Origin of the sequence: Actinoplanes sp. NPDC049316, from assembly GCF_040677315.1 — a bacterium.
Lineage (GTDB): Bacteria > Actinomycetota > Actinomycetes > Mycobacteriales > Micromonosporaceae > Actinoplanes.
The window spans coordinates 1-44,047 of record NZ_JBFAQM010000046.1 but is presented as its reverse complement, the minus strand read 5'-3'; the positions used below and the strand labels follow the sequence as shown (position 1 = coordinate 44,047).

The window sequence follows — 44,047 nt, the reverse complement described above, 5'->3', positions numbered from 1 at the left end:
GCTGCGTGCGGGCGTGCGGGCTGCGTGCGGGCGTGCGGGCTGCGCGCGGGCGTGCGGGCTGCGCGCGGGCGTGCGGGCTGCGCGCGGGCGGGCCGGTCTGCACGCCGTTCCTGCGGGGCGGCACGCGCGGTTGGTCGTCCGCGGGCGGAATCGGTCAGGCGCTGTCGCGGACGATCAGGTGGTGCGGGATGACGATCCGGCGGGCCGGCGCCGCCGGGTCGCCGTCGAGGCGGTCCGCGAGGCAGCCCACCGCCTCTCGGGCGATCGCCGCCTTGTCCGGTGAGATGGTGGTCAGCGCCGGGGTCGCGTACCGGCCGTCCTCGATGTCGTCGAAGCCGACCACCGCGAGGTCGCCGGGGATGGTGCGGCCGTGGCGCAGGGCGGTCTGCATCGCGCCGAGGGCGAGCTGGTCGCTGAAGCAGAAGACCGCGTCGATCTCGGGTCCTGCCTCGAGGAGGCGGCGCATCGCGTCGGCGCCGTCCTCGCGGTGCAGGCGCTCCACCGGGATCTCCAGGCGGGGGTCGGCGGGCAGGCCGGCCTCGGCCAGGGCGGCGCGGTAGCCCTCGACGCGGCGGGCCGCCGTGCCGTTCTCCAGGTGCGGCTGCGGGCCGATCGCCGCGATGCGGGTGCGGCCCTGCGCGATGAGGTGCGCGGTGGCGTCGCGGGCCGCCGCCACGCTGTCGACCGCGACGTGGTCCAGCAGGCCGTCGGCGTCCTGCTCGCCGAGCAGCACCAACGGTACGGCGTCCGGCCGGCGTCGCAGGTCCTGCGGGGACAGCGCCCAGGGGCTCAGCACGAGGCCGTCGACGACCTGGCCGCGTACGCCGTCGAGCAGGCGCCGTTCGTGGTCGGCGTCCCCGCCGGTCTGCTGGACGAGCAGCATCCACGACCGTTTCTGTGCCTCGTCGACGAGCAGCCCGGCGAGCTCCCCGAAGTAGGGCGAGGCGATCTCCGGGATGGCCAGCGCGACCAGCCCGGAACGGCCGCCGCGCAGGTGCCGCGCCGCCGCGTTGGGGCGGTACTGCAGCTCGTCGATCGCGGCCTGCACGCGGGCCCGGGTCTCCGGGGCCACCAGCGCGAAGCCGCTGACCACGTTGGACACCGTACGGATGGACACGCCGGCTCGTTCGGCCACCTGCCGCAGGCTCGCGCTCATGGTGAAAACCCTACCGGCAGCTATTGCAACGTGGCATGCCACGTTGCAATCATGGTTTGCATGAGCGACGCAGGAGCAGCAGCCAGGACCGCGATCTACGACGAGGGCATCACCGCGTGCAAGGGTGCATTCAGCGTCGAGTGGGCCGACACCATGCGCGAGGACATCGAGAAGGCGTTCGCCGAGGCGATCGCCCGTCCCGGCGGCGCCGTCGGCCGTGGCCCCAAGCGCTACTACGTCGAGATCCACCCGGAGCAGATGCGCGGCTTCGTCGACCTCGTCACGCACCCGTGGGTGACCGCGGTCTGCGAGGCGGTGCTCGGCCCGCAGTACGAGATCGTCGAGCTGGGCTTCGACATCCCGTTCGCCGGCGCGGTCAACCAGCCGTGGCACCGCGACTTCCCGATGCCGGAGATCACCCGTACGCAGCGCAGGCTCGACTCGCTGGCGTTCAACCTGACCGCGGTCGACACCGAGGAGGACATGGGCCCGTTCGAGATCGCGCCGGGCACCCAGTTCGACGACTCGCCCGAGTTCGGCCACGGGATGTTCCCGCCCAAGTCGCACTACCCCCGCTACGAGGAGCGCGCCGTCCGCAAGTACCCGAAGCGTGGCGACGTCTCGGCCCGCTCGGCGCTGACCATCCACCGCGGCACCCGCAACGAGTCCCGGAAGTCCCGGCCGGTGCTGGTGCTCGGCGTCGACGCCCCCGGCGGCATCAACGGCGAGAAGCACGACATGGCGGTCACCCGGGCGTACTGGGAGGCGCTGCCGCAGCAGGTCAAGGACCACCTGCACTGCCCGGTCGTGGACGTGCTGACCCCGATCACCCAGAAGCACACCATCGAGGGCCTGGTGATGGGCGAGGCCTGAGCCCTGCCCACGTCGGCCGGCGAAGCCGGCGACGAATCCCAGGGCCAGGTGCGGGCCTCGGCGTCGAACAGCTCCGCACTGCTGCGGACCGGTACGACGCAGAGCAGGTGGCCGCCGGGCGCCCGCAGAATGTGGCAGTCCAGCCAGCGGTCGACCTCCACGGCACCGAGCGCGACCAGCCGGGCGGTCTCGAGCGGGCCGACGGCCGGGTCACCGGCCCTGACATCTGTCACGGACCGTCGATGACGGACGGCTCAGGGACGGGCGCGCGACGCGCTCCACGATGGACTCATGAGAGCCCCTGTCGTCGTGTTGTTCTTCCTGTCGCCGCTGGTCGCGGAGTTCCTCCTCGGCGACTTCACCGTAGCGATGCTGCCGTTCCTGTTCCTGCTGGGCCCCGATGTACGGCGGCGGCGCGCTGGTCATCCGCGAGGTCACCCGCCGTACCGGTCGCGGCTGGCCGACCGTGCTGCTGCTGGCGCTCGCGTACGGGCTGTTCGAGGAGGGCATCGCCACCCAGTCGCTGTTCAACCCGGACTACGCCGGCGCGCACCTGCTCGATCAGGGCTTCGTGCCGGCGCTGGGCATCGCGGTCCCGTGGACCCTGTACGTGCTGGCGCTGCACACGGTATGGAGCATCACTGTGCCGATCGCGCTCGTCGAGGAGGCGAGCAGCCGCCGTACGACGCCGTGGCTGCGCACGCCGGGGCTGGTGGTGGCGAGCGTGCTGCTGGCCGTGGGGGCGTTCGGCACGACGATGGCTTCGTACGGAATGGACTCGTACGTGGCTCCCTGGCCGAAGCTCGCGACCGTCCTCGTCCTCGTCGCCCTGCTGGTCGTCGCGGCGTTCCTGGTGCCGGCCCGGCCGCGCACGCCGGGCGCCGTGCCGGGCCCGTGGGCCGTGCTCGCCGTGACGCTGGCCGGCGGGGCGCTGTTCATGAGCGCGAAGTGGCTGCCCGACCGGGCCGGCGTGCCGGCGATGCTGGCCGCGTTCGTCCTCGTGACCGAGGCGATCCTGCGCTGGTCGCGGCGGGACGGCTGGGCCGGCCGGCACCGGCTCGCGGCGGCGGCCGGCGGGTTGCTCACGTACGCCTGGCACAGCTTCACCACGCAGCCGCTCGCCGGCGGCGGCGCGGTCGTCACCCCCGTCAGCCACGCGTTCTTCGCCTTGTGCGCGGTCGTGCTGCTCGTGTGGGAGGCGCGCCGCGTCGCCCGCGCGGGCGACGCGCGGCAGGATGGGATCCGTGCAGAGCGATCTTGATCTGGCCCGGACGGCTGCCCTGGCGGGGGCGGCCGTCGCGTTGCGGCACTTCGCCGCCCTCGCCGAGCTGCGCCGGGAGGTGAAGCCCGACGGCAGCGTTGTCACTGCCGCCGACCGCGAGACCGAGGCGGCGATCCGTGCGGTGCTGGCCGCGCAGCGGCCCGGCGACGCGATCCTCGGCGAGGAGGGCGGCGCGACCGGCGCCGGCGCGCGCCGGTGGATCATCGACCCGATCGACGGCACCGCGCTCTTCGTGTCCGGTGACGACCGGTGGCTGGTGCTGGTCGCGCTGGAGGAGGACGGCGACGTCGTCGCCGCGGCCGCCGCGGTCCCGGCGCAGGGCACGCTCTGGTGGGCCCGTCGCGGCGGCGGCGCCTACCGCTCCCGGCTCGACGGTACGGCGGAGCAGCGCGTCACTGTCGCCACCGGCCGGCCGGACGTGCTCGACGGCAGCCGGCTGGGCGTGGTCCCGGCGCCGCCCAACTATCTCGACTCCGATCGCCGCATCGCCGCGCCGCTGGCCGCCCGGGCCGCCGAGAGCGACTGGGCCGTGCACGCCCCGCTGCTGGTGGCGAGCGGCGGCCTCGACCTGGCGGTGCAGACCCGCGGGCAGATCTGGGACTTCGCCGCCACGTCGCTGATCGTCACCGAGGCCGGCGGCGCGTACGGCGGGGTCGACGGCATCCGTGGCCCCCGGGCGGGCACGTCGCTGTTCGCTCGCAGCCCGGAGCTGTGGCATCAGGCCCATGCGGCGCTCTGGCCCGAACACGGTTGAACATATCCGTACGCGGGACCTTCCTGTTCGGACACACTTGCACTAGATTCACGGTGTTGAATGAATCGGCGGGGAGGTCGGGACATGACATCTCGGAGGCGTCTGCTGCAGCTCGGAGGAACGGCCGGGGCGGGTCTCGCCCTGAGTCCCGTGCTGTCGAGTGCCACCCCGGCCGGAGCAGCTCCGGCCCGCCGGGCCGCCGCGATCCGGCCACCCGCCGTGCCGCTCGCCGTGCGGTCGCCGTACCTGAGCACCTGGCTCGCCGCCGACAACCTGCCCGGCAGCTGGCCCACGTTCTGGACCGGCCGGGTCACGGCCATGACCGGGCTGGCCACAGTCGACGGCACGCCGTACCTGTTCATGGGTTCGCCGTCGGCGCCCGGTGACTATCCCTTCGCGACAATGCGGCAGACCTCGCTGACCGTCACCGCGACCAAGTCCGAGTTCGTGCTGGAGCAGGCCGGCGTGGAGCTGACCGTGACGTTCCTGTCCCCGGTAACCCCCGGTGACCTGCGCCGGCAGTCGCAGCCGCTGAGCTATGTCGCGGTGAGCGCGCGCAGCGTCGACGGCCGGCCGCACGACGTGTCGGTGTACGTCGACATCTCCGGCGAGTGGGCCTCCGGGGACGCCGGCCGCTCGATCACCTGGGAGCAGCAGGCCACTGCGGGGGTGGTCACGCTGTCCTACCAGCAGTCCACACCGGACGTGCTGCGCGAGCGCGGCGACACCGCCGAGTGGGGAACGATCGTGCTCTCCAGCCCGGCCCGCCCGGGCCTCACCTGGCAGATCGGCGCGGACGGCGACGTGCGCCGCCGGATCGCCACCGAACACACGTTGGCGAACACGGCCGACCCGGACAAGCCCCGGCGGATCAACGACCGCTACCCGGTCTTCGCCGTCAACCAGACCCTGGGTATGGTCACCCGCCGCGCCTCCGAGCCGTTCGTGGTGAGCATCGGGCACCTGCGCGAGCCCACGGTCAGTTACCTCGGCGAGCAGTTGCCGCCGCTGTGGAAGACGTACTGGCCGACGTGGCAGGCGATGGTCGCCGAGTTCCACCGTGACTACGCGGCCGCCGCGGCGCGGTGCGCCCGGCTCGACGAGAAGGTGGAACGCGACGCCCTCCGGGCCGGCGGATCCGAGTACGCGGCCCTGTGCGCGCTCGCGTTCCGGCAGGCGTACGCGGCCACCGACCTGGTCAGCCGCAACGGCGAGCCGTGGGCGTTCCTCAAGGAGATCTCCAGCAACGGCAACATGCAGACCGTCGACGTCACGTACCCGTCGATGCCGGTGTGGTTGTACGCCGACCCGCAGTACCTGCGGCTGATCCTCGCGCCGGTCCTCGACTACGTGGAGAAGCGCGGCTTCCCGAAGGTGTTCGCGCCGCACGACCTCGGCGCGCACTACCCGAACGCGGACGGCCACCTCTCCGGCGAGGGCGAGGAGGACATGCCGGTCGAGGAGTCGGCCAACATGCTCATCATGGTCGCCGCGTATCTCGACCGGGCGCCCAGGGCCGAGCGCGAGGCGTACGCCGCGGCGCACTACCCGATCCTGCAGCAGTGGGCCGACTACCTGGTGCAGAACGCGCTCGATCCCGACCTGCAGAACCAGACGGACGACTTCACCGGCTTCATCGCGCACAGCGTCAACCTGGCGCTCAAGGGCATCATCGGCATCGGCGCCATGAGCACGATCGCGACCGCCGCCGGCCGGGCACCGGATGCGGCACGCTACCTGTCCACGGCCCGCGGCTACATCGCCGACTGGGAACGCATGGCGCTCGACTCCTCGGGCAAGCACCTCAAGCTCGCGTACGACCGGGACGGCACGTGGAGCCTGAAGTACAACGGGTACGCCGACTCGCTGCTGAAGCTGGGCCTCGTACCGGCCTCCGTGCAGCAGCTCGAGGCCGAGTGGTATCTGCAGCGGGTCGCCACCGACGGGATCCCGCTCGACATCCGGCACACGTACACGAAGGCGGACTGGGAGATGTGGACCGCGGCCTGGCTCAAGGACCACGCGGCGGTGCGGGACGCGCTGATCGACGGGCTCTACCGGTTCGCTCACACGACCGGGCAGCGGGTGCCGATCACCGACTGGTACGACGTGGTCTCGAACCGGCAGCAGGGCTTCCAGGCGCGGCCCGTGGTGGGCGGATTCTTCGCGCTGCTCACCGTCTGAGGGGCGCTCAGGAGCGGGCGGCGACGATCAGGGCGGCGACGGCGCCGATCGAGAGCACCACGCTGACGATGCCGAGCACCCGGCCGATCAAAGCCGGGCCGACGCCGTGCGCGCCGCTGCCGCGCGTGCTCAGCACGATCGCGACGACGCCGAGGAGCCCGCCGATCAGGCAGAACGACAACGGCACCGACATGAGGCCCAGAACCAGCGCTCCCCGCCCGGCGTTGCGGTCCGGCGGCGCCGGGGGAGCGGCGTTGCGCGGGTCCCACTGCAGGCGCGGCGGCAGGTCCTGCACCTGGGCGAGCAGGTCCGAGGCGTACGTGGCCGAGCCGACGGCGACGATCCGGCTGTCGTACTCCGCCTCACGCAGGCTGCCCTCGGTGAGCGCCTGGTTCAGCAGGTCGATCACCTGGGTGCGGTGCACCGTACCGATGCGCTCGTCCTTCATCGCGGGCTGACCGTATCGCGCCCGCGTTCCGGTGCGCGGGCAAATCGACCAGCTCTCATCGTCCCCGGCGCAGGTACGTACGGACCGACGGCGGGACGAACACCGCGAGCAGTCCGGCGGACCAGTTCCGTCACGGGCTCGAGCGCGTCCTCGACTGCATCGGCGCGGCGCTGCCCGCCGGCGCCGCCTGAGCAGCCCGCCGGGTCAGGACGGCGCGTGCAGGGTGATCGTCGTCCAGGCGCCCACGTGCACCCGGTCGCCGTCCGCCAGGGTGCGGCTCTGCCCCGCCGTGAGCGGCTTCTGCTCGTCGTTGACGTACGTGCCGTTGGTGGAGCCGAGGTCCGTCAGCAGCCACTGGCCGTCGACGCTCAGCGTCAGCAGCGCGTGGGCGTGGGAGACGCCCGGGTCGTCGTCCGCGAGGTCGATCTCCGGGTCGGTCCCCTTGGACGTGCTGTGCCGCCCGATGCGGGCCTGCGGGGACGGCAGGGTGATCGTGCGGGTCCGGGTGTGGTCCGGGAAGTCGACCCCCTCGATCGCGTTGGCCTCGAAGTAGTCGCGGTCCGCGGTGATCGTGGCCGTCCAGGCCGGCGCGGGCTCGGCCGGGCCGCCGAGCGCGGGGATCTTGCCGGTGTGATGGTCGAAGCCGCAGTCCTCGCAGAAGCGGCCGGTCCCCGCGCGCGGCGCGCCGCAGTGCGGGCACGCCGGACCGGAGACCTGCGGCGTGGCGGCGGGAGCGGCGGCCGGGGGAGCGCCGGACATGCGGGCGCCGCACGTGTCGCAGAAGTCGTCGGTGGCCGACACGTGGCCCTTCGGGCAGGTGTACGCACTCACTGGCCGCGTCCCACCCGGACGGTCTTCGTCGAGCGGGTGTCCAGGGCCATCTCGTCCGCCGCCTCCACCCGGCGGCGCAGCCGGACCGTGCCCGTCGCGGCGTCCTCGATCTCCACCACGGTGGCCAGGAGGTCCTCGGTGGCCTTGTTGCCGCTCTGGTGGGCGAGCTGCGCCGCGCGGCCGAACTTGAGGGTGGCCGTACGGTCGTCGCCGGCCTTGCGGGCCTCGATGCCGGCCTGAATGGCGTCCGCGAGCTCGGCCTGGCCGGTGTAGTGGGCGACCTGGCGGTTGATCCGCGCCGACAGCGCGGTGTCGTCGGTCCACACCGCGCGGACCAGGCACTGGGCGTGCACGACCGCACCCTCCACGACGGACACCCGCGCGGCGAGCATCTCGTCGCCGGCCGTGCCCGGGGCCACGTCCACGCAGATGTGGTAGTCGCGGCTCTCCGAACCCCACGAGCCCAGCGGGTAGCGTCCGGCCCGCGGGCCGTCCTCGACGCGCTTGCCGGTCAGGTCGGCCATCTGCGGCTCGACCTGCTTGACGAAGCGGATCGCCGAGTTGACCGGCGTCCAGACCTTGAGCTGCACGTCGGCGCTGGTCTTGCCCATCGCGGCGGTCATCATCTGCTCGAACGCCGCGGCCAGGTCCTGCGGGCGGGCCACGATGTCGACCGTGCCGAGCATGGCGGTGGCGATCTTGCGTAGCTCGGAGACCGTCCAGTTGGTGCCGACCCCGCGGCAGTCGCAGGTGAACGAGCCGCCGATCTCCTGCAGGACGCTCTCCAGGTAGCCCTTGTACTCGCCGTTCTCGCCGTCGGTCAGCAGGATCGCGTGCTGGATGTCGCCGGGGCGCTGGGCGAACAGCTGGTGGGCCAGCTTGAGCCAGGCGCCCATGGCGGTGCCGCCGTTGGCCTGCAGCCGGTCGATGGAGTGCACCGCCTGCGCGCGGGTCTCCGGCGTCGCCACGGCGAGCTGCCCCGGCGCCGGGAAGAGCTGCTGCGCGGTGCTCACGCCGGCGACGATGGCGAAGCGTACGCCGTCGTCGATGCAGTTGACCGCGGCCTTCGCGGCCTGCCGGGCGGCGATCATGCGGCCCTCGGCCTGCATCGAGCCGGAGCAGTCCACGATGATGATCTCGGTCGCCCCGGCCGTGCGCCGTCCGCCCTCCGCGCCGGACGACGTGACGGTGACGATCGCGTTGACCTCGGTCGCGCCCAGGGCGAGGAACTCGTTCTGGAACGCCTCGGCGGTGTATGCCACGGGCTCTCCCTACGGGTGGAACGGTACGAGGACGACGGTGATGTTGTCGGCCCCGCCGGCGTCGTTCGCGAAGGCGATCAGGGCCCGGGCCGCGGAGATCACATCAGGTGCTTCGCGTACGGCGCCACGCACGGCCGACGCGAACGCGGCGGGGTCGGTGAGATAGTTCCACAGCCCGTCGCTGCAGAGTACGAGCAGGCCCGGCTCCCCGGGGCGCAGCGTGTCCGTGCGCGGCCGCACGGGTCCCGCGTCCGCGCCGAGCCAGGCGGTGATGGCGTGCGCCTTCGGGTCGTTCCAGGCCGACTGCGGGTCGACGCCGAGCGCGATCGCGTGCGTGGCCCAGGAGTCGTCCTCGGTGAGCTGCCGGGCGTCACCGTCCTCCGGGACCCAGTACGCGCGGCTGTCGCCGACCCAGCCGTACCCGATCTCCGTGCCGCGCACGCACGCCGCCACGATCGTGCAGGCCGGGTTGGACGCGGCCCGCCGCGCGTCGGTGGCGGCCAGGTCCGCGACCGCGGCGCCGGCGGCCGTGATCGCCTCGGCGACGCGTCCGGCGAGGTCGCCCCCGGAATCGGCGGGCGCGGCCCGGCCCGCCACGTCGGCCCCGCTTCCGGCGAGCACCTTGCCCGCCGCCTCGGCGGCTGTCGCGGACGCCACGTGCGGATCGAACGACGCGGACACGCCGTCGCAGACCACGGCGTCGACGTCGGCGCCGCGGGTGGCCAGCCACATCGCGTCCTCGTTGCGGTGATGCCGCAGCCCGCGATCGGTCACCGCGGCTGCCACCGGGCCGCCGTCGGCCTCGGCGTGGTCGCGGGGACGCGCGGCGAGCATCCCGCACGTGCCGCAGTATCCGTCGGCGTCGATCGCGCCGGCCGGGCCACAGGAGGGGCACACCGGGCCCGCCCCGGCCGGCGACCCGGTGGCCAGGGCGCGGCCGCAGCTCTCGCAGAAGGCGGCGCCGGCGGCCCGCTCGTCGGCGCACGCGGCGCACTCCAGGGAAACGGTCACGCGGCGCACTCCAGGGGAACGGTCATGTGCGGGTCCTCGGTCGGGAGGCGTTGGCGAGATCGACGAGCCGGATCCGCTCCGGTCCGTGCGCGGCCCGGGCCATCTCCCGGTAGGCGGCCTCGAGCGCGAACCGGACGTCGCGTTCCCCGGCGGTGCCGTCGCCGGGCGTGCCCAGCACCGCGACCGGCACCGGAACCCCCGCGGCCAGCGCCCGCAGAGCCTGCTCCAGCAGCTCCGCGCGCAGGGCGGCGAGCTGGGCGGCCTCCATCTCCAGGCGCTCGATCAGCGCGGCGGCGGCGGTCAGCGCGGCCACGTCGGCCCGCGCGGTGGGATGGGCGCGGACGAGGGCCCGGACCGCGCCGACCTGCGAGCTGCGATGCGCGGCGGACGTGCCCGGCACCCGGTTGTACGCCTCCACGGCCCCGTCGCGGTCACCCAGGGCGAGCCGGCACCGGGCCAGCCCCGTCGCGGCCGTGGTGTACGCCGGATCCGTGCGGCTGGCCACGTCGTACAGCCGCGCGGCCTGCTCGTGCCGCCCGGCCAGCTCCAGGCTCAGCGCCAGGGCCAGCTTCGGTGCGAGCTCGCCGGGCAACGCCGAGTAGACGGCGTCGAAGCGGTCCGCGGCGCGCCCGAAGTCCCCGGCGGCGAGTGCCAGCACGCCGTCGTACCAGGCGATCCGCCAGTCCACGCCGAACGCCGCCGCGATCGCGTCGCGCAGCTCGGCGGCCTGGGCGAAGGCGTCGGGCCCGATGTCGATGTACGCCCGCAGCGCCCGCAACCGTACCTCCACGGTGTGCTCGGGCGCCTTGCCGAGCAGCGCCAGCACCTCGCGCGGGTCGGTGACGGTGACCGAGGCGAGGAACCCGGCGGCCGGGTCGGCCAGGTCCATCATGGGCGCCGGCAGGAACCGCCACTGCGGCTCGTCGCTGCGCGGGTCGGTCCGCAGCTCGCCGGTGAACAGCCGGGACGTCGCCGGGCGGGGTTCGCCGTCGGCGGCGGCCAGCACCTCCCGCAGCACGCCGAGCATCTGCTCGGCCATCTCGCCGGCGTCCTCGAACCGCTCGGCCGGGTCGAGGTGGGTGGCGCGGGAGAGCAGCCGGTAGAACGAATCGTGCCGCCGGTACACCTCGACCTCGTCGCGGTCCGGCAGGCTCTCCTTGAAGGTGCTCTGGTAGCCACGGAACTCCGTGGTGAGCACGGCCAGAGTCCGGCCGATCGTGTAGAGGTCGCTCTGGATCGACGGTCCGGTGCGGGCCATCTCGGGCGCCTGGTAGCCGACCGTGCCGTACAGGGCGGCGTCCAGGTCGTCGACGTGCACCACGCCGCCGAGGTCGATGAGCCGGACCTGGTCGCCGGTCTGGATGACGTTGTCCGGCTTGAAGTCGCAGAAGATCAGGCCGCGGTCGTGCAGGTAGCCGAATGCCGGCATGATCTCGAGCACGTACGCGAGCGCCTGCTCCACCGGCAGCGGGTCCGCGGCGCCCGCCTGCTCCCGGCGCTGCTTGAGGATGCCCTTGAGCGACTCGCCGCCGACGTACTCCATGACGATGTAGCCGGCGCCGTCGTGCTCGACGAAGTTGTAGATCCGCACGATGTTCGGATGCTCGACCTCGGCCAGGAACCGGCGTTCGGCCACCGCCGCCGCCAGGGCGTCCTCGTCACCGGAGTTGAGCAGGCCCTTGAGCACCACCCAGCGGTCCGAGACGTTCTTGTCGACCGCCAGGTAGATCCAGCCGAGGCCGCCGTGCGCCAGCGGGCCGACCACCTCGTACTGGCCGGCGACCAGGTCGCCCTTGCCGAGCTTCGGCGTGAAGTCGAACGGTTCGCCGCACGACGGGCAGAAGCCGGAGGTTCGGCCGGGACGGTCGCCGCGGGCCCGCCCGACCGGGTTGCCGCACTTGCCGCAGTAGCGCCGGTCCTCCGGGACCTCCGCCACGGCCATCACCGCGGTCGCCGGGTCGCGCGGCTCCAGCGGGGCGACGTCGACCAGGCCACCGCCGAAGCGGCGCCGCCGGCTGCCCGTCCGCGCGCTGCCGGTGCGCGCCGACCCGCTCGTGCGTGAGGACATCGCCGCCGTACGGACGGAGGGCGCGGTGACCGCGCGCTGCTGAGGCGCCGGCGTCTTGGCCGGGGCCATGCCACACGTGTCGCAGTAACCGTCCTGAACGGTCCCCGGGCAGTTGCGCTGGCACTTCATCGGCGGCCCTCCCTCGCGGTCGTCAGCGCGGAGACCGCGTCCTGGTACGCGCCCACGGCGGCCCGCGCGGCCTCGAGGTCACAGGGCGCGGTGTAGAGCAGCCCGCGCGCGCGTTCGGCGAGCGGCGCGAGCACGGGATCCTCGGCCACGCCGCGGCTGCCCGCCTTGGCCTCGTACGCGCCCAGCCGCCCGCGCAGCTCGTCGCGCGCCGACAGCAGCCCGGCGTTGCGTGCGGCGGCCCCCTCCAGCCCGGCGAGGCGTTCGCGTGCCTGCCGGGTCCACGCGGCCAGCCTCGGACTGATCAGCGACCAGTGCCCGGCGGCGGCGAGCGCGTCGATCGCGGCGAGGTCGGGGCCGAGATCCGGGCCGGTCACCGTGGCTACGGCGGCGTCCGGGAACCGGCCCGCCGCCCGCTGCTCGGCGGCCGCGGCGGTGTGCGCGGCCGCTGCAAGCCGGGTCGCCAGGGCGTGCGCGTCGGCGAGCCGCTGGGTCAGGGCCTCGCGCAGCTCGTCGGCGGAGGTGCGTTCGGCGTCGGCCCGGTCCAGCAGCGCCCGGACGTCGGCGAGCGCTCTCTCGTCGCAGCCGAGCGGGTCGGTGGCCAGCGTGGCGGTGAGGTCGCCGAGGCGGCGGTCGGCCTCGTCCAGCAGCGCCGAGCTGGTCAGCGTCCGCAGCGTGGCCAGGCGCGCGGCGGCGTCCGCGGCCGCGGGCAGCAGCCGGTGCCACACGTCGCCGGCCCGGGTCGCGACGCCGACCGCCAGCTGGAACGCGGCCTCCATCGCGGACAACAGCTCGGCGGGGGAGCAGCTCGTGGTGACCTTGCCGGCGCCGAGCAGCCCGCGCCGGGCCAGCGGCACGGTGGTCGTGGACAGCGCGATCGACCGGCCCAGCACCTGGTCGATGTACGCCGACCGGTCCCGGTCGCCGAACCGGCGCTGCCCGCGGGCCTCCCGGGCGGCGGTGATCAGCGCGGTGAGCTGGCCGTAGCCGTCCCACAGCTGGGTCAGCGCGGCGGTCGCGTCGGCCCACGCGGCGGCGGTCGCCCCGGTCAGCGGGCTGCGGTCCAGGTCCCGCCGGGCGCTGTTGTCGTCGAGGTCCACGAGGTTCGTGGCGATCGCCTCGGCGGCGGCCTCGAGCCGGGCGAGTTCGGCGTCGGCGCGGGCGAGCAGGTCGGTGAAGGGGGCGCTCATGACCGGCGTCAGTCCCGGTACTGCGCGGCGGGCGGGCGCGGGGCGGGTCCGAGGTCGCCGAGCCAGCGCTCGTACGTCTTCTTCCAGGTGCCGTTCGCCCGGTTGCGCTCCAGCACGGCGTTGACGAAACGGGTGAACTCGGGGTGCTTCTTCGAGATCGCCATGCCGTACGGCTCCTGCGACATGCGCGGGCCGACGACCTTCGCGTACGGGTCCTGCGCGGCCAGCCCCACGAGGATCGTGTCGTCGGTGGAGATGGCGTCGACCTCGTTCTGCTGGAAGGCCACCAGGCAGTCGGCGAACCCGGCCCGGGCGACCGCGACCGGCTTGGACGCGGCGGCGGCGATGTTGTCGTAGGAGGTCGAGCCCTGCGCCGCGCACACCTTGCGGCCACCGAGATCGCCGATGCCGCGGGCGTCCGAGGTGGACGAGACCAGCACCTTCTGCCCGGCGTCGTAGTAGATGGTGGAGAAGTCCACGTCGCGCCACCGGTCGCAGTTGGCGGTCATCGTGTCGGCGACCAGGTCGACCGGCTCCTCGGCGTCCACGGCCTCGACGCGGTCGTCGTATCCGATGACCCTGATCTGGATCTTGTCGGGGTCGCCGAAGATGGCGGCGGCGATCTGCCGGCCCATGTCCACGTCGAAGCCCTCGATCTTGCCGGTGAACGGGTTGCGCGAGCTGAACAGCAGCGTGTCCTGGCTGGTGCCGAGGATGAGCCGGCCGCGGTCCTGGATCGTGCGCATGTACGTGCCGGCCGGCATCGCGCCCGGCTTCGGCAGCGGCGCGGACGGGCGCCGGCTGGCCCGCGGGTTGCAGGACGTGTCGGCGGGCGTACCCGGTCCCGGCGCGGTGGCCGCGGCCGACGGCGCGGCCGAGGCCTCGCCGCGCGGCCGCGACGAGTCGCCGGAGCAGCCACCCGCGGCGAGCGACACGAGCAGGACGGCGGCGACGGTGACGGCACGGGCGCGCATCAGCGGTACTCCTCCAGGCGGGCCCGCAGGCCGGCGGCCGCCAGGCCGCAGACCACCAGCGCGAGCAGCGGCCCCACGACGGTCAGGAGGCCCAGCCCGCGCCCGGCGGCGTCGATCTCGCGGGTGAAGGCCTCCTTGCGGTCCTCCAAGGCGCGGCCCAGATCGCCGGTGAGCGAGGTGAATGTCTGCGTGGTGGCCTCGCCGACCGCCAGGCGCACCGCGTCGTCGTAGCGGCCGCCCTCGTCCAGCGCGCGGATCTGCTTGTGGGCGTTCTCCCAGTCGCGGCGGTGGCGGGCTGCGGAGTCCACGGCCTGCCGGGCGCTCCCGTCGGTGCCCCGGCCGGCCTGGTCGAGCCGGCGGGTCAGCTCCCGGCTGGTCACCTCGTACGGGTCCTTGCCCGGCTCCGGGGAGCCCTGCCGGGCGACGAGGGTGAGCGCGTCGTCGCTGCGCTCGCGGAGCGCGTAGATGCGGGCCTCGGCGAGCAGCGCCACGGGCGCCGAGCCGTCGCGGGCGGCGTCGTTCAGGTGCGAGCGCTGCCCGGTCAGGATCATCGCGGTGGTCAGCGTCAGCGCCAGCGTCACGGCGGTGGCGACGAGCAGGGGGATGTTGAACGTACGGCGGGTCGTGCGGCTCAGGTGCACCTGGGTGACCAGCAGCGTCACGAGCAGCGCCGCCAGCAGGACCACGAGCAGGGCGGACCACCACGAGGCACGCGCGCCGGCGTACCCACGGTCGACCTCGTAGCGGGCGTCGCGGAACAGCATCTGGGCCTGCGGCTGCAGCGAGTCGCGGCTGAGCTGCGAGGCGGTCGACAGGTACGACGCGCCGACCGGCAGCCCCTGGCGGTTGTTGGCCCGGGCACTGGCGACCAGGGCCGCATACCGGGGGATGCCGGCCGACAGCGTGCGGATCGCCTCCGCGGCCGTCCCCGACGGCGGGGTCCGCCGGGCCGCCGAGGTCAGCGCGGTGGTGGCCCGGTCGAGGTCGGCCTCGTAGCGGCGGGTCAGCTCGGCCGGCTCGAGGCCGCCGGCCAGGAACGCCTGCGCCGCGGTGGTGTCCGCGTCCGCGAGCGCCGAGTAGATCGTCTCGGCCTCCACGAGCAGCGGCTGGGCCCGGTCCCCGAGGTCGTCGGTGCCGGCCCGGGCCGCGGCGGCGGTCAGGCCGGCGACGAGCCCGGTGAGCAGGCCGAGCACGACCAGCGTCGTCAGCAGCAGCTGCAGCCGGCCCGGGGAGGTGTGGCGCAGCGCCCGCACCCGTCGCAGGACCCCGCCCGGCGCCGGGCCTGGGGCGGGCGCCGGGCGGTCCAGCTGTGCTGTGCTCAAGCTTCCTCCGTGGTGCCGGCCGACACCGCTCACTGTGCCGTACCCACGCAAACGATCTCCGGCCGGATGCGCCACGCCCGGCCGTGTCAGGACAGCTCGCGCTTGAGCAGCTTGCCGGTGGCCGTCATCGGGAGGGACTCGACGAACGCGACGATGCGCGGGTACTTGTACGAGGCCATCTGCTCCCGCGACCAGGCGACGAGCTCCTCCTCGGTGACCGTGGCGCCCTCCTTGCGGATCACGTACGCCTTCACCTCCTCGCCGTGGCTGGGGTGCGGCACGCCGATGACCGCGGCCAGCGAGACGGCCTCGTGGGTCATCAGCACCTCCTCGATCTCACGCGGGTACACGTTGAAGCCGCCCCGGATGATCATGTCCTTGGCGCGGTCGACGATGTAGTAGAAGCCGTCCTTGTCGCGCCGGCCGAGGTCGCCGGTGCGGAACCAGCCGTTGTTCATCACCTCGGCCGTGGCCTCGGGACGGTTGTAGTAGCCGCGCATGATGTTGTGGCCGCGGATGGCGATCTCGCCGATCTCGTCCACCCCCTCGACGGTGTTCCACGACTCGTCGATGAGCTTCACCTCGACGCCCCAGATGGGGATGCCGATGGAGCCCGGGCGCGGGTCGCTGTCGGGGTCGCTGAACGTGGCCACCGGCGAGGTCTCGCTCAGGCCGTACCCCTCGAGGATCTGCACGCCGAGCCGGGTCTTGACCTCCTTGATGATCTCGACGGGCAGGCTCGAGCCGCCGCTGACCGCGATGCGCATGTTGCGGGCGATGCGCTCCACGTCGACGCCCTCGGACAGCGCGTTGAGCAGGCCCCAGTACATCGTCGGTACGCCCGCGAAGAACGTGACGTCCTCGGTCTCCAGCAGCTTGACCGCGCCGGCCGCCTCGAAGCGCGGCATGAGCACGAGCGTGGCGGCCGAGGAGAAGCCGGCGTTCATGTTGACGGTGGAGCCGAAGGAGTGGAACAGCGGCAGGACGAGCAGGTGCGTGTCGGTGCCGGGCCGGGACTGGAACAGCCGGTTGCAGGTCAGCGCGTTGAGGATCAGGTTGGAGTGGCTGAGCTCGGCGCCCTTGGCCTGTCCCGTCGTGCCGCTGGTGTAGAGGATGACGGCCGGGTCGGTCTCGGCGGCGAGCACCGTCTCGAAGACCGGCGACTGCCCCGCGAGCGCCTGCCCGAGGGTCTCGGCGCCCTCGACCGGCGAGGCGGCGGCCGGGTCGGCGGTGATCAGGAAGAAGTGCTCGCAGCCGTCGGCCTGGCTGAAGCCGGCGTGCCCCTCCGAGCCCATCGGCAGCTCGGGGGTGCCCTGGAAGCAGAAGTACGCCTTCGCCTCCGAGTCGGCCAGGTGGTACGCGATCTCGCGCCCCTTGAGCAGCACGTTCAGCGGCACCACCACCGCGCCGGCCTTCAGGATGCCGTAGTAGACGACCGGGAAGTACGGCAGGTTGGGGCAGGACAGCGCCACCTTGTCGCCCGGCCGGATGCCGCGCGACACGAGCAGGTTGGCGATCTGGCTGGCGGCCGCGTTGACCTGCGCGTACGACAGCCGCTGGTCGCCCAGCACGACCGCCGCGCGCTCGGGGTAGTGCCGGGCGCTGTCCTCCAGGAACACGGAGAGGTTGAGCATGCGTGGGTCTCCTCGGCAATCCGCTTCGACGTCGGGGTTCAGCTCAGCATGCCGTACGCGGCGGAAGAACCCCCGTTTCGGTTGGGTTTCAGCGCGACCGCGCGCGCAGCACCGGCCCCCCGGCGGCGACCACCGCGACCAGCGCGCAGGCCAGCGCCACGAGTGCCGACTGCCCCCACGGCACCACGACCTCGACCGCCTGCTTCAACTCCTCCTCGACGGCGTGCTGCATGCCCAGCAGCGCGACGGCAGCCACCGCGCCGCCCAGCAGCGTGCCGGCCGTGACGGTGAGCAGGGCCTCGGCGGTCGTCAGCCGCAGGACGTGCCCGGTCCCGCCGCCGGCCAGCCGCAGGGCGGTGAACTCGCCCCTGCGCGCCGCGGTCGCCATGAGCAGGGTGTTCGCCACCGCGAGACCGGTGTAGCCCACCGACAGGCCGATCAGTACGAGCAGGAAGATCCGGATGATCCGGCCCTCCACGTCGATGCGTTCCCGGACGTAGTCGCCGGCCGGGAGCACCTTCATGCCGGGGGCGGGGACGGCCGGGCCGTCGAGCAGCACCGCGTCGGCCAGGGCGGCGGGGTCGTGCTCGCGGATCAGCTCCCGGGGCAGCGTGACGAGGTCCGCCGGGCCGTCGTGGGTACCGGTCACGGGCAGGGTCGTGGTCGTGCCGTCGGCGAACGCGACCGGCACCCGCTCCGGACGGTCGCGCAGGTCGCGGGAGAGCCGTACGCCGTGGACGCCGTCCTCGCCCGTCGCCTGGTGGCCGCTGGTGACGCCGCCGATCGTGACGAGGACCTCCGTGCTCAGCGCGTAGTCGCCCGGCTGCGCCGCTGCGACCGGGGCGGGCAGGCCCGGGGTGCCGTCGGGAGCGGCTACCGTCGCGGCCGGCAGCTTCGCGGCCTCGTCGATCCCGGCGGCCCTCTCGATGGTGGCGACGGTGCCGGTCAGCAGCGCGGCGAACCCGACCGTGAGCAGCACCGGGGCGGCCGTCGAGGCGACCCGCCGGACGCCGGTCAGGGTGCCCTCGCGGACCAGCATCCCGGTCGCGCCGCGCCGCCACGGCCAGGTCACGACGCGGACGAGCGGCACGATCACCACCGGCGCCAGCAGCGCCGCGGCCACCAGCAGCAGCATGGCCGAGCCCAGCGCCGCTGTCGTGCGCGTCATGACGGGCAGCGCGGGCAGGGCGGCCATGAGACCTCCGCCGCCGGCCGCCGCGAGCACGCCGCCGATCCAGCGCGGGACCGTCATCGCCCGTCGCTCCACCGCGGCGTCGCGTAGCGCGTCCAGCGCCGGGACCCGGCTCGACCGGCGCGCCGACGCCCACACCCCGGCGAGGGCGACGACCACACCGAGCAGGAACGAACCGGCCAGGGCGAGCGGCTGCGCCGAGACGGCGAAATCCGCCGGTTCGAGCCCGGCGGCCACGAGAGGCGGCGCGAGCAGGGGAGCGGCCAGAGCCCCCAGCGGTACGCCCACAGCACCGCCCAGCACGGCCACGACGAGGGTCTCGGCGTACATGAGGCGGACGACCTGGCCGGGTGTGGCCCCGACGGCGCGCAGCAGCCCGATCTCCCGGCGGCGCTGGGCCGCGCTGAGCGCACAGGTCGACGCCACCACGAACACCGCGACGAACGCGCCGAGCGTCACCATGGCGATGAGCAGCTGCGCGCCCAGCCACCGGGTACGCGTGACCGCCTCCTCCTCCAGACTGTCCCGTTCCGCCCCGGTCAGCACGGTCCCCTCCCCGCCCACGACGGACTCGGCGGCCGCCGCGACGGTGTCCGGGTCGCCGGTGACGGTCAGGCCGATCACCCGGACCCCTGCCGCCAGCGCCTTCGCGGCCGTGTCGCTGACGTAGAACCCGGGCCCGTCCACCGTCCCGGTGACCGTCCACGTCGCCGGCCCCCGCGTGGTGAGTACCTCGATGCGCGAGCCCGGCGCCATCCCGGCGACCGCGACCTGCCCGGGGCTCTGCGGCGCCGTGCCCGCGGTGAGCCGGTAACCGCCGAGCACCGCCGACGACCAGGTGTGCCCGTCGGTGCGGGCGCCGTCGGGATCCCCGGTCGCCCGTCCGCCGGCGAGGCGCTGCACGTAGAACGCGGGGTCGGGGACGGCCGCCGTGACACCCGGCAGCGTCGCCAGGCGTGCGGCGAGCATCCGGGCCTGGCCGGCGGTCCAGGAGCGGTATTCGGGGTAGCCGTCACGGCCCGTGCCGACGCTCGGCGAGTGCACGAGAACGGGGCAGGCGTCGTAGCGGGCCGGGGCCTGCGGGCGCGACGACGCCCAGAGAGTGGTGGCCCCCGCGACCACCGCCACGCCCAGCGCGATCGCCACGAACGTGCCGGCGAACGCGGCGAACCGGTGCCGGACCATGGTCAGCGCGAGACTCATCGCTCCTCCAGCCGGGCCATCCGCAGGGCGATCCCGGACGCGCCGGCCGGGCCCGGCAGGTGGTCCACGACCCGGCCGTCGGCCAGGAACAGCACCCGGTCGGCGAAGGCGGCCGCGTACGGGTCGTGCGTCACCATCACGATCGTCTGCGCGTGCCGGTCGACGGCGGCCCGCAGCAACCGCAGCACCTCCCGCGACGCCGTGGTGTCCAGGGCGCCGGTGGGCTCGTCGGCGAACACCACCGCCGGCCGGGTCACCAGCGCGCGGGCGATCGCCACCCGCTGCTGCTGACCGCCGGAGAGCTCGCTGGGCCGGTGCCGGGCCCGGTCGGCCAGCCCCACCTCGGCGAGCATGGCCTGCACCTCGCCGGCGGCCGGGGCGCGGCCCGCCAACCGCAGCGGCAGCGCCACGTTCTGCTCCGCGCTCAGCGCCAGGATGAGGTTGAACGCCTGGAACACGAAACCGACCCGTTCGCGGCGCAGCTTCGTGATCGCCCGCTCGGACAGCCCGGCGAGCGCGACGCCGTCGATCACCACCTCGCCGCGGGTCGCCCGGTCGAGGCCGGCGGCGCAGTGCAGCAGGGTGGACTTGCCCGAGCCGGACGGGCCCATCACCGCCGTGAAGGTGGCCGGGGCGATCGCCACGTCGACCGCGTCGAGGGCGGTCACGGCGGCTGTGCCCGTACCGAAGATCCTGGTGACGGCCCGCAGCTCGACCGCCGTGCCGATTGTCGTGATGGTCATGCCGACGAGCCTTCCGGCTGCCACGGCGGCGCACAGTCACGCGGCGGCGAGGATCGAAGGTATACCCAGCACTACCGTCCGGCGGCCGGCCCGCCGGTAGCGTCACTGTCCATGCCGCCCCGCAACGCCCTGGACGCGCTGACGATGCGACCGACGCGCTTCCTCGTGTCGTCGTGGCCGTGGCGGTCGCTGGCCTATCTGACCGGGGGCGCGCTGCTCGGATTCGCCACCATCTTCGTGGTGCTGGGGCTGCTCGGTGCCGGGCTGGTGCTGTCGGTCGTGGTGATCGGGGTGGCCGGCTACCTGGCGACCGTCCTCAGCGGGGTCGCCGTCGGCCGGCTGGAGCGGTGGCGGATGCGGCTCATCGACCGCGACGAGCTCAGCGACCCGCACCGCCGGCCCGACCGGCCCGGGCTGCGCGCCTGGCTGATGTGCCGGCTGCGGGAGCAGGCCACGTGGCGCGAGCTCGGCTACACCATGGTGTCCGCGCTGGTGCTGTGCTGGATGGACGCCGCCGTCGTGACCGCCGCCGTGTTCGTGCCCACGACGTTTCTGTTCGCGCCGATCTACCTGGACGAGAAGCCGTTGTCCGCCACCGTGCCGCTGACCCTGCTGGCGCCGATCGCGTGCGTCGTGGCGGCGTACCCGGTCACGGCGTGGGCGGGCGCGCGGGCGGCGATGGCCCGGGCGATCCTCGCGCCGCGCAGCGACGACACGGACGCCAAGCTGGTCGAGCTCACCCGCTCCCGGGCGCGCCTGGTCGACGCGTTCGAGGTGGAACGCCGGCGCATCGAACGCGACCTGCACGACGGCGCCCAGCAGCGGCTCGTGGCGTTGAGCATGCAGCTCGGGCTGGCCCGGCTCGAGGTGGCGCCCGGGTCGCCGGCGGAGCCGCCGCTGCGGGCCGCGCAGGATCTCGCCAAGCAGGCCCTCGCCGAGCTGCGCGAGCTGATCCGCGGCGTGCACCCCAAGGTGCTCACCGACCGGGGGCTGGCCGCGGCGGTGGGGGACGCTGCCGGGCATGCGCCCGTACCGGTCGACCTGGATCTGCGGATCGACGGGCGGCTGCCGGAGGCGGTGGAAGTGGCGGCGTACTTCGTCGTCGTGGAGGCCCTGGCCAACGTGGCCAAACACAGTGCGGCCTCGCGGGCCGCGGTGACCGCGACTGTCCACGGTGGCCGGTTGTGCCTCGACGTACGCGACGACGGCCGGGGCGGCGCCGATCCCGGCCGGGGGAGCGGGCTCGTCGGGCTGGCCGACCGCGTGGCGGCGGTCGACGGCACCGTCGGGCTGTCCAGCCCGCCCGGTGGCCCTACGCTCGTGCACGTGGAGATCCCGTGCGGGTCGTGATCGCCGAGGACGGCCTCATCGTGCGCGAGGGCATCGCCGGGATGCTGCGCCGCTTCGGCCACGACGTGGTCGCGGCCGTCGCCGACGCGCCCGCGCTGCGCGCCGCGGTGGCCGAGCAGAAGCCCGACGTCGTGGTGACGGACGTACGGATGCCGCCCGGCTTCAGCGACGAGGGTCTGCAGGCGGCGATCGAGCTGCGTGCCGCCGACCCCGAGCTGCCGGTGCTCGTCCTCAGCCAGTACGTGGAGCAGACGTACGCCGCCGAACTGCTCGACTCCGGCCGGTCCGCGGGCGTCGGCTACCTGCTCAAGGACCGCATCGGCGAGGTGACCGAGTTCGTCGACGCGCTGGAGCAGGTGGCGGCCGGCCGTACGGTCGTCGACCCGGAAGTGGTCCGGCAGCTCCTCGGCCGCCGCCGCGACCCGTTGCAGCGCCTCACACCGCGCGAGCGGGAGGTGCTCGCGCTCATGGCCGAGGGGCGGTCCAACACCGCGATCGCCCGTACGCTGGTCGTCACCGAGGCGGCCGTCGCCAAGCACATCGGCAGCCTGCTGGCCAAGCTGGACCTGCCGCCGGACGCCGACGACCACCGCCGGGTCCGGGCGGTGCTGGCCTACCTGCGCGGCTGAGCGGCCGCGCGTTCCGGCTGCGGCTCCGGCGCCGGCCGGGAGGCGGGGTGCTCGACGGCCGCCATCACCGCCGCCATGCCGAGGACACCGAGGGACATGTCCCGGGCCTCCTCGGGCGCCTCGGCCTCGGCCACCCGCTCGACGTGCTGCATGCGCTTCCCCGTTCGCCGCTGAACCGGACAAACCGATCCTCTCAGGTCCTCCGGCGGCGGGAGGGCGGTTTCACGAAGCGGCGCGCAGGTGGGCGAGGACCAGCGGGTCGATGCGGCCCGCCACGATCCGCTCCTCCAGGTTCTCGACGCCGGCCCAGCCCGCCAGCGCCTCGTCCAGGTCCGCCGCGGCCGGCCCGGCCTCGTGGCCCGCCGCGGCGAGGCGTTCGCGCACCTCGCCGGCGAGCGGGCCGGTCAGGTCCAGCAGCGTCGCGGGGTCGGGGCGCTCGAAGTACAGCGTGTGGACCTCCAGCAGCCGGGCGAGCTCGGTGACCGGCGCCGGATGGTCGTCCACGCGCAGGTCGACCCAGACGTCGCTGGTGCCGCCGTACCCCATGCCCCGGGCCACGACGTACAACGCCGCGCTCTGCCGGCCGCGGCGGTCGCCGCCCGCCTCGTCACCGGCGCGCAGCGTCGCGAGCAGCCGGTACGCGAGCCGCTCCTGCGCCGCGGTCGCCAGCCACGCCGCCCGCATGTCGCCCACCACCTGTGGGCCGGCGAGCATGTTGCCCTGGATCGCGAAGCCGTCGCCGGCCGTGCCGCCCGCCCACTCGTGGCACGCCGTACCCGTGAACGTGGCGCCGGGCCCGTCGGCGCCGACGACGCCCACCTGCCGGTGATCCACCGGCCCGGCGTCCCCCGCGATCAGCGCGGCCACCGTCCCGGTCGCGGCCACCCCGGTTCTCATCAGGGCCAGCGCCTGTTCCTTGTACGCGAGGTTGGCGTACGACTGGGTCGCGACCGCGCCGACGTCGGCGAGGGCGGCCGGCACCGCGGCGCCGACTCCGAGGAACTTGCTGGCCACGGCCACGCCCAGCGCCTTGCCGTCGGCCGAGCGCGCCACGATCGAGAACGTCATGGCCCGCACGGTATCCGAGTTGTAACACGACGGGGGAAGACTGCGGGGTAGCACCGGGCCGCGGTCGGCGGGAGGCAGCCGCGCCGCGCCCGCACCGGCATGATGCCGGCCGTGCCCGCCGCCGCCCCGGCGTGGCCGGCCACTGTGATCGCGGGCGGGCCGGATGGTTGCCGTCACCGGCCCGCCCGCATCCACCCGGCGAAGCTATCTCGCGGCGTTCTCGGCGATGAGGTACTCGCCGCCGCAGGACTCGGCGAGAGACGGGCCGAAGAGCGCCGCCGGGGTGAACGCGCCGGGCCGCCCCTTGCCGGCGAGCAGCCGGCGGGCCACCTCGGCCGGTACCGCGCCGGTCCACGCCTGCGCTTCGCCGAGCCGCAGCCAGCCCTCGCGCTTGGTGCCGTCAGCCCAGGTCACGACCGCGTGCCCCCACGAGTGCTCGCGCGGGCGAGGCCGGGCGGCGACCCTCATCGTGGCCAGCCGGCGCCGGGCGAAGGAGCGTACGGGCCCGATCGCGAGCAGGGCCGTGGCCGGCGGCAGGACGGCGCGGACGAGCGGCGAGGAGGGGGCTTCGCTGGACGCCGCCACCACATCCGGGGCGCCGCTCGCGCGCTGGGCCGCGATCAGCTCACCGAGCGGCATGCTCGCCGTGGTGACCGCCGAGCCGTCGGGGAGCGTGAGCCGGGTGGCGTCGCCCGCGAGCCGCGCGGCGACCATCCGTCCCTCACGGTAGCGGCGGCCCTGGAAGCGGCGGCCGCCCTCGACGCCGGGCAGCCCTTCGAGGAGCGTTCCGGCCAGGGCCTCGCCCACGACGCCCGCGTCCATGGCCAGGGACGGAATCATGTCCACGCGTACGCACTGAGCCGCGGCCCGGCCCTCGCAGAGCCGCACGACGACGCTCTCGGTGGCCGTCACGCCGAAGCCGGCACCCGTCACGACCGTACGGCCGGCAGCCGCCACCTCCTCGCCGCGTCCGAGCGTCGCCGAGACGGCGGCCAGGTCGTTCGCGAGGTCGACGTAGTGGCTCGCCGGCAGGCACGCCCGGACGAGCTCCGCCGCCGTCTCGGTGAACGGGCCGATCGTGCTGACGACCACGGCGGGCCGCTGCCGGCGGATCTCGGCCGCCACCGCCTCGACCGATGCGGCCACGACCGTGCGGTCACCGCCGGCCACCGCCGCCAGCCGCCCGGCGTCCCGTCCGACCCGTACCGGGCTGATGCCGCGTTCCCTCAGCGCGGTGGCGATCGCGCGCCCGCTGCGGCCGGCGCCGCCCAGGATCCACACCTCAGTCATGGCACAGCTCCGCCCTGTCCGGCGCCGTCCCGGTGACGACATGCCGTGTCATCACCGTGCCGCCTCATGACATGACGTGTCATCACTAGGATGGCGGGGTGAGCAGATGGCGACCCGACGCGCGCGAGCGCCTCCAGGCGGCGGCCCTCGACCTCTTCGCCGAGCAGGGCTTCGCCGCGACGACGGTGCCCGCGATCGCCGCCCGCGCCGGCCTTACCACCCGCACCTTCTTCCGGCACTTCGCCGACAAACGCGAGGTCCTCTTCGCCGACGACGCCGAGGTGCCCGCGATGGTCGCGAAGCTGATGGCCGAGGCGCCCGCCACCGCGGAGCCGATGCAGCTTATCGTCGAGGGCCTCCGGACCGTCGCCGCGACCCGCTTCGAGGGCCGCAAGGCCGCGCTGCGCCACCGCCGCGACCTGGTCCGCTCCGACGAGGGATTGCGCGAGCGGGACCTGCGCAAGCGGGCGGCCATGGCCGAGGCGGTCCGGGAGGGCTTCCTGGCGCGGGGCCTCGATGCGACCCGGGCCGCTCTGCTCGCCGAGACCTGCGTGACGCTGGTGAGCGTCTCGATCGCCGAGTGGCTGGACAGCGTCGACGACCGCCGCCTCGACGAGATCCTGCGGGACGTCCTGGAGAAGCTGCGCGCCGAGCTCGCATGAGGCCCGATATGGCGCCGACTACGGTGGACGCGTGCCGGAGTTGATCGCGCCGAACGTCCGTCTGCACGACGCGTGGCTGGAGGCCCACCACGAGTGGGGTCCGGGCTTGCACGAGGACGGCTTCGGCATCGGCGCCGCGGACGACGTGCGCTCACCCGGCGGCTTCGCGGCCTGGGTGGCGCGTCTGGCCCGGCAGTCCGACCCGGCGGTGACCGTCGAGGCGGGCCGGCACGGGTGCGCGTACCGGTGGATCGTGGAGGACGACCGTGTGCTCGGCGGGATCGCGCTGCGGTACGGCGACGACGAGTACGTCGCGTGGGCGGGCCACGTCGGCTACGGCATCCGGCCGTCGGCTCGGCGGCGCGGCCTGGCCACGTGGGCGCTGGGCCGGATGCTCGAGGAGGCGCCCACGCTGGGCCTCGAGCGGGTGCTGGCCGTCTGCGCGGTCGGCAACGTCGCGTCGATGACGACGATCGAGCGGTGCGGCGGAGTCTTCGAAGGCGTCCGGGAGACGAAGTCCGGGCCGCTGCGCCGGTACTGGTTCCAGCTCTGAGGCTGGCCGGAGGGGCGGGGGGTCGCCCGCGTCCGGCTCCGGTGGCTGCGGATGACGAGCGATCCCGCCGAGCGTCCCGGGCCGCGCGAAGTCGACGTTCTTCGATAGGTTGCGGGTGACTCATCCACGCCGGACCGTGACCCGGTCCGCCGACGGAAGGATGCCCGACCGTGCGACGAATCCTGGTGGCGGCCGCCGCCACCGTGTTGACCCTCGCCGGGACCGCCGTGCCCGCCGCCGCCGCGCCCGCACCGGGTGGCGCGGGGCTCGGGGACGAGTACTTCCCCGACTACGGCAACGGCGGCTACGACGTCTCCCATTACGACATCCGGCTGCGGTACTACCCGGACCAGGACCGGCTGACCGGGACGACCACGATCCTGGCCACCGCCGAGCAGGATCTCAGCTCGTTCAACCTGGACTTCATCCTCGACGTCGCGTCGATCAAGGTGAACAACCGGCCCGCCACGTTCGTCCGGCAGGGCGACCACGAGCTGGTCGTCACCCCGGCGCGCACGCTCGCCGACGGGCAGGCGATGACCGTGGTCGTGCAGTACTCGGGGGTGCCGTCGAACAAGGTCGCGGCCGGGTACACCGCCTGGATCCGTACCCCGGACGGTGCGCTCGCGGTCGGGGAGCCGGAGGAGGCCTGGTGGTGGTTCCCGAGCAACGACCATCCCTCCGACAAGGCCACCTTCGACGTCTCCGTGTCGGTGCCGGACGGCGTCGAGGTGATCAGCAACGGGGTGCAGCCGCGGAACCCCACGCCGGAGATCCTGGGCTGGACCCGGTGGTACTGGCGGTCCGCCAAGCCGCAGGCCACGTATCTGGCGTCGCTGGCGATCGGGCAGTACGACATCACCCGGGACGTGACGCCGGACGGGCAGCCGGTGATCAACGCGTACTCGAAGCTGCTGCCCGCCGACTTCGACGCGGCGGCCCGGTCCAGCGTGGAGCGTACGGCCGAGATCACCGACTGGGAGAGCGGCATCTTCGGGCCGTGGCCGTTCGAGGCGCGCGGCGGGGTCGTGGCACCGCCCGGCACGCTCGGCTTCGCGCTGGAGAACCAGACGCGCCCCAACTACTCGGCCGCGTTCTTCCGGGGCGGCGCGAACACCTATGTGATCGTGCACGAGAACGGCCACCAGTGGTTCGGCGACTCGGTGTCGGTCGCGCAGTGGAAGGAGATCTGGCTGAACGAGGGGTTCGCCAGCTACGCCGAGTGGTTGTGGTCGGAGGCGCAGGGCGAGGGCACCACCGACGAGATCTTCGACTTCCTGTACGCGACGGAGCCCGACGACTTCTGGACCGTGCAGCCGGGTGACCCCAGCGCGCCGCTGCTGTTCGACAACGCCGTCTACGACCGGGGCGCGATGACGCTGCACCAGCTGCGCCGTACGGTCGGCGACGACGACTTCTTCGAGATCCTGCGGACGTGGACGGCCGAGCACCGCTACGGCAACGCGACGACCGAGCAGTTCATCGCGCTGTCGGAGAAGATCTCGGGCCTGCAGCTCGACGACCTGTTCCGGACGTGGCTCTACACCCCGTCGAAGCCGGTCCTGACCGCGGGCGCGGCACGGGCCCTCGCCGCGAAGAAGGCGGTGCCTGCGCCGAAGTCGTGGGCGCAGATCGAGCGCACCCACACGCTCCTGCACGAGCACTGATCCGCCGACCCGGGCCCGCAGGCGGTCACCTGCCCTGCAGGGCCCGGGTCAGCTGGTCGGCGAGGTCCCGGGGCAGCCTCGGCTGCCGGCCGGTGAGCACCTCGGACACCTGCAGGTTCAGCTGCTTGCTGAACGCCACGTAGTTCGGCGACATCGGGCGCAGCTGCGCGGTGTCGACGGCCTCGCGCAGCAGCGGCGCGTACGGGTACTTCTGTTTGATCGTCTCGTTCTCGTAGACCGCGGCCCGGGTGGCGGCGAATCCGCCCGGGTCGAACAGCATCTCCTGGCTGCGCTGGTTGGTGAGGAACTCGATCAGCGCCTGCGCGGCTCGCGGTTTCCGGGTTCGCTCGGAGACGGCGAGGTTCTGCCCGCCGAGCACGCTGGGACCGGGCAGCTTCGCCACCGCGAACGGCACCGGCCGGCGTCCGCCCCCGGCCGGCTCACCGCCCCCGCCGCCGGCCCGCGGCTGGTCGCCGGCGAGCATCGTGCGGTAGGCGACGGGCCAGTTGCGCATGAACAACACCCGGCCGTCCTGGAACGCGCCCCGGCTGCCCGCCTCGTCGAACGACGTGGACTCCGGCAGCACCACGTGCGGCCCGGCGTCGCGGCGGGGCGTCAGCCGCCGTACGGCCTCGTCCCACCGGTCCAGGTCGAGGCTGACGCGGCCGTCGGCGGCGACGTCGAGGCGCCCGCCCGCGGCCCACACCGCCTCCAGCACGTTGACCGTGAGGCCCTCGTACCGGGCGAGCTGCGTGGTGTACGCGCCCTCGAAGCCCTTGCGTCCCGCCGCAGCCACGATCTCCGGCCAGGTGAACGGCGGCTCGAGCCCCTGATCGGTGCGGTAGTAGAGCAGGCCGGCGTCGGTGTTGAACGGCAGCGCCCACAGGCGCTCGTCGTACCGGCAGGTCTGCAGCGGTTTCGCCATGAACGCGTCCCCCGGCCGTTCGGCCAGCAGCTTCTCGTCGATGGGCCGGATGAGCCGCCGCCCGGACGGCGGGTGGGCGAAGTACGCCGTCCACGCCACGTCCAGGTTGAAGATGTCGGTGTCGCCGTCCTCCGCGCGGTTCGCCATCTCGAACCACTGCCCGTCCGCGTCCTGCGGCACGGTGACGATGCGGGCGCGGTTGCGCGGGTGGCTGTCGTTCCAGAGGTCGATCAGGCGCTGGCGCTGGCCGCCGGTGCTGTCGTCCTGCCCGCTGAGGACGACCAGCTCGCCCGGCTCGAGCTCGGGCGGCCCGGCGAACGGTCCGAAGAGGAACAGCGCGGCCGCCACCGCGGCGCCGGTCAGGTTGCCGGCGGCGAACAGCCACCACGGCTTGCCGCGTACGCGCATCCGGCGGCCTCCTATCCCCAGATCGCCCGGAACATGCCGCCGAGCACGGGCTCCGGGGAGCCGGCGCCGGCGTCGAAGCAGCGGCCACCGGTGCCCTCGGCGAGCTGCCGCAGGCCGGCGTCGGCGCAGGTCGTGGTGCCCACGGCGATGACGAAGACGCGGACGCCGGCGGTCTGCGCGGCCGTCGGCCGGGGCTGTCCGCTCGTGTCCTGACCGTCGGTGAGCACCACGAGGGTCCGCAGCGGATCGCCGGTGCCGTCCCCGGCGCGCAGGAGGGCCGAACCCCGCCGGACCGCCTCGTACAGCGGCGTGTCCCCGGCGGGACGGACCGTGGCGGTGGCCGCGCGGACCCGGGACACGGCGGCCTGGCCGGACGGTCCGAGCGGCACCCGGTCGCGGGTGGCGCGACCGCCGGTGGCGGCGAAGGTGAGCAGCCCGAAACGGTCCCGGCCGCCGAGGCGGGCGGCGGCCCGCTCGACCGCGGCCACGGCGACCTCCCATCGGGTACGGGTGGGATCGGCGGTGACCGTGTTCATCGAGCCGGAGGCGTCCAGCGCCACCAGGAACCGTCCCGGGCGGCCCGCGCCGGCGTACAGCCTCTGCACGTCCCGGCGGGTCAGCGCGTCCGGCTCACTCTGCACCACCCGCGCGAACGGCCAGTCGGTCAGAGCGCCGTAGTCCGTGCCGAGCGGCTCCCCGGCGTCGTACGCGTACGGCCGCAACCCGGCCCGCAGCAGCGCCGCGCGCCCGGGGTCGGTACGCAGCCAGCGGGCGAACCAGGCGGCGTACGCCCGCGTGACACTCGCCTGCCGCTGCGCCGGCCAGGTCAGCGTCACCACCGCCTGCCGCATGGCCGGGGTGTCGGCGGGGTAGAAGGCGCGCAGCCGGTCACCGCCCTGCGGGGGACCGCCGCGGGCGCACGGTCCGCCGGCCGGGTCACCGCGGTTGAAGCGGACCAGCTGCTGCTCGGTGAGCACGACCGCGGCCGTCCCGTGCTCCGCGGCGTGCCGGCAGAGCAGCCCGGCCTCGTCGCCGACCGGGTACCTGCCGACGTCCAGCGCCCGTTCGATGCGCTGCTCGTAGCGCGTGCGGGCGGCGGCCGGCCCGATCGTGCCGCCGGCGTACAGGCGGGCGGTGGCCATCCCGGCGACCGCGGACGTGCGGGGATCGCCGCGGACCACTCCGGTGGCCCGGCTGACCCGGTCGAAGAGCTCGGGCCAGGGCAGGACTGCCCGGCGCAGGTCGGCGGGGACGCCGGCCTTCTCCGGCACGCCGAGCACGACCGGGGTACGGGCCACCTCCACCACCGTGGCGAGCGCCGGATCGAGGGCGGGCACGTCGCTGCCCGCGCCGGGCAGCCACACGTCCGGGTGCGGCCCGACGTCCCGCAGGTACGCGCGCCCGTCCGGCCCCCGGTCCCAGCCGTGCCGCAGCCCGTCCGCGGCCTGGTCGGCGGGGACGGGGTACACGTACAGGTCGGCGGAGCGGCAGCCGTGCCGACCGGCGGCGACCCAGCCCTCGAACTCCGCGGCGAGGTCGCGGTACGCGCCGATCCCCGCCGGATCCGCGGCGACGCGGACGTGCGCGGGCGTCGGGCATCCGCCGGTGCTCGGGGTGTCCGCCTGCACCCCGCACCCGGTCAGCAGGACGGCCACGAGCAGCAACGCCCGCGGCGCCCGCCTCCGTGAAGCCGAGTCCGGTGGCGGGTCCGTACCGGACGGGGGTAGGGCGACGGGCGGTGCCGTGACGGCGACGGGTGGCGCGGCGCCGGGCGGCAGCGGGGCGCGGTGGGCCAGGCGCAGCATGCCCTGCAGCCGGTGCACCGAGTACGTCGGATGCTGCTCGACGCCGGCCCCGAGTTCGCTCATCCGCGCGTGGACGTACAGGTGCAGCTCGTGCGCGTCGACCTCGCCGTCGCGGTTGAGGTCCGCGGCGCCGGTCCGCAGGCCCTCCACCACGCAGCGGGTGAACAGCCCGCCGGTGCGGCCCTCGACCGCCTGCTCGATGGAGGTGGCCGCCGCGATGACCACCTGGCCGCGCACGTGGGCGTCGTCGGTCACCAGTTCGTCCGGCGCGGCGGAGCCCACCGGCGGTGCGGGCGCCGGCCGGGGACCGGCGTGGTCGAGGTTCTTGCGCTCGTCGAAGGCGCCGGCGTAGCAGCAGTCCAGCAGCACCACGATCCGGCGGGCCGGGCTGGTCTCCATCTCGTGGGTGATGTCCTTGGCGGCCAGCGCCGTGACCCAGAGCGCGTCGGGCACGGTGTCGGTGACGGCGAAGTACAGATGGCCCTCGTCGTTGCGTACGCCGTGGCCGGCGATGGAGAGCAGCAGGATGTCCCCGGGCTCGGCGTCGCGGAAGAACTCACCGATGCGCCGGCCCGCGGTGCGCACGTCGCGGTTCTCGAGGACACTCACGTCGAAGTCGCCGACGAGCGGGTCGCCCAGCACCCGCGCCAGCTCCTCGGCGTCGCGGGCCGTGCCGGGCAGCCGGGAGAACGCGGGATCGGAGTATTCCTCCGTCGCGATGATCAGCGCCCGTCGATGACTCAGCGTCGTCTCAACTCCCTGACGAACGCGTCGATGATCTTCTGGCGCTCGGCCGGCGACGCATCGCTCAGCTCGATCTCCTTGTCGCCGACCCGGAACCGGATCGAACCCCGGTTGCCCGGCCGGCGCAGCCACTCGCTCAGGTACGTCAGCACGCCGCCGATCACCTCGGGGGTCGCGGCGAGGGTGAGCAGCATCGTGCCGACCGCGATCATCTCCGTGCTGCGGGCACCCTCCGCTGTGCCGGCCACGGTGGCCTGTTCGACCGCGACGACCTCGCGCAGCTCGTGCAGTTCCTTCAGCAGTTTCTGGGCGGCCTGGTCGGTGGCGTGCGGATCACCGGCCGCCACGACGATGCGCGCCACGGTTGTCGTCTCCACCCGTGCACCATACACAGTGGAGTCAAGATCAAACCGTCCGTGACGATCAGGTCAGCGTGGCCCTGTCGGCGGCCGTCCGGCCCGATTCCCAGCCCTCCTCGCTGTCCACCCGCAGCCCTCGCCCCCGGACCGTACGCGGGAACGCCCGCTCCCGGGCCTCGCGGACCTGCACGTCGCGCGAGGCCAGCACCGGTAGCAGCGCCGCGGCGTCACCCGTGCCGGCCAGCGCGGCCCGGTCCGCCTCCGCGAGCCGCTCGCCGATGCGGACCGCGTACCCCACCAGGAAGGACTGCCGGAAGGTCTTGAGCCGGGCCCGGCCCGCCTTGCCGCCGGGCGGCTCGTCACGTGCCATGGCCCGGTGCGCCTGCACGAGCAGCGAAGTGTGCAGCAGCTCCACCGCGTCCAGGTCGGCGTCGAAGCCGAACACCGTGGCGAAGCCGAACTCCGGAGACCACACCACCTGGCAGCGGTTGGCCCCGGCCACCGACGCGAGCAAGGCGGCTTTCTCGCTCTCATAGGGGTGGTCGATGCCGACGCGGCGGGCGTACGGGGTGACCCGCGCGTCCCCGGCCTCGACGAGCGCCTCCTCGAGGCTGTGCCGCGAGATCAGCTCCTGCGCCTTGGCGCTGTACGCCTCCGCCTCCGCCGGGAAGGTGGTCGACTCGGCCTTGGCGAGCAGGGCCCGTACGCGATCCAGCAGCGCCCCGTTGGCGGTGCGCGGCCCCGCGCGGACGACCTGCCCCGGCGGCGGGATCAGCACGTCGAGCGGCGGCAGCGACGCCAGCACGGTCAGCACACCGAGGAAGGCGTCGATCAGGCTGACCCGGTCGGCCCGGCGGCGCTGCACGACCTGGCCGACGTACTGCTCGTCGGCGCCCCACCACACCCGGGCGCCGAGCCCGTCGGCCTGGGCCCGCCAGCGCGCGTCGACCGTGCGCGGCTTGAACCCGCGCAGGTACGCGGCCACCGCGTCGGTGATCAGGTGGGCGTGGGCGGGCTCGCCGCGCCGGGCCACGACCCGGTGCACCTCGGCCGGTTGCCAGCCGGCGCGGAACAGCCGCGCGGTGGCGTCGAACAGCGCGTCCCGGAGCACCGGGTCCACCTCGGCGGCGGGGGCGACGGTCAGCAGATCCAGCCCGTCCTCGTAGCCGAGCCGCCCGCCGACGACGGCCGCGACCGTCTCCCGTACCGATGTCACCGGTCAACTGTAGTTATCGTGGCGGGCGTGACGACGGTGACTCAGGTCCTCGCGTTCAGCGGCGTGATCGCGATCGGGGCGATGTCGCCCGGCCCGGACTTCGCGGTGGTGGTCCGCCGGGCGGCGCTGGACGGCCGCGCCTCCGGCGTCGCCGCGGCGACCGGGGTGGCCTCGGGCGTCTTCCTGTGGTCGGTGCCGGCGGCGGCCGGGCCGCCACCCCGCTGAGAGGTGGCGGCCCGGCGTGCTCAGCGTCCGGCGCCGACCAGTTCCGGCGCGGGCGGCACCGGCTCCGGCTCGGCCGGGCGCAGCTTGTCGCCCTCGACGTCCACGTCCGGCAGGATCCGGTCGAGCCAGCGCGGAAGCGCCCAGGCGCGGCGTCCGAGCAGCGTCATCACCGCCGGCACGATGGTCATGCGGACCACGAACGCGTCGAAGAGGATGGCCGCGGCCAGCGCGAAGCCGATCGACTTGATGATCGAGTCGGGGGAGAGGACGAAGCCCGCGAAGACGCTGATCATGATGATCGCCGCGGCGGTGACCACCCGGGCGCCGTGGCCGAAGCCGTCCACCACCGCGTCCGTCGGCGCCGCGCCGTGCACGTGCTCCTCGCGCATCCGGCTGACCAGGAAGACCTCGTAGTCCATCGCCAGGCCGAACACGATGCCGATGAGCAGCACCGGCATGAGGCTGACCACCGGGCCGGTCTGGTCGATGCCGAAGACGTCGGCGAGCCAGCCCCACTGGAAGACCGCGACGACCGCGCCGAAGGTAGCCACCACGCTGAGCAGGAAGCCGCCGATCGCCTTGAGCGGCACCAGGATCGACCGGAACAGCACGGTCAGCAGCAGGAACGCCAGCCCCACGATCACGGCGAGATACGGCACCAGCGCCGCACCCATCTTCGCGGACATGTCGATGTTGACCGCGGTCGTGCCGGTGACCGCCAGGTCCGCGCCCGTACGCCCGCGCATGCCGCCGTCCAGGTCGCGGATCGCGTGCACCAGGTCGGTGGTCCGCTCGCTGTCCGGCGCGCTGGCCGGGATCACCTGCAGGATCGCCGTGTCCCCGGCCGGGTTGAAGGTGGCCGGGCTGACCGTGAGCACGTTGGGCAGCGCCTTGATCGCAGCGGCCGCGTCCTGCGCCGCCCGCTGCGGCTCGGGACTGCCCGCGGCGTCGACGACGACGAGCAGCGGGCCGTTGAAGCCCGCGCCGAAGCCGTCGGTGAGCAGGTCGTACGCCTTGCGCTGGGTGGTGTCCGGCGCGGCCATGCTGTCACCGGGCAGCCCGAGCCGCAGGCTGAGCGCGGGGATCGCGACCACGAGCAGGCCCAGCGTCGCCGCGGCGAGGGTCAGCACGGGCCGGCGGGTCACGAGCTGCGCCCACCGCCGTCCCGCGGTGGGGCGTACGCCGTCGCCCTCGGGGTCACGCCCACGGCGGCGGCTGCCGGTGATGCGTCCGCCGGCGAAGCCGAGCATCGCCGGGAGCAGGGTCAGCGCGATGAGGACGGCGACGGCGACGGCGCCCGCGGCGGCCAGCCCCATCTGGGTGAGCACCGGCATGTTGACGACCGCCAGCGCGGACAGGGCGATGACCACGGTCAGGCCGGCGAAGGTCACCGCGGAGCCGGCCGTGCCGACCGCGCGCCCGGCCGCCTCGATGCCGGTCCGGCCCAGGGCCACCTCGTGCCGGTAGCGGGAGACGATGAACAGCGCGTAGTCCACGGCCACGGCGATGCCGAGCATGAGCGCGAGGGTGGGCGTGCTGCTGCTGAGGTCGATGAAGCCGGACGCGATCTGGATGCCGGCCATCGCGGCGCCCACGCCGAGGATCGCGGTCAGCAGCGGCAGCCCGGCGGCCACCAGCGAACCGAAGGTGATGACCAGGACGACGGCGGCGACGAGCAGGCCGACGGCCTCGCCGGGGCCCTGTTCGCCGGGCCCCTGCAGGGCGTCGCCGCCGGCTTCGACGGTCAGCCCCGCGTCCCGGCCCACCTCGGTGGCGCCGGTCAGCGCGTCGCGGTCGGCCTGGGTCAGGTCGTCCGCCGGGACCTTGTACGTGACCTGCGCGTACGCGACCGTCCCGGCCTGGTTGACCGTGCCCTTGAGCGGGTCGCTGACGTCGGCGACCTGCGCTCCCGTGCGGACGCGGGCGGCCGTCTGCTCGATCGCGGCCCGGTTGGCGGGGTCGGTGACCTTCTGTCCCGGCGGCGCGGCGAACACGACCCGGGCCGAGGCCCCGCCGGCGCCGGACTGCGGGAACCGCTCGGTGAGCAGGTCCTGGGCCTGCTGCGCCTCGGTGCCCGGGATGGAGAACGTGTCGGCGGTCGGCCCGGACAGGGTGGCCGCGCCGACCCCGAGTATCGCGAGCACGGCCAGCCACAGGGACAGCACCAAGGTGCGGCGGCGGAAGCTGAACCGCCCGAGCCGGTAGAGATAGGTAGCCATCGCTTCTCCAGGTGAGCCTTCGTCAGGGACTCACCCACGGTCCCGGGAAACGGCCGCCGCGTCGTCGTCCCCGTGCAGGCAGCTCCGTACCATGATCGTGGTATCCGGGGCGGCCGCCGTTACTACGCGGAGACGACGCGGGGGCTGGGCGGGCCCGCGTACGGTGCAGGGTGATGGAGACCAGGCACATCGCCCGGATCAGGGCGTGGAAGGAAGCGGCCGCCGAGAAGCCGATGCTGCTCGACGTCCTGCTGGCGTTCGTGCTGGCGTGGGCCGTCTTCAAGGCGACGGTCGACGACCGCGTCACGCCCAGCGACGTTCTCGTGGCGCTGGTGGCGTTCGTCGCGGTGCTGCTGCGGCGCATACGGCCGTACGCGGCGCTGGGTGTGGCGACCGCCGCCACGGTGGGTGCGGTGCTGCGGGGGGTGAGCAACCCCGGGCTGATCGTCGCGCTCGGCGTGATCACGTACTCGATCGCGGCGCACACGAACCGGCGCCGCGGCTGGATCTGCGCGCTGACGGCGTCCTCGCTGGTCTACGCGACCGGGCTGGTCGTCGCCGTGGGCGACTGGTGGCGCTTCGAGACGCTGGGCGTGTTCGCATGGATCTTCATGGCGGCGGCCGCCGGGGACGCCGCGCGTATGCACCGGGCGTACATCCGTGAGGTCGAGGAACGCGCGCGCCGGGCCGAGGAGACGCGCGAGGAGGTCGCGCGGCGCCGGGTCATGGACGAGCGGGTGCGCATCGCCCGCGAGCTGCACGACGTCGTCGCCCACCACATCGCGGTGATCAGCGTGCAGGCCGGCGCCGCCGCCCACATCCTGCAGCGCCGGCCGGACCAGGTGGGACCGGTGCTGGCGCACATCCGCGACGCCTCGGACACCGTGCTCAAGGAGATCCAGTCGGTGGTCGGGGTGCTGCGCAGCGGCGACGAGGCGGACAGCCACGAGCCGACCCCGGGCCTCGCCCGGCTGCCGGAGCTGCTCGGGGCCCTGGAGGCGACCGGTTTCCGCGTACGCCACCAGCAGCGCGGTGGGCGTCGGGAGCTGCCGGCCCTGGTGGACCTGGCGGCGTACCGGATCGTGCAGGAGGCGCTGACCAACGCCCACCGCTACGGCACCGGCTCGGCCACGCTCCTCGTCGAGTACGCCCCGAGCGGCGTGATCCTCGAGGTCGCGAACGAGGTGGGGCCGGCGCCGGCGGTGGTCGGATCGGGTTACGGGCTGCTCGGCATGCGCGAGCGGGCCGCGTCGGCCGGTGGTCAGGTGACCGCGGGCTACGTGGACGACGGCCGGTTCCGGGTGCACGCGGTCCTGCCCACCGAGAAACCCGCACCGGCTCCCACACCCGAAGAGACGCCGGCCCCGGCCCGCGCTCTGCCCGCGCTGCGTCCGGGTCTGCGGTCGTGTGTCGTCCCGCGGGAGGAGCCCGCGTGACCATCCGGGTGCTGCTCGCCGATGATCAGGCGCTCATCCGCGCGGGCTTCAAGATGATCATCGACTCGGAGCCGGGGTTCCAGGTCGTGGCCGAGGCGGCCGACGGGCGGGAGGCGGTCGATCTGGCCCGGACCGCGCGTGCCGACGTGGTGCTCATGGACATCCGGATGCCGCGGATGGACGGGCTCGAGGCGACCCGCCGGATCGGCGCGGACGACAACCTCGCCGGCGTACGCGTGCTGGTGCTGACCACGTTCGAGAACGACGACAACGTGGTGCTGGCGCTGCAGGCGGGCGCGAGCGGTTTCCTCGGCAAGAGCGTGGAGCCCGAGGACCTGTTGCACGCGATCCGCGTGGTGGCGAGCGGTGAGGCGCTGCTGTCCCCGAAGGCCACCCGCGGGCTGGTGAGCCGTTTCCTGACCAGCCTGCGGCCGGAGCCGGGTGGCGCGTCGCCGGCGCTGGACCTGCTCACCGAGCGGGAGCGGGAGATCCTGGTGCTGGTGGCGCACGGGCTGTCCAACGACGACATCGCCGAGCGGCTGCACCTGTCGCCCCTGACGGCGAAGACCCACGTGAACCGCGCGATGACCAAGCTCAACGCGCGGGACCGGGCGCAGCTGGTGGTGCTGGCGTACCAGAACGGGCTGGTCCGGCAGGGAGATGCGCTGCCGGAAGCCTGACGCTTGAAGTTCCGGGGTTACTGCACCTACGGTGGTCGATGTATGGGAGCGCTCCCACACTCCATCCCCGTCCCCCTGGAGAAGCCCGATGCGTCTTCGCCTGCTCGCGGCCGCCGCACTGGTCGCCGGCGCCGCCCTGGTGTGGCCCGGCACCGCCTCGGCCGCCGAGTCCCCGTTCTACGTCGACCCGCAGTCCAGCGCCGCCCGCTGGGTCGCGGCCAATCCGAACGATTCGCGCGCCGCCGTGATCCGGGACCGGATCGCGACCGTGCCGCAGGGCCGCTGGTTCACCCAGAACAATCCCGGCACGGTCGCCGCGGAGGTCGACGCGTACGTCGGCGCGGCCGCTGCGGCCGGCAAGACGCCGATCATGGTCGTCTACAACATCCCCAACCGTGACTGCAGCGGTGCCAGCTCCGGCGGGCTGCCCAGCCACACCGCGTACCGGCAGTGGATCGACCAGGTGGCCGCCGGGCTCAAGGGCCGGGCCGCCGCGATCATCCTCGAGCCCGACGTGCTCCCGATCATGACCAACTGCCTCACCTCCGCCCAGCAGCAGGAGGTGTACGCCTCGATGGCGTACGCGGGCAAGAAGCTCAAGGCCGGCTCGGCGGCCGCCAAGGTCTACTTCGACGCGGGGAACTCGGCCTGGCTGGCCCCGTCCGAGATGGCCGCCCGCCTGGTCCGCGCGGACATCGCCAACAGCGCCGACGGCATCTCGGTCAACGTGTCCAACTACCGGACCAACGCCGAGTCCATCCCGTACATCAAGAACGTCATCGCGGCGACCGGGGTGAGCAGGCTCAAGGGCGTCATCGACACCAGCCGCAACGGCAACGGCCCCCTCGGCAGCGAGTGGTGCGACCCGGCCGGGCGGGCCATCGGCATCCCCAGCACCACCGCGGTCAGCGACCCGATCCTCGACGCGTACCTGTGGATCAAGCTGCCGGGTGAGGCGGACGGCTGCATCGCCGCGGCGGGCCAGTTCGTGCCGCAGCGGGCGTACGACCTGGCGATCGCCGCCGGCGCGACCCAGCCGCCCACGACCCCGCCCACGACCCCGCCCACGACGCCCCCGACCACTCCGCCCACGACGCCCCCGACCACGCCGCCCGCGGGTGGGTGCTCGGTGGCGTACACCGCCAACACCTGGTCGACCGGCTTCACCGCGGACGTGCGGATCACCAACAACGGCCCGGCGGTCAGCTCCTGGACGCTGACCTTCACGGTGCCCTCGTCGGTGACGCTCAGCAACGGCTGGAACGGGACGTGGTCGCAGTCCGGGACCACGATCACCGTGCGCAACGCGGCGTACAACGGCAACCTGGGCACCGGCGCGACGACCAGCGCGGGCTTCCAGGCGACCTTCACCGGTACGCCGCCGGCCGGCCCCACCGGCTTCGCCCTGAACGGCACGCCGTGCTGACCCGGCTCGCGGCCGCCGTCGGGCTCACCGCGGCGGTGCTGGTCGTGCCGTCCGTGGCGTCCGCGGCGAGCGCCTGCGACGTCACGTACACGGTCAACCAGTGGAGCACCGGCTTCACCGCCGACGTCAAGGTCACCAACCGGTCGGCGGCGGTCAGCCCCTGGTCGCTGACCTGGACCTTCCCGGGCGACCAGCGGGTGACGTCCGGCTGGAGCGCCACGGTCACCCAGTCCGGCAGCGCGGTCACCGCCGCGGCGCCGAGCTGGGCGCCGTCGCTCGGCACCGGTGCGAGCGTGTCGTTCGGCTTCCAGGGGACGTACTCGGGCACCAACACCGCGCCCGCGTCGTTCTCGCTCAACGGCGTGCGCTGCGGCGAGGATCCGACCACCCCGCCGCCCACCGATCCGCCGCCGACGACCCCGCCGCCCACCACGCCACCGCCCGGCACCCCCGCGGGCAGCGAGGGTTTCGAGGGGTCCACCGCGAACTGGACCACGACGTACCCCGACTGCTCCGGCGCGGGCAAGGCCACATTCGACGGTACGGTCGCCCACAGCGGCACGAAGTCGCTGCGTATCGACGGCGCGGCCGGCTACTGCAACCACGTGTTCGTCCGCAACACGACGCTGCTGCCGTCCGGCACCGTCTGGTACGTGCGCTACTGGGTGCGCCACACCACGGCGCTGCCGGCCTCGCACATCACCACCGTGGCCCTGCAGGACACCGCGGACGGCAACCGTGACCTGCGCTTCGGCGGCCAGAACGGCGCCCTGCAGTGGAACCGCGCCTCCGACGACGCCACGCTGCCCGAGCAGAGCCCGGCCGGGGTCGCGCAATCCGCGCCGCTGCCGGTCGGGAGCTGGAACTGCGTCGAGTTCAAGGTCAACGGTACGGACGGCACGATGCAGACCTGGCTCAACGGGACGTCCGTGCCGGGGCTGCTGCAGGACGGCGTACCGACCCACGACGTCGACGGGCAGTGGCTCAACAAGACGTACCGGCCCCGCCTGGCCGACCTGAAACTGGGCTGGGAGAGCTACGGGGAGGGCTCGGACACCCTCTGGTACGACGACGTGGCCGCGTCCACCAACCGCATCGGCTGCTGACCGCACGGGAAGCCGGGCCCGTTCTCACCACGAGGACGGGCCCGGCTCTGTGTCACTCTGGGATGGGAGAGGGGGCCGCCACCATGACCGAGTCCTTCCAGTACGCCGGGGCCACCGTCGAGATCGTCGACGCCGGCACCATCCTCGCCGCCGCCCGGGTCAACCCCGTCGAGCTGCTGCGCCGGGCCACGTTCCCGGCGCCGGTGCGGCGCGCCGAGCTGACGGTGTCCAGCGCGGACACGCCCGAGGGGCCGATGCACGTCTTCGCCGCGGAGATCGGCACGACGGTCGACGACCTGCCGCACAAGGAGCGGATCCGCGCCGTGGTGCTCGGCAACGACCCGGTGGGGACGCTGCTGGCGAAGCGGATCGCGGCCGGCGACCCCATCGCGACACGCATCGTCGACGGCGTGGGGACCGCGGCCGTCGCGGCGTACAAGAAGCTCGGCCTGGACCGGCCGGTGACGTCCGCCGAACCGGAGACCGGCTACCTGGCCGACGCCGCCGGCGGCCTGCAGGCGGCCGTGACCCACGACCCGGGCGCCGGTGTGATCCGGCTGCGTGCCGAGGTGCCGCGCGACGAGGTGCAGCCCGAGCACCTGGCCGCCATGGTGCGACTGCTGCTGCAGGCCGTCGTCGAGCTGTTGCCGCCGTCCACCGAACCGCTCACCGGCCGCCGGTACGTGGTCAGCCGCGAGACCATCCCGCGCGTCGTCACCACCACCCAGGAGGTCACCCTCGACCAGGTCGGCGGGCTCGCGGCGGTGGTCGCCGAGCTGCGCCAGATCGCGGTGTCGTTCCGCCATCCGGAGGCGATGGCCCGGTGGGGCGCGCGGCGGCCGCAGGGCATCCTCATGTACGGGCCGCCCGGCACCGGCAAGACCATGCTCTCGCGGGCGCTGGCCAACGAGATCGGCGCCGACTTCCGCGAGATCCGTACGCCCGAGATCCTCGACAAGTGGCTCGGTGGCTCGGAGCGCAACATCAAGCAGGTGTTCCGCGACGCCCGCCGCTACCGGGTGCCGACGCTGATCCTGTTCGACGAGTTCGACTCGATCATCAGTTACGCGGGCTCCGGCGGCGACGCGGCCAGCCAGGCGATCAACGCGGTGGCGGGCATCTTCAAGCAGGAGATGAACGACCTCATCGAGGCCAACCCGAACGTGATCGTGGTGGCCACGACGAACTTCCCGCACCGCGTCGACGACTCGCTGATCCGCTCCGGCCGCTTCGACGTGAAGCTGTCCATCCCGAAGCCCGACGAGGCGAGCCGCGCGGAGATCTTCCGCAAGATGATCGCGCAGCTCGCGGCGGCGCACGAGGAGCCGGGCTTCACGATGTTCGCCGACGGGCTGGACATGGCCGAGCTGGGCCGGCTCAGCCACGGCATGACCGGCGCCGACATCAAGGAGGTGCTGCGCCGGGTGCAGCTCGCCAAGGCCATGCAGGACGCCCGGACCGGCGGCCTGGTGGAGCCGATCAGCCAGCAGGAGCTGCGGGAGAGCATCGCGGAGCTGCTGGGACAGCACTGACCTGGGTCGTCCTAGGGCCGGCCGCCGACGAAGTGGGGCACGAGGAACCGGGGTTCGGGGGACGGCCGGCCGAAGTGGTAACCCTGCGCGAGGCGGTATCCCAGGCGGTACAGCTCGGCCGCCTGCTCGGCCGTCTCGACGCCCTCGGCGACCGCGGTCAGCCCCAGGCCCGCGCTGACCTGGATGAGCGCAGTGGCGATGACCGCGTGCCGGCCGGCCATCGTGATCCCGTCGACGAACGACTTGTCCACCTTCAGCACGTCCACGGGTACGGTCTGCAGCAGCCCCAGCGACGAGTGCCCCGTGCCGAAGTCGTCCAGGGCGATGCGGACGCCCAGGTCGTGCAGGTCCTGGACGGCCTGCACCGCCTGGCCGCCGCCGAAGACCGCGGTCTCGGTGACCTCGACGGTGAGGCGGCGTGCGCTGAGCCCGGTCTCCTCGAGCACGCCCGCCACCATCCGGGCGAGGCCGTGCTCGCCGAGCTGCCGCGCCGAGACGTTGACGCTGATCCGTTCGGGGGCGAGGTCGCCGTGCGCCGCCCGCCACGCCACCGCCTGGGCGCAGGCAGTTCGCAGGATCCACTCGCCGAGCTCGACGATCAGCCCGCTGCGCTCGGCGGCCGGGATGAAACGCTCCGGCGGCACCAGCCCGCGCTCCGGGTGCTCCCAGCGGACCAGCGCCTCGACGGCGACCGTACGGCCCGTCGGCAGCTCGACGATCGGCTGGTAGACGACCCGGAACTGACCCGAGTCCAGCGCGTGCCGCAGCTCCGCCCCCAGCTTCGCCTGCTCGTCGGAGCGCTGATCCAGGGCGTGGTTGTAGCGGCGGTGCCCGTCGCGGGCCGACTTGGCCGCGTACATGGCGACGTCGGCGCGGCGCAGCACCTCGTACGGGTCGGTGGTGCCCGCGCTGTCGGCGACGCCGATGCTGGCGCCGACCAGCAGCTCGTGGTCCCCGGCGGCGATGGGCCGGCGCAGCGTGTCGGCGAGCCGCCCCACGATCGCGTCCGCCTCGGCGTCGCCGACGTCGGGCATGAGGATCGCGAACTCGTCGCCGCCCATGCGCGCCACGAGGATGTCGCCGCGCAGCACGCTGCGCAGCCGCCCGCCCAGCACCTCCAGCAGCCGGTCGCCGACGCCGTGGCCGAGGCGGTCGTTCACGCCCTTGAAGTCGTCGAGGTCGAGGAGCGCGACCTGGGTCCGGCCCGCGGCGAGCGCGGCGCGCAGGCCGGTCTCGAAGCGCCGCCGGTTCGCCAGCCCGGTGAGCTCGTCGGCCATCGCCAGGTCCTCGAGCTGGTCGGCCTGGTACTGGACCTGGGCCACGAAACCGGACATGCGGACGACGACGAGCAGGAACAGCAGGGCCGCGCCGGCGGCGATGGTGAGCCGGTCGACGCCGTCGCCGCCGATGCCCGGCAGGAACAGCAGGCCGGGCGCGACCAGCGAACAGACGGCGAGCAGCGCCAGCCGGGCCCGGGTCACCCGGCTGTCGCCGGAGCGCTCGGCGACCGTGCCGGCCAGGCGCATCGAGGGGTGCAGCGCGGACGCGCCCCAGAACACGTACGACAGCAGCCAGCCCGCGTCCAGCATGCGGCCGTCGGAGTCGGAGTACAGCGACACCAGCGAGTACGCGATGTCGGCGCAGAGCAGCAGCAACGCGGCGACGCCGAGCAGCCGGATGCTGGTGGAGCGACGGCCGTCACCGGTGTAGAAACGCGCCAGCATCGCGATGAGCAGCGCGTCCCCCGCCGGGTATGCCACCCCGATGGCGCGTTCCAGCGTCGACGCGGTGGAGTCGGCGGCGATCGGATGCATGACGAACACCCAGAAGATCAGCCCTAGCCCGATGGCGACGATCGCGGCGTCGACCAGGGCCGCGATGTTGCGCCCGGGGGAGTTGCGGCCGCGCATCAGCAGGTACATCCCGACCACGAACATCGGGTACGCGCTGAGGTAGAAGATGTCGGCGGGGGACGGGTACGGCTCCTGGTGCAGGACGTACTGGTAGTACTCCCAGATGAGGTCGCCGACGACCCAGGTGACCTGTCCCGCGGCGAACCAGTACCACATCGCCGGGCGGGCCGGCCGGTGCAGCCGCACGCCGACCAGGATCAGCAGGCTGGAGCCGAGGCCGATGAGGTCGTACGCGATGTTGGAGGCGAGGCTGGCGTCGGGCAGCAGGTAGTAGCCGGCCGTGGCGAGGATCCCCGCCGTCAGCCACCACCACCACAACCGATCACGCCGCACGTCTTGCCATCGGCCGCGGGACGGTGCAGTTGAGTTGTCGAGGCTTCCAGGAGACCGTGACCACACGGGTGCGGGCGCGGTTCCGGCCGGTGGCGCACCCGTGGCGGATGCCTGCGTCGTGCCGGTGCTCGCGCCCACGCACCAGATCGTGCCCTAGCTGTACTGACCACGGACGTTGGTGACGGGAAGATCTTGTAAAAGGTGAGGGCCTTCGGGTTCGGTGTGGATTGCGACGTCCTACCCCGAAC

36 protein-coding genes are annotated in these 44,047 nt (G+C 73.9%); 15 read left to right on the top strand and 21 right to left on the bottom strand.

Features of this window, described 5'->3' with window-relative positions:
* Nucleotides 1–154 precede the first annotated feature (154 nt).
* The gene (locus tag AB0K03_RS39020; protein WP_364696501.1) at nt 155–1,156 is read right to left on the bottom strand and encodes a LacI family DNA-binding transcriptional regulator; all 1,002 of its coding nucleotides are present in this window, start codon (nt 1,154–1,156) and stop codon (nt 155–157) included.
* A gap of 60 nt (nt 1,157–1,216) precedes the next feature.
* Here AB0K03_RS39020 and AB0K03_RS39015 point away from each other — a divergent pair, with 60 nt between their 5' ends.
* The 4 genes from AB0K03_RS39015 to AB0K03_RS39000 all read left to right on the top strand — a co-directional run bounded on the left by AB0K03_RS39015 (nt 1,217) and on the right by AB0K03_RS39000 (nt 6,249).
* Nucleotides 1,217–2,029 carry a phytanoyl-CoA dioxygenase family protein gene (locus AB0K03_RS39015; RefSeq protein WP_364696498.1) on the top strand — a complete coding sequence of 271 codons (813 nt, stop codon included), beginning with the start codon at nt 1,217–1,219 and terminating at the stop codon, nt 2,027–2,029.
* Nucleotides 2,030–2,429: 400 nt separating this feature from the next.
* Nucleotides 2,430–3,290: a hypothetical protein gene (locus AB0K03_RS39010; RefSeq protein ID WP_364696496.1), complete on the top strand. Its 861-nt coding sequence runs from the start codon at nt 2,430–2,432 to the stop codon at nt 3,288–3,290.
* Nucleotides 3,274–4,065, top strand: coding sequence for an inositol monophosphatase family protein (locus AB0K03_RS39005; RefSeq protein WP_364696493.1), 792 nt, complete (start codon nt 3,274–3,276; stop codon nt 4,063–4,065). Before AB0K03_RS39010 ends, AB0K03_RS39005 begins: the two co-directional genes overlap by 17 nt.
* 84 nt (nt 4,066–4,149) lie before the next feature.
* Nucleotides 4,150–6,249, top strand: a complete 2,100-nt coding sequence (locus AB0K03_RS39000) for a glutaminase domain-containing protein (RefSeq protein WP_364696490.1) — start codon at nt 4,150–4,152, stop codon at nt 6,247–6,249.
* Nucleotides 6,250–6,256: 7 nt separating this feature from the next.
* Here AB0K03_RS39000 and AB0K03_RS38995 read toward each other — a convergent pair whose 3' ends face one another.
* The 11 genes from AB0K03_RS38995 to AB0K03_RS38945 form a co-directional block, all read right to left on the bottom strand.
* Nucleotides 6,257–6,697: a DUF1707 domain-containing protein gene (locus tag AB0K03_RS38995; RefSeq protein ID WP_364696487.1), complete on the bottom strand. Its 441-nt coding sequence runs from the start codon at nt 6,695–6,697 to the stop codon at nt 6,257–6,259.
* A 204-nt stretch (nt 6,698–6,901) separates the two neighbouring features.
* Entirely contained in the window at nt 6,902–7,528 is a 627-nt protein-coding gene (locus tag AB0K03_RS38990; RefSeq protein ID WP_364696484.1) for an FHA domain-containing protein, read from the bottom strand.
* A complete protein-coding gene (locus AB0K03_RS38985) occupies nt 7,525–8,790 on the bottom strand; it encodes a VWA domain-containing protein (RefSeq protein ID WP_364696481.1) in 1,266 nt (421 codons plus the stop codon). Before AB0K03_RS38985 ends, AB0K03_RS38990 begins: the two co-directional genes overlap by 4 nt.
* 9 nt (nt 8,791–8,799) lie before the next feature.
* Nucleotides 8,800–9,801, bottom strand: coding sequence for a PP2C family serine/threonine-protein phosphatase (locus tag AB0K03_RS38980; RefSeq protein WP_364696478.1), 1,002 nt, complete (start codon nt 9,799–9,801; stop codon nt 8,800–8,802).
* Between the two features lie 22 nt (nt 9,802–9,823).
* Nucleotides 9,824–11,998 (bottom strand): tetratricopeptide repeat protein, encoded by a 2,175-nt coding sequence (locus AB0K03_RS38975; RefSeq protein ID WP_364696475.1) that lies wholly within the window; start codon nt 11,996–11,998, stop codon nt 9,824–9,826.
* Nucleotides 11,995–13,185, bottom strand: coding sequence for a hypothetical protein (locus AB0K03_RS38970; protein WP_364696472.1), 1,191 nt, complete (start codon nt 13,183–13,185; stop codon nt 11,995–11,997). Before AB0K03_RS38970 ends, AB0K03_RS38975 begins: the two co-directional genes overlap by 4 nt.
* Nucleotides 13,186–13,193: 8 nt before the next feature.
* On the bottom strand, nt 13,194–14,159 hold the full coding sequence (locus AB0K03_RS38965; RefSeq protein WP_364696469.1) for a glutamate ABC transporter substrate-binding protein: 966 nt from the start codon (nt 14,157–14,159) through the stop codon (nt 13,194–13,196).
* The gene (locus AB0K03_RS38960; protein ID WP_364696466.1) at nt 14,159–15,481 is read right to left on the bottom strand and encodes a hypothetical protein; all 1,323 of its coding nucleotides are present in this window, start codon (nt 15,479–15,481) and stop codon (nt 14,159–14,161) included. Before AB0K03_RS38960 ends, AB0K03_RS38965 begins: the two co-directional genes overlap by 1 nt.
* 86 nt (nt 15,482–15,567) lie before the next feature.
* Nucleotides 15,568–17,115 carry a long-chain fatty acid--CoA ligase gene (locus AB0K03_RS38955; RefSeq protein WP_364696463.1) on the bottom strand — a complete coding sequence of 516 codons (1,548 nt, stop codon included), beginning with the start codon at nt 17,113–17,115 and terminating at the stop codon, nt 15,568–15,570.
* A gap of 88 nt (nt 17,116–17,203) precedes the next feature.
* Entirely contained in the window at nt 17,204–19,510 is a 2,307-nt protein-coding gene (locus AB0K03_RS38950) for an FtsX-like permease family protein (RefSeq protein WP_364696460.1), read from the bottom strand.
* Entirely contained in the window at nt 19,507–20,253 is a 747-nt protein-coding gene (locus AB0K03_RS38945) for an ABC transporter ATP-binding protein (RefSeq protein WP_364696457.1), read from the bottom strand. The genes AB0K03_RS38950 and AB0K03_RS38945 overlap by 4 nt, the downstream gene beginning before the upstream one ends.
* A 111-nt stretch (nt 20,254–20,364) precedes the next feature.
* Here AB0K03_RS38945 and AB0K03_RS38940 point away from each other — a divergent pair, with 111 nt between their 5' ends.
* Together AB0K03_RS38940 and AB0K03_RS38935 are read left to right on the top strand one after the other, a co-directional pair.
* Complete coding sequence (locus tag AB0K03_RS38940; RefSeq protein ID WP_364696454.1) at nt 20,365–21,603, top strand: sensor histidine kinase; 1,239 nt, start codon at nt 20,365–20,367, stop codon at nt 21,601–21,603.
* 41 nt (nt 21,604–21,644) lie between these two features.
* On the top strand, nt 21,645–22,232 hold the full coding sequence (locus AB0K03_RS38935) for a response regulator transcription factor (RefSeq protein ID WP_364696509.1): 588 nt from the start codon (nt 21,645–21,647) through the stop codon (nt 22,230–22,232).
* Here AB0K03_RS38935 and AB0K03_RS38930 read toward each other — a convergent pair.
* The 3 genes from AB0K03_RS38930 to AB0K03_RS38920 all read right to left on the bottom strand — a co-directional run bounded on the left by AB0K03_RS38930 (nt 22,217) and on the right by AB0K03_RS38920 (nt 24,590).
* Nucleotides 22,217–22,384 (bottom strand): hypothetical protein, encoded by a 168-nt coding sequence (locus AB0K03_RS38930; protein WP_364696451.1) that lies wholly within the window; start codon nt 22,382–22,384, stop codon nt 22,217–22,219. The genes AB0K03_RS38935 and AB0K03_RS38930 overlap by 16 nt on opposite strands.
* 70 nt (nt 22,385–22,454) lie before the next feature.
* A complete protein-coding gene (locus AB0K03_RS38925; protein ID WP_364696448.1) occupies nt 22,455–23,300 on the bottom strand; it encodes a DUF1028 domain-containing protein in 846 nt (281 codons plus the stop codon).
* Nucleotides 23,301–23,504: 204 nt separating this feature from the next.
* Nucleotides 23,505–24,590 carry a hypothetical protein gene (locus AB0K03_RS38920; RefSeq protein ID WP_364696445.1) on the bottom strand — a complete coding sequence of 362 codons (1,086 nt, stop codon included), beginning with the start codon at nt 24,588–24,590 and terminating at the stop codon, nt 23,505–23,507.
* A 98-nt stretch (nt 24,591–24,688) separates the two neighbouring features.
* Between AB0K03_RS38920 and AB0K03_RS38915 the strand changes: the two genes are divergently transcribed.
* From AB0K03_RS38915 to AB0K03_RS38905, 3 genes are all read left to right on the top strand, one after another.
* Nucleotides 24,689–25,252 (top strand): helix-turn-helix domain-containing protein, encoded by a 564-nt coding sequence (locus AB0K03_RS38915; RefSeq protein WP_364696442.1) that lies wholly within the window; start codon nt 24,689–24,691, stop codon nt 25,250–25,252.
* Nucleotides 25,253–25,283: 31 nt separating this feature from the next.
* Nucleotides 25,284–25,805 carry a GNAT family N-acetyltransferase gene (locus AB0K03_RS38910; RefSeq protein WP_364696439.1) on the top strand — a complete coding sequence of 174 codons (522 nt, stop codon included), beginning with the start codon at nt 25,284–25,286 and terminating at the stop codon, nt 25,803–25,805.
* Nucleotides 25,806–25,975: 170 nt separating this feature from the next.
* Nucleotides 25,976–27,472: a M1 family metallopeptidase gene (locus tag AB0K03_RS38905; RefSeq protein WP_364696436.1), complete on the top strand. Its 1,497-nt coding sequence runs from the start codon at nt 25,976–25,978 to the stop codon at nt 27,470–27,472.
* Between the two features lie 25 nt (nt 27,473–27,497).
* Here AB0K03_RS38905 and AB0K03_RS38900 read toward each other — a convergent pair whose 3' ends face one another.
* From AB0K03_RS38900 to AB0K03_RS38885, 4 genes are read right to left on the bottom strand one after another with little or no spacing between them, the layout of a single operon-like run.
* Nucleotides 27,498–28,805 (bottom strand): extracellular solute-binding protein, encoded by a 1,308-nt coding sequence (locus tag AB0K03_RS38900; RefSeq protein ID WP_364696433.1) that lies wholly within the window; start codon nt 28,803–28,805, stop codon nt 27,498–27,500.
* Between the two features lie 11 nt (nt 28,806–28,816).
* The gene (locus tag AB0K03_RS38895) at nt 28,817–31,333 is read right to left on the bottom strand and encodes a caspase, EACC1-associated type (RefSeq protein ID WP_364696506.1); all 2,517 of its coding nucleotides are present in this window, start codon (nt 31,331–31,333) and stop codon (nt 28,817–28,819) included.
* Between the two features lie 17 nt (nt 31,334–31,350).
* Entirely contained in the window at nt 31,351–31,731 is a 381-nt protein-coding gene (locus tag AB0K03_RS38890; protein ID WP_364696431.1) for a hypothetical protein, read from the bottom strand.
* Nucleotides 31,732–31,777: 46 nt separating this feature from the next.
* On the bottom strand, nt 31,778–32,929 hold the full coding sequence (locus AB0K03_RS38885; protein ID WP_364696428.1) for a DUF2786 domain-containing protein: 1,152 nt from the start codon (nt 32,927–32,929) through the stop codon (nt 31,778–31,780).
* Between the two features lie 27 nt (nt 32,930–32,956).
* On the opposite strand from AB0K03_RS38885, the gene AB0K03_RS38880 reads away from it, so the two are divergent.
* Nucleotides 32,957–33,154, top strand: coding sequence for a LysE family transporter (locus AB0K03_RS38880; protein WP_364696425.1), 198 nt, complete (start codon nt 32,957–32,959; stop codon nt 33,152–33,154).
* 20 nt (nt 33,155–33,174) lie between these two features.
* Here AB0K03_RS38880 and AB0K03_RS38875 read toward each other — a convergent pair whose 3' ends face one another.
* Nucleotides 33,175–35,373: an MMPL family transporter gene (locus AB0K03_RS38875; RefSeq protein WP_364696422.1), complete on the bottom strand. Its 2,199-nt coding sequence runs from the start codon at nt 35,371–35,373 to the stop codon at nt 33,175–33,177.
* Nucleotides 35,374–35,546: 173 nt separating this feature from the next.
* Between AB0K03_RS38875 and AB0K03_RS38870 the strand changes: the two genes are divergently transcribed.
* The 5 genes from AB0K03_RS38870 to AB0K03_RS38850 all read left to right on the top strand — a co-directional run bounded on the left by AB0K03_RS38870 (nt 35,547) and on the right by AB0K03_RS38850 (nt 41,553).
* Nucleotides 35,547–36,809 (top strand): histidine kinase, encoded by a 1,263-nt coding sequence (locus tag AB0K03_RS38870; protein ID WP_364696420.1) that lies wholly within the window; start codon nt 35,547–35,549, stop codon nt 36,807–36,809.
* A complete protein-coding gene (locus AB0K03_RS38865; RefSeq protein ID WP_364696417.1) occupies nt 36,806–37,489 on the top strand; it encodes a response regulator transcription factor in 684 nt (227 codons plus the stop codon). Before AB0K03_RS38870 ends, AB0K03_RS38865 begins: the two co-directional genes overlap by 4 nt.
* Nucleotides 37,490–37,577: 88 nt before the next feature.
* On the top strand, nt 37,578–38,915 hold the full coding sequence (locus AB0K03_RS38860) for a glycoside hydrolase family 6 protein (RefSeq protein WP_364696414.1): 1,338 nt from the start codon (nt 37,578–37,580) through the stop codon (nt 38,913–38,915).
* The gene (locus AB0K03_RS38855) at nt 38,909–40,021 is read left to right on the top strand and encodes a cellulose-binding domain-containing protein (protein ID WP_364696412.1); all 1,113 of its coding nucleotides are present in this window, start codon (nt 38,909–38,911) and stop codon (nt 40,019–40,021) included. The genes AB0K03_RS38860 and AB0K03_RS38855 overlap by 7 nt, the downstream gene beginning before the upstream one ends.
* Before the next feature lie 83 nt (nt 40,022–40,104).
* Entirely contained in the window at nt 40,105–41,553 is a 1,449-nt protein-coding gene (locus AB0K03_RS38850) for an ATP-binding protein (RefSeq protein WP_364696409.1), read from the top strand.
* A gap of 11 nt (nt 41,554–41,564) precedes the next feature.
* Here the strand turns inward: AB0K03_RS38850 and AB0K03_RS38845 are convergent, their stop codons facing one another.
* Nucleotides 41,565–43,799 carry an EAL domain-containing protein gene (locus AB0K03_RS38845; RefSeq protein ID WP_364696406.1) on the bottom strand — a complete coding sequence of 745 codons (2,235 nt, stop codon included), beginning with the start codon at nt 43,797–43,799 and terminating at the stop codon, nt 41,565–41,567.
* Nucleotides 43,800–44,047 lie beyond the last annotated feature (248 nt).

Bases quoted from the DNA above. Each gene is read 5' to 3' on its own strand.
- AB0K03_RS39020 (WP_364696501.1), bottom strand. From the start codon at position 1,156: ATGAGCGCGAGCCTGCGGCAGGTGGCCGAACGAGCCGGCGTGTCCATC.
- AB0K03_RS39015 (WP_364696498.1), top strand. From the start codon at position 1,217: ATGAGCGACGCAGGAGCAGCAGCCAGGACCGCGATCTACGACGAGGGC.
- AB0K03_RS39010 (WP_364696496.1), top strand. From the start codon at position 2,430: ATGTACGGCGGCGGCGCGCTGGTCATCCGCGAGGTCACCCGCCGTACC.
- AB0K03_RS39000 (WP_364696490.1), top strand. From the start codon at position 4,150: ATGACATCTCGGAGGCGTCTGCTGCAGCTCGGAGGAACGGCCGGGGCG.
- AB0K03_RS38995 (WP_364696487.1), bottom strand. From the start codon at position 6,697: ATGAAGGACGAGCGCATCGGTACGGTGCACCGCACCCAGGTGATCGAC.
- AB0K03_RS38975 (WP_364696475.1), bottom strand. From the start codon at position 11,998: ATGAAGTGCCAGCGCAACTGCCCGGGGACCGTTCAGGACGGTTACTGC.
- AB0K03_RS38970 (WP_364696472.1), bottom strand. From the start codon at position 13,185: ATGAGCGCCCCCTTCACCGACCTGCTCGCCCGCGCCGACGCCGAACTC.
- AB0K03_RS38965 (WP_364696469.1), bottom strand. From the start codon at position 14,159: ATGCGCGCCCGTGCCGTCACCGTCGCCGCCGTCCTGCTCGTGTCGCTC.
- AB0K03_RS38955 (WP_364696463.1), bottom strand. From the start codon at position 17,115: ATGCTCAACCTCTCCGTGTTCCTGGAGGACAGCGCCCGGCACTACCCC.
- AB0K03_RS38950 (WP_364696460.1), bottom strand. From the start codon at position 19,510: ATGAGTCTCGCGCTGACCATGGTCCGGCACCGGTTCGCCGCGTTCGCC.
- AB0K03_RS38945 (WP_364696457.1), bottom strand. From the start codon at position 20,253: ATGACCATCACGACAATCGGCACGGCGGTCGAGCTGCGGGCCGTCACC.
- AB0K03_RS38940 (WP_364696454.1), top strand. From the start codon at position 20,365: ATGCCGCCCCGCAACGCCCTGGACGCGCTGACGATGCGACCGACGCGC.
- AB0K03_RS38935 (WP_364696509.1), top strand. From the start codon at position 21,645: ATGCTGCGCCGCTTCGGCCACGACGTGGTCGCGGCCGTCGCCGACGCG.
- AB0K03_RS38930 (WP_364696451.1), bottom strand. From the start codon at position 22,384: ATGCAGCACGTCGAGCGGGTGGCCGAGGCCGAGGCGCCCGAGGAGGCC.
- AB0K03_RS38925 (WP_364696448.1), bottom strand. From the start codon at position 23,300: ATGACGTTCTCGATCGTGGCGCGCTCGGCCGACGGCAAGGCGCTGGGC.
- AB0K03_RS38920 (WP_364696445.1), bottom strand. From the start codon at position 24,590: ATGACTGAGGTGTGGATCCTGGGCGGCGCCGGCCGCAGCGGGCGCGCG.
- AB0K03_RS38900 (WP_364696433.1), bottom strand. From the start codon at position 28,805: ATGCGCGTACGCGGCAAGCCGTGGTGGCTGTTCGCCGCCGGCAACCTG.
- AB0K03_RS38875 (WP_364696422.1), bottom strand. From the start codon at position 35,373: ATGGCTACCTATCTCTACCGGCTCGGGCGGTTCAGCTTCCGCCGCCGC.
- AB0K03_RS38870 (WP_364696420.1), top strand. From the start codon at position 35,547: ATGGAGACCAGGCACATCGCCCGGATCAGGGCGTGGAAGGAAGCGGCC.
- AB0K03_RS38860 (WP_364696414.1), top strand. From the start codon at position 37,578: ATGCGTCTTCGCCTGCTCGCGGCCGCCGCACTGGTCGCCGGCGCCGCC.
- AB0K03_RS38850 (WP_364696409.1), top strand. From the start codon at position 40,105: ATGACCGAGTCCTTCCAGTACGCCGGGGCCACCGTCGAGATCGTCGAC.